Origin of the sequence: Aestuariispira insulae (genome assembly GCF_003385955.1) — a bacterium.
Classification (GTDB): domain Bacteria; phylum Pseudomonadota; class Alphaproteobacteria; order UBA8366; family Aestuariispiraceae; genus Aestuariispira; species Aestuariispira insulae.
Map to the genome: position 1 here is coordinate 1 of NZ_QRDW01000003.1, position 56816 is coordinate 56816.

The 56816-nt window shown below is 57.2% G+C and carries 56 protein-coding genes and 2 tRNA genes (1 of these 58 running past the window's edge); 21 read left to right on the plus strand and 37 right to left on the minus strand.

The window, feature by feature from the left end; translation table 11 throughout:
* Positions 1 to 68 precede the first annotated feature (68 nt).
* Genes tnpC through DFP90_RS08850 form a run of 3 tightly spaced genes read left to right on the plus strand, consistent with a single transcriptional unit; the run spans position 69 to position 2826 of the window.
* On the plus strand, positions 69 to 866 hold the full coding sequence (gene tnpC, locus DFP90_RS08840) for an IS66 family transposase (RefSeq protein WP_147300980.1): 798 nt from the start codon (positions 69 to 71) through the stop codon (positions 864 to 866).
* Positions 867 to 888: 22 nt separating this feature from the next.
* Positions 889 to 2304, plus strand: a complete 1416-nt coding sequence (locus tag DFP90_RS08845; protein ID WP_218044625.1) for an RHS repeat domain-containing protein — start codon at positions 889 to 891, stop codon at positions 2302 to 2304.
* Positions 2305 to 2334: 30 nt separating this feature from the next.
* Positions 2335 to 2826, plus strand: coding sequence for a hypothetical protein (locus tag DFP90_RS08850; protein ID WP_115936120.1), 492 nt, complete (start codon positions 2335 to 2337; stop codon positions 2824 to 2826).
* Positions 2827 to 2933: 107 nt separating this feature from the next.
* Here the strand turns inward: DFP90_RS08850 and DFP90_RS08855 are convergent, their stop codons facing one another.
* The 11 genes from DFP90_RS08855 to DFP90_RS08905 all read right to left on the minus strand — a co-directional run bounded on the left by DFP90_RS08855 (position 2934) and on the right by DFP90_RS08905 (position 12600).
* Positions 2934 to 3590, minus strand: coding sequence for a prepilin-type N-terminal cleavage/methylation domain-containing protein (locus DFP90_RS08855; protein WP_181905268.1), 657 nt, complete (start codon positions 3588 to 3590; stop codon positions 2934 to 2936).
* A gap of 8 nt (positions 3591 to 3598) precedes the next feature.
* Entirely contained in the window at positions 3599 to 3961 is a 363-nt protein-coding gene (locus DFP90_RS08860) for a hypothetical protein (protein ID WP_115936122.1), read from the minus strand.
* A 354-nt stretch (positions 3962 to 4315) separates the two neighbouring features.
* Positions 4316 to 6709, minus strand: coding sequence for a phenylalanine--tRNA ligase subunit beta (pheT, locus tag DFP90_RS08865; protein WP_115936123.1), 2394 nt, complete (start codon positions 6707 to 6709; stop codon positions 4316 to 4318).
* Positions 6706 to 7791: a phenylalanine--tRNA ligase subunit alpha gene (gene pheS, locus DFP90_RS08870; protein WP_115936124.1), complete on the minus strand. Its 1086-nt coding sequence runs from the start codon at positions 7789 to 7791 to the stop codon at positions 6706 to 6708. The genes pheT and pheS overlap by 4 nt, the downstream gene beginning before the upstream one ends.
* Positions 7792 to 7962: 171 nt before the next feature.
* A complete protein-coding gene (gene rplT, locus DFP90_RS08875; RefSeq protein WP_115936125.1) occupies positions 7963 to 8319 on the minus strand; it encodes a 50S ribosomal protein L20 in 357 nt (118 codons plus the stop codon).
* A 43-nt stretch (positions 8320 to 8362) separates the two neighbouring features.
* Positions 8363 to 8560: a 50S ribosomal protein L35 gene (gene rpmI / locus DFP90_RS08880; RefSeq protein ID WP_115936126.1), complete on the minus strand. Its 198-nt coding sequence runs from the start codon at positions 8558 to 8560 to the stop codon at positions 8363 to 8365.
* Between the two features lie 317 nt (positions 8561 to 8877).
* On the minus strand, positions 8878 to 9318 hold the full coding sequence (locus tag DFP90_RS08885; RefSeq protein ID WP_115936127.1) for a DUF411 domain-containing protein: 441 nt from the start codon (positions 9316 to 9318) through the stop codon (positions 8878 to 8880).
* Between the two features lie 42 nt (positions 9319 to 9360).
* Positions 9361 to 9651 carry a hypothetical protein gene (locus DFP90_RS08890; RefSeq protein ID WP_147300981.1) on the minus strand — a complete coding sequence of 97 codons (291 nt, stop codon included), beginning with the start codon at positions 9649 to 9651 and terminating at the stop codon, positions 9361 to 9363.
* Between the two features lie 86 nt (positions 9652 to 9737).
* Positions 9738 to 10100 carry a hypothetical protein gene (locus DFP90_RS08895; protein WP_115936129.1) on the minus strand — a complete coding sequence of 121 codons (363 nt, stop codon included), beginning with the start codon at positions 10098 to 10100 and terminating at the stop codon, positions 9738 to 9740.
* A gap of 35 nt (positions 10101 to 10135) precedes the next feature.
* A complete protein-coding gene (locus DFP90_RS08900; protein ID WP_115936130.1) occupies positions 10136 to 10462 on the minus strand; it encodes a hypothetical protein in 327 nt (108 codons plus the stop codon).
* A gap of 17 nt (positions 10463 to 10479) precedes the next feature.
* Complete coding sequence (locus tag DFP90_RS08905) at positions 10480 to 12600, minus strand: HD domain-containing phosphohydrolase (RefSeq protein WP_115936131.1); 2121 nt, start codon at positions 12598 to 12600, stop codon at positions 10480 to 10482.
* Between the two features lie 188 nt (positions 12601 to 12788).
* On the opposite strand from DFP90_RS08905, the gene DFP90_RS08910 reads away from it, so the two are divergent.
* The 3 genes from DFP90_RS08910 to cbiB all read left to right on the plus strand — a co-directional run bounded on the left by DFP90_RS08910 (position 12789) and on the right by cbiB (position 15868).
* A complete protein-coding gene (locus DFP90_RS08910; RefSeq protein WP_181905269.1) occupies positions 12789 to 13436 on the plus strand; it encodes a transglutaminase-like cysteine peptidase in 648 nt (215 codons plus the stop codon).
* 102 nt (positions 13437 to 13538) lie between these two features.
* The gene (locus tag DFP90_RS08915; protein ID WP_115936133.1) at positions 13539 to 14807 is read left to right on the plus strand and encodes an EAL domain-containing protein; all 1269 of its coding nucleotides are present in this window, start codon (positions 13539 to 13541) and stop codon (positions 14805 to 14807) included.
* 44 nt (positions 14808 to 14851) lie between these two features.
* Positions 14852 to 15868 carry an adenosylcobinamide-phosphate synthase CbiB gene (gene cbiB / locus DFP90_RS08920; protein WP_115936134.1) on the plus strand — a complete coding sequence of 339 codons (1017 nt, stop codon included), beginning with the start codon at positions 14852 to 14854 and terminating at the stop codon, positions 15866 to 15868.
* 37 nt (positions 15869 to 15905) lie between these two features.
* Here the strand turns inward: cbiB and DFP90_RS08925 are convergent, their stop codons facing one another.
* From DFP90_RS08925 to DFP90_RS08940, 4 genes are all read right to left on the minus strand, one after another.
* Positions 15906 to 17393, minus strand: coding sequence for a cobyric acid synthase (locus DFP90_RS08925; protein WP_115936135.1), 1488 nt, complete (start codon positions 17391 to 17393; stop codon positions 15906 to 15908).
* Between the two features lie 18 nt (positions 17394 to 17411).
* Positions 17412 to 18101 (minus strand): lipid-binding SYLF domain-containing protein, encoded by a 690-nt coding sequence (locus tag DFP90_RS08930; protein ID WP_115936136.1) that lies wholly within the window; start codon positions 18099 to 18101, stop codon positions 17412 to 17414.
* 38 nt (positions 18102 to 18139) lie between these two features.
* Positions 18140 to 18763, minus strand: coding sequence for a cob(I)yrinic acid a,c-diamide adenosyltransferase (gene cobO, locus DFP90_RS08935; RefSeq protein ID WP_245957010.1), 624 nt, complete (start codon positions 18761 to 18763; stop codon positions 18140 to 18142).
* A gap of 196 nt (positions 18764 to 18959) precedes the next feature.
* Positions 18960 to 19859: a DMT family transporter gene (locus DFP90_RS08940; RefSeq protein ID WP_115936137.1), complete on the minus strand. Its 900-nt coding sequence runs from the start codon at positions 19857 to 19859 to the stop codon at positions 18960 to 18962.
* A 143-nt stretch (positions 19860 to 20002) separates the two neighbouring features.
* Here DFP90_RS08940 and DFP90_RS08945 point away from each other — a divergent pair, with 143 nt between their 5' ends.
* Complete coding sequence (locus DFP90_RS08945; RefSeq protein WP_115936138.1) at positions 20003 to 20311, plus strand: DUF3088 family protein; 309 nt, start codon at positions 20003 to 20005, stop codon at positions 20309 to 20311.
* 53 nt (positions 20312 to 20364) lie between these two features.
* On the opposite strand, the gene DFP90_RS08950 is transcribed toward DFP90_RS08945, so the two are convergent.
* On the minus strand, positions 20365 to 21012 hold the full coding sequence (locus tag DFP90_RS08950) for a hypothetical protein (RefSeq protein ID WP_218044626.1): 648 nt from the start codon (positions 21010 to 21012) through the stop codon (positions 20365 to 20367).
* A gap of 5 nt (positions 21013 to 21017) precedes the next feature.
* Positions 21018 to 22115, minus strand: a complete 1098-nt coding sequence (locus DFP90_RS08955) for a pentapeptide repeat-containing protein (protein WP_115936139.1) — start codon at positions 22113 to 22115, stop codon at positions 21018 to 21020.
* Between the two features lie 163 nt (positions 22116 to 22278).
* Here DFP90_RS08955 and DFP90_RS08960 point away from each other — a divergent pair, with 163 nt between their 5' ends.
* On the plus strand, positions 22279 to 23712 hold the full coding sequence (locus tag DFP90_RS08960; protein WP_218044627.1) for a hypothetical protein: 1434 nt from the start codon (positions 22279 to 22281) through the stop codon (positions 23710 to 23712).
* A 25-nt stretch (positions 23713 to 23737) separates the two neighbouring features.
* Here DFP90_RS08960 and DFP90_RS08965 read toward each other — a convergent pair.
* The 5 genes from DFP90_RS08965 to DFP90_RS08985 all read right to left on the minus strand — a co-directional run bounded on the left by DFP90_RS08965 (position 23738) and on the right by DFP90_RS08985 (position 28272).
* Positions 23738 to 23811: transfer RNA gene (locus DFP90_RS08965), tRNA-Gly, on the minus strand.
* A 49-nt stretch (positions 23812 to 23860) separates the two neighbouring features.
* Complete coding sequence (locus DFP90_RS08970) at positions 23861 to 24964, minus strand: M48 family metallopeptidase (protein ID WP_115936141.1); 1104 nt, start codon at positions 24962 to 24964, stop codon at positions 23861 to 23863.
* Positions 24965 to 24966: 2 nt separating this feature from the next.
* Entirely contained in the window at positions 24967 to 26232 is a 1266-nt protein-coding gene (locus tag DFP90_RS08975) for a DUF898 family protein (RefSeq protein WP_115936142.1), read from the minus strand.
* Positions 26233 to 26342: 110 nt separating this feature from the next.
* Positions 26343 to 27626 (minus strand): YjgN family protein, encoded by a 1284-nt coding sequence (locus tag DFP90_RS08980; RefSeq protein WP_115936143.1) that lies wholly within the window; start codon positions 27624 to 27626, stop codon positions 26343 to 26345.
* Between the two features lie 97 nt (positions 27627 to 27723).
* Positions 27724 to 28272 (minus strand): GNAT family N-acetyltransferase, encoded by a 549-nt coding sequence (locus DFP90_RS08985; protein ID WP_115936144.1) that lies wholly within the window; start codon positions 28270 to 28272, stop codon positions 27724 to 27726.
* 401 nt (positions 28273 to 28673) lie between these two features.
* Between DFP90_RS08985 and DFP90_RS08990 the strand changes: the two genes are divergently transcribed.
* The 4 genes from DFP90_RS08990 (at position 28674) to DFP90_RS09005 (ending at position 33835) form a co-directional block, all read left to right on the plus strand.
* Positions 28674 to 29879: an ABC transporter substrate-binding protein gene (locus tag DFP90_RS08990; protein WP_115936145.1), complete on the plus strand. Its 1206-nt coding sequence runs from the start codon at positions 28674 to 28676 to the stop codon at positions 29877 to 29879.
* Positions 29869 to 31611 (plus strand): ABC transporter permease, encoded by a 1743-nt coding sequence (locus DFP90_RS08995; RefSeq protein WP_115936146.1) that lies wholly within the window; start codon positions 29869 to 29871, stop codon positions 31609 to 31611. The genes DFP90_RS08990 and DFP90_RS08995 overlap by 11 nt, the downstream gene beginning before the upstream one ends.
* A complete protein-coding gene (locus tag DFP90_RS09000; RefSeq protein WP_115936147.1) occupies positions 31608 to 32261 on the plus strand; it encodes an ATP-binding cassette domain-containing protein in 654 nt (217 codons plus the stop codon). Before DFP90_RS08995 ends, DFP90_RS09000 begins: the two co-directional genes overlap by 4 nt.
* Positions 32262 to 32476: 215 nt before the next feature.
* Positions 32477 to 33835, plus strand: coding sequence for a methyl-accepting chemotaxis protein (locus tag DFP90_RS09005; RefSeq protein WP_115936148.1), 1359 nt, complete (start codon positions 32477 to 32479; stop codon positions 33833 to 33835).
* Between the two features lie 146 nt (positions 33836 to 33981).
* Here DFP90_RS09005 and cobT read toward each other — a convergent pair whose 3' ends face one another.
* From cobT to DFP90_RS09040, 7 genes are all read right to left on the minus strand, one after another.
* Complete coding sequence (gene cobT, locus DFP90_RS09010) at positions 33982 to 35871, minus strand: cobaltochelatase subunit CobT (RefSeq protein WP_115936149.1); 1890 nt, start codon at positions 35869 to 35871, stop codon at positions 33982 to 33984.
* Between the two features lie 76 nt (positions 35872 to 35947).
* Positions 35948 to 36949, minus strand: coding sequence for a cobaltochelatase subunit CobS (gene cobS, locus DFP90_RS09015; protein ID WP_245957011.1), 1002 nt, complete (start codon positions 36947 to 36949; stop codon positions 35948 to 35950).
* An 83-nt stretch (positions 36950 to 37032) separates the two neighbouring features.
* A complete protein-coding gene (locus tag DFP90_RS09020; protein ID WP_115936150.1) occupies positions 37033 to 37626 on the minus strand; it encodes a J domain-containing protein in 594 nt (197 codons plus the stop codon).
* A 32-nt stretch (positions 37627 to 37658) separates the two neighbouring features.
* Entirely contained in the window at positions 37659 to 38252 is a 594-nt protein-coding gene (locus DFP90_RS09025) for a DUF2889 domain-containing protein (protein WP_115936151.1), read from the minus strand.
* A 111-nt stretch (positions 38253 to 38363) separates the two neighbouring features.
* Complete coding sequence (locus tag DFP90_RS09030) at positions 38364 to 39668, minus strand: HlyC/CorC family transporter (RefSeq protein ID WP_245957012.1); 1305 nt, start codon at positions 39666 to 39668, stop codon at positions 38364 to 38366.
* A complete protein-coding gene (gene aroB / locus DFP90_RS09035) occupies positions 39665 to 40777 on the minus strand; it encodes a 3-dehydroquinate synthase (RefSeq protein WP_425452153.1) in 1113 nt (370 codons plus the stop codon). Before aroB ends, DFP90_RS09030 begins: the two co-directional genes overlap by 4 nt.
* The gene (locus DFP90_RS09040) at positions 40774 to 41364 is read right to left on the minus strand and encodes a shikimate kinase (protein WP_115936153.1); all 591 of its coding nucleotides are present in this window, start codon (positions 41362 to 41364) and stop codon (positions 40774 to 40776) included. Before DFP90_RS09040 ends, aroB begins: the two co-directional genes overlap by 4 nt.
* Before the next feature lie 253 nt (positions 41365 to 41617).
* Here DFP90_RS09040 and DFP90_RS22810 point away from each other — a divergent pair, with 253 nt between their 5' ends.
* The 3 genes from DFP90_RS22810 (at position 41618) to xerD (ending at position 44591) form a co-directional block, all read left to right on the plus strand.
* On the plus strand, positions 41618 to 41758 hold the full coding sequence (locus DFP90_RS22810; RefSeq protein WP_181905270.1) for a hypothetical protein: 141 nt from the start codon (positions 41618 to 41620) through the stop codon (positions 41756 to 41758).
* Positions 41736 to 43604 carry a hypothetical protein gene (locus tag DFP90_RS23350; protein ID WP_115936154.1) on the plus strand — a complete coding sequence of 623 codons (1869 nt, stop codon included), beginning with the start codon at positions 41736 to 41738 and terminating at the stop codon, positions 43602 to 43604. The genes DFP90_RS22810 and DFP90_RS23350 overlap by 23 nt, the downstream gene beginning before the upstream one ends.
* Before the next feature lie 63 nt (positions 43605 to 43667).
* Positions 43668 to 44591 (plus strand): site-specific tyrosine recombinase XerD, encoded by a 924-nt coding sequence (gene xerD, locus DFP90_RS09050; RefSeq protein WP_115936155.1) that lies wholly within the window; start codon positions 43668 to 43670, stop codon positions 44589 to 44591.
* Positions 44592 to 45214: 623 nt separating this feature from the next.
* Here the strand turns inward: xerD and DFP90_RS09055 are convergent.
* The 3 genes from DFP90_RS09055 to DFP90_RS09065 form a co-directional block, all read right to left on the minus strand.
* Positions 45215 to 45301, minus strand: a tRNA-Leu gene (locus tag DFP90_RS09055).
* Between the two features lie 91 nt (positions 45302 to 45392).
* The gene (gene zapE / locus DFP90_RS09060) at positions 45393 to 46526 is read right to left on the minus strand and encodes a cell division protein ZapE (protein ID WP_115936156.1); all 1134 of its coding nucleotides are present in this window, start codon (positions 46524 to 46526) and stop codon (positions 45393 to 45395) included.
* Positions 46527 to 46623: 97 nt separating this feature from the next.
* A complete protein-coding gene (locus DFP90_RS09065; protein WP_115936157.1) occupies positions 46624 to 47295 on the minus strand; it encodes an outer membrane protein in 672 nt (223 codons plus the stop codon).
* Between the two features lie 169 nt (positions 47296 to 47464).
* On the opposite strand from DFP90_RS09065, the gene DFP90_RS09070 reads away from it, so the two are divergent.
* On the plus strand, positions 47465 to 48829 hold the full coding sequence (locus DFP90_RS09070) for a flavin monoamine oxidase family protein (RefSeq protein WP_181905271.1): 1365 nt from the start codon (positions 47465 to 47467) through the stop codon (positions 48827 to 48829).
* Positions 48830 to 48846: 17 nt separating this feature from the next.
* Here the strand turns inward: DFP90_RS09070 and DFP90_RS09075 are convergent, their stop codons facing one another.
* A complete protein-coding gene (locus DFP90_RS09075) occupies positions 48847 to 49149 on the minus strand; it encodes a hypothetical protein (RefSeq protein WP_115936159.1) in 303 nt (100 codons plus the stop codon).
* Between the two features lie 12 nt (positions 49150 to 49161).
* A complete protein-coding gene (locus DFP90_RS09080; RefSeq protein ID WP_115936160.1) occupies positions 49162 to 50115 on the minus strand; it encodes an acetyl-CoA carboxylase carboxyltransferase subunit alpha in 954 nt (317 codons plus the stop codon).
* Between the two features lie 446 nt (positions 50116 to 50561).
* Here DFP90_RS09080 and acs point away from each other — a divergent pair, with 446 nt between their 5' ends.
* Positions 50562 to 52502, plus strand: coding sequence for an acetate--CoA ligase (gene acs / locus DFP90_RS09085; protein WP_115936161.1), 1941 nt, complete (start codon positions 50562 to 50564; stop codon positions 52500 to 52502).
* A gap of 98 nt (positions 52503 to 52600) precedes the next feature.
* Here acs and DFP90_RS09090 read toward each other — a convergent pair whose 3' ends face one another.
* Positions 52601 to 53377, minus strand: a complete 777-nt coding sequence (locus tag DFP90_RS09090; RefSeq protein WP_245957013.1) for a class I SAM-dependent methyltransferase — start codon at positions 53375 to 53377, stop codon at positions 52601 to 52603.
* Between the two features lie 130 nt (positions 53378 to 53507).
* Between DFP90_RS09090 and gloB the strand changes: the two genes are divergently transcribed.
* From gloB to DFP90_RS09110, 4 genes are read left to right on the plus strand one after another with little or no spacing between them, the layout of a single operon-like run.
* On the plus strand, positions 53508 to 54272 hold the full coding sequence (gloB, locus tag DFP90_RS09095; protein ID WP_115936162.1) for a hydroxyacylglutathione hydrolase: 765 nt from the start codon (positions 53508 to 53510) through the stop codon (positions 54270 to 54272).
* A gap of 23 nt (positions 54273 to 54295) precedes the next feature.
* Positions 54296 to 54904, plus strand: a complete 609-nt coding sequence (locus DFP90_RS09100; protein ID WP_115936163.1) for a glutathione S-transferase family protein — start codon at positions 54296 to 54298, stop codon at positions 54902 to 54904.
* Between the two features lie 5 nt (positions 54905 to 54909).
* Positions 54910 to 55350: a cupin domain-containing protein gene (locus DFP90_RS09105; protein ID WP_115936164.1), complete on the plus strand. Its 441-nt coding sequence runs from the start codon at positions 54910 to 54912 to the stop codon at positions 55348 to 55350.
* Positions 55350 to 56006 (plus strand): ferredoxin, encoded by a 657-nt coding sequence (locus DFP90_RS09110; RefSeq protein ID WP_115936165.1) that lies wholly within the window; start codon positions 55350 to 55352, stop codon positions 56004 to 56006. Before DFP90_RS09105 ends, DFP90_RS09110 begins: the two co-directional genes overlap by 1 nt.
* Here DFP90_RS09110 and DFP90_RS09115 read toward each other — a convergent pair whose 3' ends face one another.
* Both DFP90_RS09115 and DFP90_RS09120 read right to left on the minus strand, forming a co-directional pair.
* A complete protein-coding gene (locus DFP90_RS09115) occupies positions 56007 to 56279 on the minus strand; it encodes a BolA family protein (protein ID WP_115936166.1) in 273 nt (90 codons plus the stop codon).
* Between the two features lie 56 nt (positions 56280 to 56335).
* Positions 56336 to 56816, minus strand: partial view of a uracil-DNA glycosylase family protein gene (locus DFP90_RS09120; RefSeq protein ID WP_115936167.1) — the 3' portion only. 116 nt of this gene lie beyond the right edge of the window; only the last 481 of its 597 coding nucleotides appear in the window; its start codon lies off the right edge, out of view; it ends in the stop codon at positions 56336 to 56338.

The window sequence follows — 56816 nt, forward strand, 5'->3', positions numbered from 1 at the left end:
GATCGGTAAAGTTTCGGCGTTTCGCCATTCTTGTCGTCCTTCTTATCGAGAAGGATACACCTTAGCAGATGGTCCGATTTTCTAGGACCACTTCACCCGGCAGCGGAAAGACCAAAACCGGCCGTCTCTGGGCCTATGTCCGTGACGAGCGACCCTGGAATGGCGAGGCACCTCAAGCGGCCTGGTATCAATATACGACCGATCGCAAAGGACAGTGGCCCGCCCTGCATCTGGCCAACTTCCGGGGCTGGATGCATGCGGACGGCTATGCGGGCTTCAGCGAATTATACCGGCAGGGCAATATCCAGGAAGTGGCCTGTATGGCCCACGTCAGGCGCAAGTTCTTCGACCTCCATAAATCCCAGGGGTCTGCGGTTGCGGAGGACGCATTGAAACGCATTGCAGCTCTTTATCAGATCGAGAAAGAGATCCGGACACAGCCGCCGGACAAGCGGCAATCCGCCCGCCAGGAGAAATCGAAACCGCTGTTCGATGACCTAGAGGCATGGCTGAATATCCAACTGACACGGATCTCTGGCAAATCCACTTTGGCCGGTGCGATCCGCTATGCACTTAACCGCATGAAACGGATGCGGCCCTGGCTGGATCACGGCTTCCTTGAACTGGACAACAATACAGCTGAAAGATCCATGAGGGCCATAGCGATCGGCCGCAAAAACTACCTCTTCATGGGATCAGACCGGGGCGGAAAATCTGCAGCCATTGCTTACACCCTTATCGAAACCGCCAAATTGAACGGTATCGATCCCCAAGCCTGGCTGACCGACGTACTGGCCCGTATTGCTGATTACAAGATCACGCGGCTCAATGACCTGATGCCCTGGAACTATACTCAGCAAAGCTGAGTATAGTGGGGGCTGATCCAAATTGGCAGGCGGCTCGGACCGGACGGTTACGATCCGCCAGACGATCATTGAAAATGGTGAGACCACCCATGTGGCCTATGTGGGCCGCTATTTTGAATCGCGCCTGAATGAAACCAAGGGTGAGGAAGAACGCATTCACTATATCCGAGCGGGTGAAGAAAGCCTGGCGCTGCATAAAATCACGGTGAAAGCGGACAGCTCAGTGGAGGCCAAGACCCTTTGGCAGTCGCTGGACCATATCGGTTCCACCGTGCTGACCACGGATGAAACCGGCCATGTGTCGGAACGCATGTCCTATGATCCCCATGGCAAGCGCCGGGCCGACGACTGGCAGCCGGACCTGTTGGGTTCGATCCGGAAGTTTGACACGCCGCGCGGCTTCACCGGTCATGAGATGCTCGATAATGTGGGCATCATCCATATGAACGGCCGGGTCTATGATCCGACCATCGGGCGCATGTTGAGTTCGGATCCGACGATCCCTGAGCCATTGGTGACACAAAGCTTCAACCGTTATGCCTATGTCCATAACAATCCGCTTTCTTATACAGATCCGACAGGATTTCGAATTGGTGCAAACTCAAGAGGTGACGGGTTTAATGCAGGTGAGGAGCCAGGGAGTTATGGTGGAGCTAGAAACTCAAGGAATGATACACCTAAAAAAGATAAATACGAGCGTATGATCGAGGTTCGTAAGAACCTCCCTGCAAATGTAAACTACAACTATAGTTACAATTGGAACTTTGAGCTTCAAGGTATTATTGTAGGGGATGATCTTATAGATCCCGATGGCAATATCTTTGGTTCAAATGGTGATCGTAAAGGTAACGTATATGGTGGTGAAAGTGATGGTCGAGTTATATCAGACATCCAACCAACAGATAACCTTTATGCACCGTATACACAGATAGCTGAGTCAGGACTTGGCTTCTTCGATAAGATATTTGATCGTGTCGGTAACGCGTTGCTGGCAAGATTGATTGCTAAAGGCGCTAAAAGCTACCATCATCGAAAATTTTTGGAAGAAAACCTAAGAGTTCAAGATCCGAGAAAAGTGGATGAAGCTCTCCGACACTACGAAAATTATAAGATAAATATTGGTGTTGGGACAGTTCAATTTCAAAAAGCGGATATGAAACACGTTTTGACCAGGCACCATGTTGATTTTTGGGACGGTTCTCCCCCGAACGGAATGAAGCAACCCCAAACCTTTTTTAGGGAGTTTGTAAAGACTCCCGAACAAGTTGCTCTAATTGCAACACACGTTAGTATGCAGAATAAACAGGCATTTTCAGGCAAGGGTAAAAGGACTGTTTATGGAGGAGGCGCTACAATTAAAGGCAGCTATTTTGGTAGAGATTATAGTGTAAGTTTTTACAGAGGAAAAATTACTAATGTTACACCTCTACCATACTAAGGTTCTTGAATGTGTGCAGAGGAGAGAAAGATGAAAAAGGTATTGGCTTTTTTACTCTTCCTTATTTCTGGCCCATTTATATCAACAGAGGGTAATGCAATAGAAGTGAAGTATTATAACAAGGAATCTTTAGAGGTTCTGAACCAACAAAGTATGAACGGCCAAAATTTAGATTTCGCTGACGAAGATGATTTACTTCTTGCAACCTATTTTGAAGTAGATCAGTTTGAGCGGTATTCCATCATGCTCCAAGCCTACTCCAAAAAATATCATGAAAATGTTGTGATAGTCTCAGCTGCGTTCATGACTGACGAGGTTAAGATGGAGTATGAACAATCAAAAAAGATAGATTGGTATCAAAAATCTGATGGTGTCTTTGCATCGCATCCCGTGCAGGTATTGTTCACGGATGGCTTAATGATGGAATATTTTAAAGCTGACCATGAGAAACTGTTTTTAAGACTGAAGTATATTCATAATGATAGAGTTAATGAGGTGAAGTTTGAGATAAGTGAAAAATGAACAACAACGTCGAAATCAGGTCCACAATTTGTACAGAGATGGTTATCACCTGACACTCGCCGCCCCAGATGTGCACCCAGCGCGGCAGCTATCGCCAGCAGACCTCCTCACCGCAGTAAATTATAAAGCACCGGCGCGCCGTTGATCCGGGGTTGGCCGATGAAAGTGGGCCAGAGGGGGCCGGGGTTGTCTTCGGCCCGGTCCAGCTCCAGGCGGACCAGGCCGGGCAGGGCGATTTTGCGGTCCCAGCTGTCTTGCCAGTCGATGGTGCCGCCGGTTTCCGATGCGCCTTGAAAGGCGAATTGGCCGCCCGCCAGACCTTCCAGCAATATCCGCGATTCCGATGTAATGGTGTCGGTGCCGCCCGTGCCATCTGTGCTGCTGCTGGCGGCCTGACCCTGGGCATCGAGCGCGCGCCAGGTCATGGTTAGGGTGTCGCCGGTAATTTGGTAGCGGAATTCGTTGAGCCCGCCCGCCGATAATTGTTCCGGGTATCTGGTGATGAGGGTCAGGCTGTCCTTGGTGCCGCGGATTCGCCGCTTCAGGGCGGCGCGTTCCTTGACCAGGGGCAGGCCTGCCAGCTGATTGCGCAGCAGGTTCTGCACAATCACCATATCCTGGGTGGCGCGGCTGCGGGCGCTGCCGCGTTCCCAGGCGGCGGCGGTGAATTGCAGCCCGCCCAAAAGCGCGCTGGCCAGCAGGCCGACCAGCACCAAAACCACCATCAGCTCGACCAGGGTGAAACCGGTCCGTCTGTTGTTCATACCGCGCTTCATGGTTTTGTTGCCATTTTAAGCCCGTCCAGCTGCAACGCGCCCTGGTCCCAGCGCACGGTGACCGTGGCCTTGAACAGGATAAACAGGCTGCGCCGCACCGCCGGTTCCGGGGTAACGGCGATTTCCACCTCGTAACCGCCGGGCAGCTCTTCCACCCGGTGATAATTTTCCAGCGGATAGAGCGCGCCGATGGCATCCAGTTTCGATTGCGCGATCAAGGTGGCTTTGCGGTGCCGTTCGGATCGTTCAATGCCCTGAAAGCCGGTGGCAACCCCTTGATACAGTGCGGTCAGGGCCAACGCCAGGATGATCTCACCGCCAGTGGCGGAGCCGTCGGGGTGAAAGCGCAGGGCGGCCACAAAACATCATTGAGAACAAGATAATACCTGCCGGATAACGCATGACAGACGAGTCGTATAATTGACCGCCTAAATAGTCTTAGGTTTGTTCCCCGTCAGCATCTGTGGGACAAACTAAGCTGATTGCATAACGGAGGATTTCTGGTTCATCGTAGAGACCGTAAGGGAACAAACCAAACATCCTCTTTGCATTAGTAACCTGCAGGAGCATGGGCACGTAAAACTGACCCTTTTGTAACAATCATGGAAACTCCGGATGATTAACCAACCGGGCAATTCTAGCTATTGTTTCACGAATTGAAAAACCCCCGGCCTTTCGACCGAGGGTTTCTCATTTCAGACCTTCGAAGTCACTCAGCTCCGCAACACCCCGCCCGTTGATTTCGCCACATTGGCGACGATCTTGGCGGCGACCGCTTCGATCTCTTCGTCGGTGAGGGTTTTGGTGGTCGGCTGCAGGGTGACGGTCAGGGCCACGCTCTTCTTGCCTTCCAGCTCTGCGCCCTCATAGACGTCAAACAGGGTGACGTTGCTCACCAGTTTTTTGTCTGCACCACTGGCGGCCTTGATCAGCTTGTCGGCCGGCACATCGCCATTGACCACGAAGGCAAAGTCCCGGTTGACCGGCATCAGGTTGGAGATGTCCAGCTTGCCGCGGGCGGCACCTTTGGCTTTCGGCACCGGGATATTATCCATGAAGATCTCGAAGGCACAGGCGCGGCCTTTCAGGCCGAACGCCTTCATCACCTTCGGGTGCACTTCCCCAAAATAGGCGATCACATTGGGGCCGAGGCGCAAGGAGCCGGAGCGGCCCGGATGATACCAGCTGGGTGCATCCGCACTGACCTGCAGGTTCGCCGCAGGCGCGCCGATCCCTTCCAGGGCGCCGATCACATCGGCCTTGGCGTCAAAGGCATCAACCGCACGCGGATCCTGCCCCCAATGGCGCGGACCGGTTTTGCCGGCACGGAGACCGGCGGCGACCATATCCTGGCCCTTCGGGGTCGGGTCCCGGAAAGCAGGCCCCACCTCAAACAGAGCAACGTCAGAAATGCCACGGTCGGCATTGCGGCTGGCCGCCGCGATCAGGTTCGGCAGGATCGAGGGGCGCATCACATCCAGATCGGCGGAGATCGGGTTGGCCACTTTCAAATTGGTCGGCACGCCGCCAAACAGTTCCGCATCCTTTTCCGACATGAAGGAGAAGGTTACCGCCTCCATCATGCCGCGCAGGGCCAGAACCTTCTTGGTCATGGCAACCCGGCGCTGTTTTAAGGAAATGGCCAGCGGCGGCAAGGCCGTACCCCGGTCCATGGAAACCGCCTCAACCTTGTCCAGGCCATTGATGCGCAGGACCTCTTCCACCAGGCAATGCTCGCCTTCGATATCCGGGCGCCAGGCCGGGACATCGGCGGTGATCAGATCGCCCTCCAGTTTGGTTTCAAAGCCCAGACGCTGTAGGATGGCTTCGGCGTCTTTGGCCGCCATGTCCAGGCCGCCGCGGGTTTTGATCTTTTCCGCGCGCAACGTCACCTGGCGCTGCCATTTCGGCTCGGCCCCGGCGAATGTGCGTTTGGAGGCTTCGCCGCCGCACAGCTCCAGGATCAGTTTCAGACCCGCATTAACACCCCAATCGGCACCGCGCGCATCAACGCCGCGCTCAAAACGATAGCGCGCATCGGAATTGATGCCGAGCTTGCGCCCGGTCTCGGCGATATTGATCGGATCCCACAGGGCGGATTCCAGGAAGACATTGACGGTCTCATCGGTGCAGCCCGAAAGCTCGCCGCCCATGATCCCGGCGATGCTTTCCGGACCGTTTTCGTCCGAAATGGTCAGCATGCCTTCGTCAAATTCATAGTCCTTGCCGTCCAGCGCCAACAGCTTTTCGCCCTTTTCGGCGAGGCGGATGGTGAGCTTGGACCCCTTGACCTTGTCCACATCAAACACATGCAAGGGGCGGCCCAGGTCATAGGTCACATAGTTGGTGATATCAACCAGCGCGGAGATGGGCCGCAGGCCGATGGCGCGCAGGCGGTCCTGCATCCATTTCGGGCTCGGGCCGTTTTTCACACCCTTGACCATGACACCGCCCACATGCGGGCAGCGATGATCAACGCCAGAGGCAATCTCCCAGGTGAGCGGGCTCTCGAAGCTGCCCTCAACAACATCCAGCTTGGGCTGCTTCAACGTGCCGAGACCAGCTGCCGCCAGGTCACGGGCCACCCCGTAAACCCCTAAGCAATCGCCCCGGTTCGGGGTAATGGCAATGTCGATCACCGGATCATTCAGACCGGCATATTCGGCATAGGATACCCCTACCGGCGCATCTTCCGGCAGGTCGATGATACCGTCATGTTCGTCACTCAGGCCCAGTTCCCGCTCGGAACAGAGCATGCCGTTGGATTCCTGACCGCGGATCACGCCCGCTTTCAGGTCAACCGCGGTGCCAGGGATATGGGAACCAGACGGCGCAAAGACGCCTTTCAGGCCCTGGCGGGCATTAGGCGCACCGCAAACCACCTGGATCTGCTCGGAACCATTGTCGACGATGCAGACACGCAGGCGGTCGGCATCGGGATGCTTCTCAGCACTCACCACATGGCCGATCACGAAGGGTTTCAGGGCTGCGGCCGGATCGATCACTTCTTCCAGTTCCAGGCCGATTTCGGTCAGCTTGTCACAAATCTCGGTCAGGCTTGCCTCTGTCTCCAGATGGTCTTTCAGCCAGCTCAGTGTGAATTTCATGGTCTCAGCCCCCGAATGAGCGATGCCGCTTCCAGCGGCAGGAATCCGTGATGTTTCAGCCAACGCATGTCGGCGTCAAAGAAGGTGCGCAGATCGGGAATCCCGTATTTCAGCATAGCGATACGCTCGATCCCCATACCAAAGGCAAAGCCCTGATATTCTTCCGGATCCAGGCCGCAGGCCTTGATCACATTGGGATGGACCATGCCAGAACCCAGGATCTCGAGCCAGTCATCGCCCTCGCCGATCTTCAAGGTGCCGTCCTTACGCGAACAGCCGATATCAACCTCGGCACTGGGCTCGGTGAAGGGGAAATAGCTGGCGCGGAACCGCAACGGCAGGTCTTTCACCTCGAAAAACGCATCAAGGAAATCCTGCAGACAGCCTTTCAGATGGCCGAAATGGGTGTTTTTGTCGATCACCAATGCCTCCACCTGGGAGAACATCGGCGTATGGGTCATATCGCTGTCAGACCGGTAGGTACGGCCAGGCGCAATGATCCGGATCGGCGGCTGCTCATTTTGCATGGTGCGGATCTGCACCGTGCTGGTATGGGTTCTGAGCACGCTGTTATAATCGATCTGGCCGTCTTCGCCCTGTAGATAGAAAGTATCATGCTCCTGGCGGGCGGGATGTTCCGCCGGGATATTGAGCGCGGTGAAATTGTGGAAATCATCCTCGATCTCCGGCCCGTCAGCGACGGTAAAACCCATCTCGCCGAAAATGGCGACAATCTCGTCCCAGGTCTGGCTGATCGGGTGCAGTCGGCCCATTTCCTCCGGCCGGATGGGCAGGGAAACGTCAATGCGCTCCGCCTCCAGCTGCTCATTCAAGGCGGCATCCTCAAAGGCCACCTTGCGGGCGTTGATGGCTTCCGCCACTTCGCCTTTCAACTGGTTCAATTCCTGGCCGCGCTGTTTGCGCGCCTCCGGGTCGAGCCCGCCCAGATTTTTCATCTCGGCCGTGATCCGGCCTTTTTTGCCCAGTGCGGCAACACGCACCGCATCCAATGCTTCCAGGTTTTCCGCCTTGGAAACATCCTCCAACAGCGCGCCGCGCAATTGGTCGAGTGTATCGGTCATCCCATCTTCCCTTATGGCCCGCAGGCCGGTTCACTCGGTTTCGGCACGCCGTGCCGGACGAACCATGTCCATAACACAGATGCCAGAGACAGCAAAAGCGGGACCCTTCCGCAGGGACCCGCTTTCGCCAAGAACTCAAAAATAAGTTCGATTAAGTCTTGGTCGTGGGCCTTAGCCCAGAGCGGCCTGCGCCTGTTCAACCAAGGACTTAAACGCTGCCGGTTCATGAACAGCGATGTCGGCCAGAACCTTGCGGTCCAGCTCGATGCCGGCTTTGGCCAGGCCGTTCATGAAGACAGAATAGGTAACGCCGTGGGTGCGGGCCGCAGCGTTGATACGCTGGATCCACAGAGCCCGGAACTGCCGCTTGCGGACTTTCCGGTCGCGATATGCGTATTGACCGGCTTTTTCAACCGCCTGCTTGGCAATACGGATGGTGTTCTTGCGACGGCCACGATAGCCTTTCGCCTGTTTCAAAACGTCTTTGTGACGAGCGTGGGCGGTAACGCCCCGTTTTACGCGTGCCATGATAGTAACTCCTAAAAACTAAATCGCTATGTCCAGAGCGCTATCAGGCGCGCAGGAAGTTCCGCTTGATGATGCGAGCATCCGCATCGCACATGATCTGGCTGCCACGGTTCTGGCGCTTCATCTGCTGCGGGCGTTTGGAGGTACCATGGCGCAGGCAGGCGCTGTAGAAACGCACTTTGCCTTTGGCCGTCAGTTTGAACCGCTTCTTAGCGGAGCTTTTCGTCTTCAGCTTGGGCATTTTTCACATCCTTAAACTTAAGATTTCACATACAGCGGCAAGGCATACCCTTTGATGGGCCTTTGCGGCCCGCCCGGCGCGCCATAGCATATCCCCCGACGCACGAGGAGTCGGGATCAAGCTGGCGGGTTATACGCGGGCCGATCCGGGAACACAAGGGAAAAGCGACTCGGCCCCTTTTGCGTACAGATTAACGCGACAGCCTCCCGTCGCAGGCATTGAAAGATCCCCGGGTCAGGCCCGGGGATGACGCCCCATTCTCGGAGGCATTCTTTCAATCGTCATTGCCGGGCTTGATCCGGAAATCTCTCCCAGCCTCACTCCAGCGCATATACACCAACCTTGCCATCCTTAAAGCCCAGAACCCGGAAAGGTTCGGTTTTTTGACCGCCCATGCCGGGCGATCCCATCGGCATGCCCGGCAGGGAAAAAGCCTTTACCGGCGGTTTTTCCGCCAGGACCCTGGCAACAGTTTCCAGCGGCACATGGCCGGAAAAGCTATAGCCCGCCACATTGGTCAGGTGGCAGCCCTGGTAATCATCCGGGATGCCGGCCAGCTCGGTCAGGTCCGGCACCTCTTCGCTGTTATGAATGGTGACCTGGTAGCCCGCCGCAACCATCAGATCCGCATAGGCGGCACAGCAGCCACATTGCGGATGCTTGAAAATATCAACCTGTTGCCCCGCCTCATCGGCATGGGCAAATGAAGACAACCCCAGGCCGGTGGCCAAGGCAATAGAAAGAGTGAGTTTACGCATGATGGAAATCCTTATCCTGAAAATTTGTGTAATGCTGCTTTTTCAGGAAAGAGTTTTTGGCGGCTCCAACTTAGGCAGCGTGGTCAGGCCAACCAACCTGTCGATCACATCTCCGGCTGCCACCCAAAGCGGCATCGGTTCGACCAGAACAGGTTCCAGCCACTGCATCTGCATCGGCCCGCTCGCGCAATGGCGCTCACAATCAGTGGCCGCCCCATCCGAACATTCGACGCAATCCTCCATGATTTGCGCCATGGGCTCTAGATCAACCGGCCCGGCCTGCCCGACAGAGAATGCGGACAGCACAAGGCCCGCCGCGACCAGCAACCACAAGAATGAACGCCCGATAGATAGAGAAATAAACCGCATACTCCCGCAGATACAGTTTCCAGCAGGGGGAAGGTCAAGAGCCATCCGACTTAAAATGGTGGTCGGGCATACGGCAGATCAAAAACATCCAACTCGTTTTTTTCCACCCGCATGCCTGCCGCCAGAACCAGATGCCGGTCCTGGCCACTTTCAATCACATAAAGATTGTTTTTTGTATCCACGGGCCCCAGCAAGTGGTTCATGCGTGCGGCCTCCGCTTCGGTCGGTTCTACGAATTTCAGCCCCAGCAAATGCCGGGGCAAGGCCATATAGATCACACCATGAAAGACGATATCGGTATTTTCCGTCTCGCCACGCGCCGCCGGACAGCGGATCAACAGCATGCCGTGACTGACCGAATAATCCCAAAGCTGGAAGGTTAGATTATCGTACTGGGGAAGTTGCTCTTTCATCCGTCCTGCACATCCGCCATGAAAGCTGCCCTGCCTCATCCTTTGGTGAATTTATCACTCTTTTCGTTATAGACTTCGTTGGCCTTGCGGATTTTCTCATCCCGTTTGCGGCGTGCCTTCTCCAGCTTTTCAGCCCGCTTGTCAGCCTTATCCTCTTTTTGCGCATCCGCCATATCGCGTTCATATTCGGCCCGGGCTTTGGCGATTTTTGCATCTCGTTCTTCCGCCAGTTTCTTCAGCTCCTTTGCCGCCTCCCCATGCCCATCCGCATAGGCTTGGGCAAGAACGGGCGCCCCCGAGATTGCAGCATTTACCGCAACCCCCAGACATAGAATCAATGCTGCAAAAAAAAGCTTTTTCATGGTCGCCCTCCTTTTTGTCATGCCCCTTCCGGCACTTTCTTGAAACCGGCCCATTCATCGCGACCACCCCGGTTATCCAGATAGTTGGCCAGGGCCACCACCGCGGAACGGTCAAATTTCTTGTTGGAATCCTGGAACAAAATGTCGACCGCCTTGTCAAATTCCATACCCTGACGCCATGAACGCGCGCTGGTCATGCCGACAAAGGCGTTGGCGACCGAGGCCACACGGGCCGAGATTAAAATATCCTCACCCACCAGGCCCGACGGCAGGCCGGTGCCGTCGACATTTTCAAGAAGCTGGCTCAAGGTTTCAAAGACCGGGCCGTCAAATTCGATCTGCTGCACCAGATCGGCACTGGTGAGCACGGAATTCTGGATGGTCTTGCGCTCTTCTTCGGTCAAGGCCCCCTGCTTGGTCAGCAATTCCGCCGGAATTTCGATCTTGCCCAGATTCATAAGGCTTCCCGCGATAGAGGCGGTTTCCACAATCACCGGATCCAGGTCCATCTCGGACGCCACCGCACGTGCCACATCGGAAACCCGCTGGGAATGGTGGGCGGAGAAGGGATCGCGGCGGTCGACCAGGCTGACCAGGGTATTGACCAATTGGCGCATCACCTGTTCGCGTTTTTGCCGTTCGCGCACGGAATCGGTGATATCCTGGGACACCATCAGGGCACCGGCCGGGAAATCGTCCCGTGCCTCCATGGGGATGAATTCGGATCGATAGACCCGAGCCCCTTCGGTGGCGGATAATTCCATCTCATGGGTTTTGCTGATCGGTTTGCCCTCAGACAGGGATTCCCGGACCCAGGCGACAATACGCTTGCCCTCGATCGGCCCCAGCACCGCGCTGGCGTTTTTGTCGAAAAGATCCCGGCGCTCCATGCCGGAAAATTCAACCGCTTTCTGGTTGAACCAGCGATAATTGCCCTCTTCATCAAAGATGACGATGGCATTGGGCTGGCTATCGGTTACCAGATGCATGAAATTGCGCTGGCCTTCGAACCGGCCGGCCAGTTTTTCAAATTTTTCCGCCGCTTCAGTGGCGCGCTTGGAGGAACCGAAATACCAAAGCGCCAGCATCCCGATCACCAGTAGGATGATGATCATCGCGAAAATGGTCAGCAGCACATTCAGCCGCTCTTCGGATTCCGCCAGGGCTTCCGCCGTATCGATTTTATAAATCAGCGCCCACGGCACATGGTCGAAGCTGCGGCCCAGCACCAGCACCTCATTGCCGCGATAGTCAGTCTTGGTGCCAAATCCATTGCCATCGCGCAGGATAAAGGCTGCGGCCAGGTCCGGGGTATCAATCGACAATTTGGTTTTCAGCGCCGGCGTACCGTCTGCCAACGGTGAAAGATATTCCACCGAAGAGCCGTTCTGGCGCACGATCAGGGCCTCGGCTGTTTCCTCCAGCGCACCCGGCTGGTCCAGAAGCGGCGGCAATTCACCCGCCACCTGCTTCACCCCGACCACCACCCCGATCTGGGAGGCGGCGGAGGTATCACCCTGAAGCGCAAATACCGGCACCAGGAAGGCCATGGTCGGCTGATCAGCGCTGTTGAGATACATCGGGGATATGCCGGTTTCACCCTTCTCCACGCCGGCCACGAAGGCTTTCAGCTTACCCTGGACCGGCGGGTACCCCGGACTGGACACAACAATCTCACCGGCCTCGTCCAAGAGCGCGATACCGGCCAGCCCCTGGCGGCTGACATTGGCATTCACCACCTGATCGGTGCCGCTATCGGCCTGGAACCCCGCCCGATGGGCAGTCGCGGCCAGAAGGTTTCCGAGAAATTCCAGCTCCGCACTGGATTCGTCCGATTCTTCACCATGCAGGATCGTCATATAGAGCTGGAGCGATGCGTTATCGGCCAGAGCACGCAATTCAAACAACTGGTCATCCAGCCATTCTGAAACATCGGCGGCACGACTGTCCGCGACAATGCCAAGCCTGGTCTGCCATCGCTGCAACTCACGGGCGCGTTCCGACTGGACAAATTGCAGCACGAAGAAAAAACCGATGGCCGCGGTGACCAGAACCACCAGGCCCGTCACGCCCATTTTGACAAAAGTCGAGGCCTTGGTTTTGCCCACCGCCTTGTCTACTGCCGCACTGCCGCTCAACGTCGCGCTCCTGTGATGATGATCAATTACCCAAGCCTTTGATTGTGTTAGCGTGCCGTAAATAACTTAATGTTACGCTAATGCGAATTTTTCACGGGACGAACTATACCCTCAGTTGCTAAAGTTGCCGAGGGAAAATACGAGGTATGTCTTTGGTGATGTTCAAAAATCGCTCCAGACCGGGGAAAATGACGGTGCGTTTGGCCAGGGTTGCCGCGCTCGCCATTATACTATGCCCGCCCATCATGGCCGGGCAAACCTCCCAGGCGGCGACCGTCAAGCTTTTTGGCAAGAATGAAATCCAATCCACCAAGATGGATAAGTTCAAAAAATGGGCTGGCGTGCTGGAACGATACCGCGGGGAGGAACCCAAGGAACTGGCCAAATGCAAGCTGTCCGCGACCAATAAATGCGAAACCGCTAAATGGCGGATTTTCCTGAAAAAAATTGCCGGGCAGCCCCAGGAGAAACAGCTGATCCTGGTCAACAAATATATCAACAAATGGCTCTACGTCCTGGATCCGATCAACTATAATGAAAAAGATTATTGGGCCACGCCACGCCAGTTCATGACCCGCAATGGCGATTGCGAGGATTATGCGATCGCGAAATATGCATCCCTGGTCCATCTTGGCTTCCCAAAGGAAGAGATGCGCATCGTCGTCTTGCAGGATCTGAACCTGAAAGTGGCCCATGCCGTTTTGGTGGTTTATGTGGGTGGCAAGGCGCTTATTCTCGACAATCAGATCACGGATGTAGTCGAAAGCAACCGAATCAAGCATTATAAACCGATCTTTTCGATCAACGAAGGGGCCTGGTGGCTGCATCGCGGTTAGCGACCATACCGGGCCTGAAACGCCGCGTTTTTCCAGCAACAGGGGGCAGGGGAATTTCACCGGCAGCATGAAGCAAAGCCAGTCTTAAGGGATGTATCAGAGATGTTAGAGCCCCAAGCGAACCAATCAAATCAGGAATATCTGCTGCTTGATTATGCGCAGCGCCTGGACCGGCACCGCGAGGACCGGCGCGCGGTTCATGTGCATCTCTCGCGCCTCAAACCACAAAACCGACGCGACCATCATATCCGGATCGCGGTCAATACGATCGAGGATTTCGTGGTGGCTTTTGAAGGCCAGATCTTCCAGCTTTCCAATGCTGATCTGGTCTTCATCCTGCGGGGCGCAGCACTGGCCCAGCTGGATGATGCGGTGATGCGGCTGCGCTATTTATTCAGTGAAGATCCGCTCACCTTTGGCGATCCGGATGATGAGGGCGGACACGGTCGTTTTGCCACCATTTATAACCTGGAAGCGCAATATCCCAAATTCCTGGCGCTGTGCGAGCAGATGCATGAAGAAGAGCGCTCACGCCAGAAACGTCTTTCCCAGATGGCCAACCAGGCGGGCGAATCCACCGAGGACCACCGCCAGCCGCTCAGCCCCAAACAGCTGGGCACCATGGAAGAGATCCTGCAGCGTGCCGATCTGTCCAATGTCTTCAAGCGCCAGGCCATTTGCGCCGTGGCAGGACGCGGAGAACCGAAACCGATCTTCAACGAGCTTTTCATCTCGATCCTGGATCTGGCGAAAACCGTGCTGCCGGATGTCAACCTGGCGGCCAACCGCTGGCTGTTCCAGCATCTGACCCAGACATTGGACCGCCGGGTCCTGAAAATGCTGGCCAAGGCGGATGACACCACTTTGCATTCATCATTCTCGCTGAATTTGAATGTGAATACGTTGCTCTCCCCGGAATTCCTGGAATTCGATACCAGCCTGCGCATGGGGTCGCGTGGCACCTTGGTGATTGAGATGCAGTTGGTCGACATTATGGCGGATTTCCCCTCTTTTCTGTTTGCCCGCGACTTCGTGCGTGAAAAAGGATACCGGATTTGCCTGGACGGCATCACGCCCGAGCTTCTGCCCTTCATCGACCGACGGCGGATGGGGATTGACCTGGTGAAGCTGAATGCCAGCGCCAGTTTCAACAAAGGCGCCCCCAAGGAAAAGGTTGAGGAAATCACAGAGCAGGTAGAACATACCGGCAAGGGTCGGATTATCCTTGCCCGTTGCGATAACAGGCATATGATCGACACCGGCCAGAAAATGGGCATCACCATGTTCCAGGGACATTACCTGGACACGGTTCTGCAACAACTGGCCCGCCAGCAAAGCAAGCCGGCACCAAAAGCCGTCAAAAAGAGATAACTCCAGTCCCTTGAAGGCAGCAACCGTGCTGCCCGTCCGAGATCATGCCAGACCTTTCCGATCTGTCCTTCGCTCTGCCCGAAAGCGGGCTGATAACGCCCGCCATGCTGGCACTGGCCCTGATTCTCGACTGGGTGATCGGGGATATGCGCTGGTTCCACAAAATCGTGCCGCATCCGGTCGTGCTGATCGGCAATCTGATCAAGGTGCTGGAAAAAAAGCTGAACCGGGAGAGCCGTTCAGGCAATGCGCGCATAGTGCGCGGCCTGCTGGTCACCATGTTTGTTGTCGGCCTGTCGGGCCTGTGCGGCGGTTTGATCCATTATGGCTTGGCGATGCTGCCCTATGGCTGGCTGGCAGAGATCTTTCTGATCGCGACCCTGCTGGCCGGGCGCAGCCTTTTCACCCATGTGGGCGCGGTCGCAAAAGGGTTGGCCACGGGCGGATTAAAAGGCGGGCGCGAGGCTGTTTCCCATATTGTCGGGCGCGATCCAAACAGCCTGGATGAATATGGGGTGGCCCGGTCGGCCATTGAATCCCTGGCCGAAAACTATGCCGATGGCGTGGTGGCCCCGGCCTTTTGGTATCTGGTCTTCGGCCTGCCGGGCATCCTGGGCTATAAGGCCGTCAACACACTCGATTCCATGATCGGCTACCGCAACAAACGCTATAAGGATTTTGGCATGGCGGCGGCCAAACTGGATGACGTTGCCAACTGGATACCAGCCAGACTATCCGGACTGATCCTGACCGTGGGCGCCTTTGCCGCCCCCAAAGCCAATCCATTTCGTGCGATTAAGATCATAGTCGGGTTTGCCGGCAAACATGCCTCGCCCAATGCCGGCTGGCCAGAGGGGGCGATGGCCGGCGCGTTGGATTTTGCGCTCGGCGGGCCGCGTAAATATCCGGGCGGCATCTCGGAAGCCGCCTGGATCGGATCCGGCCGCGCGCGCCTGAAAGACAAAGATATCCGATCCGCCCAATGGCTCTATGCGGCGGCCAACCTGGTACAGTTGATTCTCGTCGGCGGTCTGGTAATCGGCTGGGCTTTGCAAGGGTGAGCCCGCGTCAGCCGGGATCGCGGGACCAGAGTGTTCCTTAACGCGTCCTGGCAATCTCCAGCAGGCGATCCAGATCCATATGGGCTTCCAGATGATCGGCCAGCTGGTCCAACGTACGCTCAACCTGTGTTTCATAGGCCAGGCCCGCCTCACGCCCTTTTCGGAACTGCGCCAGGAAAGCGGTGCGGAACGCATCACCCGCAAACAGGCCATGTAGATAACAGCCCATGGCCAGGCCGTCGGCGGAAATAGCCCCATCGGCGCGACCGCCCAAATCCAGCATGGGCCGGGCAAGACCGGCGCCCTGGGTGCGGCCCATATGCATCTCATAGCCATAAACCGGCTGGCCCGTGGTGCGTTCCATACCGTTGGCCTCATGCAGGGCTTTGTCGCCCGCCAGCACAGTTTCCAGATCCAGCAGGCCGAGCCCTGGAATGGTTTCCGGCGGCCCTTCGATCCCGTCCGGATCCGAAATGGACCGGCCCATCATCTGATAACCCGCGCACAGCCCCAATACCCGGCCGCCCCGGCGCATATGGGCCAGAAGATCAATGTCCCAGCCTTCGGCCCGGAATTGTTTTAAATCAGCAATCGTGGTTTTCGACCCAGGCAACAGGATCAGATCCGCGTCACCCGGCAAGGGCTGACCGCGCTGGACGAAGACCACTTCCACATCCGTTTCCGATTTCAACGGATCCAAATCATCAAAATTGGCGATACGCCCCAGCCGTGGCACCGCGATCCGGATCGGCCTTGGCCCGCTGCCCGCCCGGTCGGCCGCCGCCCGTTCCAGAGCAACAGCATCTTCCGCCGGAAGCTGGCCCGCCGCCTCGAACCAGGGCAATACACCCAGGGAAGGAAGACCTGTATGATCGGCGATGATTTCGAGCGCACTGTCAAACAGCGTCGGATCACCGCGAAACTTATTGATGACATAGCCTTTCAGGCGCGAGCGCTCTTCCGGTTCCAACACCTGCCAGGTCCCGACCAAGCTGGCGATCACCCCGCCACGCTCAATATCGGCGGCCAACACCACCGGCAGATCCGCCGCCTCGGCAAAGCCCATATTGGCAATATCGCCCGCGCGCAAATTCACTTCCGCCGGGCTGCCCGCCCCCTCGATCAGGACCAGGTCCGCCTCTTCGGAGAGCCGCTCAAAACTATCCAGCGCCTTGGGCAGCAATTCGGCTTTCAGTTGATAGTAATCCCGCGCCTTTGCCGTGGTATAGACCTTGCCCTGCACCACCACTTGGGATCCCATATCGGTTTGTGGTTTCAGCAGGATCGGGTTCATATGGACATTGGGCGCAACCCCGCAAGCCCTGGCCTGTAATGCCTGGGCCCGGCCAATCTCGCCGCCATCGGGCGTGACCGCGGCATTGTTGGACATATTCTGCGGCTTGAACGGTCGCACGGTCAGGCCGCGCCGGCTGTAGGCCCGGGCCAGTCCAGCCACCAGCAAAGATTTCCCCACATCGGACCCGGTGCCCTGCAGCATGACGGCAGGCGTTCGCGCGGCATTCATCTCAAAAAATCCTGCCAATCAGTTCTTTTTGAAACTGGCCAGCAATTCCCGCAACGAGTCAGAACTGCCGTTGCGGTATTTGCCGTTCAGGATGATGTCCTTTGGCTTGGCCCCGGCACCATAATAAGCCTGATTGTCATCTTCCGACGGCCAGATCACAGCCCCTTCGACCGAAGCACCGATAAAAGCGCCCTTCGCGGTCGAATAGGCCAAAACATCCGCATCCAGATTGGTGGTGGTCGAAGCTTCCATCCCCTCACCGATCGGGCCGGCGGCGGCACTGATATCACCGCCCAGGGTCACCTTGCGGTCCAGGATCGCGGAAAGTCCCTTGCCTGTCATCACGATCAGCATCACTTCGGAAGACTGCGCGCCGACCTGCAGGCCGAAACTGCCGGAACCGATATTGTAAAAGGCCGGATAGCTCCACTGACCGTTATCCGCGCGCGCCAGCAGCACGCCGCTGCCGCCTTCGCCGCCAATCAAAAAGGCCCCTTTCAGCATTTCCGGCACGATGAAGACCGCCTTGGCGCGTTTCATATAATGCTCAACCTTTTCCCCATGGCGTTCGTGGCTGCGCATCCGCTCGACCGTGAATACGGCTTCCTGAACCAGTTCGTCGGCGTCGGTTTTACCATCCGCCAGGGCAGGAGCCACCATGCCGAGCCCCAATGCCAGGACCGTCACCAATGTCTTGATTGTTCGCATGATAATACTCCTTAACCCTTTCTTGTCTTTCGGTTCTGTTAAAATTCAATGCCTTCCTGGGCTTTGAAACCATTTCGGAAGTGATGCTTGATCTGGGTCATCTCGGTCACCGTGTCGGCGATTTCAATGAGTTCTTCTTTGGCATTCCGGCCCGTTACCACCACATGCAGGTCCGACCGCTTATTTTTCAAAGTCTCAATGACATTATCCAATGGGATATAGTCATAGCGCAGAACGATGTTCAGTTCGTCCAGGATCACCATGTCATATTGTTCGTCATTCATGGCATCCACGGCATATTGCCAGGCCTGTTTGGCGGCGGTGACATCCCGCTCGCGGTCCTGGGTGTCCCAGGTGAAGCCTTCGCCCATGGCCTTCATCACACATTGCTCCGGGAAATGTTCCAGAACCTTGCGCTCACCTGTTTCCCAGGCCCCTTTGACGAACTGCACAATGCAGATCTTCATGCCAGTGCCGATCGCGCGCGCCGCCAGGCCCATAGCCGCCGTGGTCTTGCCTTTGCCCTTGCCGGTATGAACCATCAAGAGGCCACCTTCCTTGGTCTTGGTGGCGATCATCTTGTCACGAGCAGCCTTTTTCTTTGCCATTTTTTCGGCATGGCGCTCGTTGATTTCCTGTTCGGTCATACCCTCGGTTTTCATGGATACCCACCCTGTTCTCTGATTGGGAATAAAAGGATTTTTCTGGAGCCCAGTCTAACGTGATTCGCCCTGTTCCTGGCAATGTCAAACCAAGCTTTCAATGAAGTTTATACCCGGATCGCCCAAGGCTATAATCCGGAATTGCGACCGAATTGTGACCAAGCCCGACGCGGCAGTGTCGCCGCCTGGATCCGAATTAACGCGTCACATATGCCTGACGGCGTAGCAATGGCAGCAGCTCCGCTGCCAGTACGCTGAACAGGATAAGACTGACACCCGCCATCCCCCAGGCATCCAATCGTTCGCCCAGGAACCAGGCCCCGGCGATCGCTGCAAAAACCGCTTCCATGGATAACAGGATCGCCGCTGCGGCCGGGGTTGCGTGGCGCTGTCCCACCACCTGCAGCGAAAAACCGATCCCTACGGAAACGATGCCGGCATAAAGAATACCCTGATAGGTCATCATGATGCCCTGCCAATTGGGGTCCTCGAGCGCAAAAGCCGCGATAGTGGCCAGCAATGTACAGGTCGTGAACTGAACCCCCGCCAAAAGAATCGGCTGGCCTGTTTTCTGGACGGTAAAACCGACGGTCAAAACATGACCGGCCCAGAAACAGGCCGATGCAATCACCCATAAATCACCGATATTCAATGCCGCCAGGTCGCCGCCACTCAAAAAATAGGTGCCAACCAAACAGCCAAAAGCCGATGGCCATGTCACCCAGTGAGGCAACCGGCGTAGGACCACCAGCGCCAGAACAGGCACCAACGGCACATAGAGCGCAGTCAGGAAGCTCGCATTGGTAACCGTTGTATAGATGATCCCAATCTGCTGGAGAATAGAGCCCAGGAACAAGAAACAACCGGCAGCCACCATGAACAGCCAGTCTTTTCCACTGATGCGACTGCCGCGCCGGGCATAGCGTTTGAATTCAGCATAAGCGAGCGGCGCCACCACAAGCGCGCCCAGAAAAAACCGTGCCGCTGTGAATGTATGGGGCCCCACCGCATCCATCGCCACCTGCTGGACCACGAAAGTGGAGCCCCAGATGGCCGCCGCGACCAGCAGCGCAATATTGGCATGTAAACGGTTCATAACAGCAGCCTCCACCATCGTTTAGACCGGGTGGAAACAAGCCCCCAATACCGGTTGAAACGCCTTATTACACCCGCTAAGGTCCCTGCGGCAAGCCGTCTGTCCAGGCTCACTCGGTCCAGCTGCAAAGGGGGAAGATGACAATGAGCAAACCGCAACTGTTCATTTTGGAAATGCCGTTTATCGATCCGGCTATGGGGGACAGCCAGTGGTTTTGCGCCGATTGCGCCCTGATTGAGGGAGCTTTGACCCTAAACCCTCATTGGCAGGATGGCATTACGGTGAAACGGATCCCGTTTGAGAAACCCCGACGGGAGGTTGTTGACCTGTTGGGAGAGGATAATCAATGGCTGCCTGTTCTCATCCGGGATGGGGAACCGCCACTGACCGATCCGGTTGCCATCGCCACCTGGCTGGCACAAACATATGGAGGCGCATCGCCCCATCCATAAATCAGATCCCCCCATAAACAGGATGGGATTTCGGAAAGCCGCCTTTATTGTGATCAGTCGAACAGTTCGATCGACCCTTCTTCCGCCGCTGGCCGGATACGCGGTGTGCGCACTTGCTCGGTCCGGGCGATGGAGCCTGCCGCTTCCTGACCGAGCCGCTGCAACTGCACACGCCCGCTGACCGGATAGTATTTAATGCGGCGTGCGCAATCCCCGCGCAGATCACTCGACACCACATCAAACCCTTCGTCATGAAGATAACGCTCAACAAAATCCGCGTTCTTATGGCCGACTTTGCTGGTGGTGTTCAGGACATTGCCGCCACCAAATACCTTGATTTCCAGGCGTCTGCGATCCCCACCTTTTTTCAAAATCTGGTTGATCAGCTGTTCCATGGCAAAATTGCCATATCTCAGTTCCGGCGACACAAGACTGCTCCAGGAAGACAGGTCCACATTATCTGTAGCCGGAAGCATGAAATGGTTCATGCCGCCCACCCCGATCAGCGGATCGCGGATGCAGGCGGCAACACACGATCCCAGGACGGTTGCCAGAACCTCGTCCTCACGACCGGACACATAGCAGTTTCCCTGATTCACCTTGATGATATGGAGACTGCTTGCCTTGTCGAAATAGCGATGGCCGGTAACCTGGCCGGTTTCCATCTCGGCATCGACCTCAATGAATGCTGAACTACTCACCGCCATTACACATCCACTTCCAAACCATCGATACCCAACGTGCCGGTCAGATCCGCACCTTGCAGGCGCGCGCCCTTGAGAAGAGCACCGGTCAGATCCGCATTGGACAGATCCGCAGACCGAAGGTCGGCACCACTCAGATCCGCGCCACGCAAATCACAGCCGCTCAAATTGCATTTGATCAGTTGGGCGCCACTGAGGCTTACCCCATGGAGATCCGCGCCAGCCAAGGATGCCCCGCTCAACCGGCTTTTCGAGAGATCCAGGCGCGTCAGGTCCTGACCGTTCAGATTGACCGGCGCACCGGTTTCCTGGTCCAGCCAGTGGACATGAGCCTCCAGGGCGGTCCGCACCGTTTCATCCATCGGCAGATGCGCAATATCCTTGCGCAGCATTTCTTTCAGGCCCTCGGTATCCAGATCATCCAGGATCGCACCTTCCAGCTGGATCCCGTCCAGCTTGGCCCCCTCGATCACCACCCCGCGCAGGCTCGCCCCACTCAGATTGGCGCCGCTCAATACGGCATTGCGGCAATTGGCCTCCGCCAGGTGGGCGTTGCTCAGATCGGCATTTTCCAAATCCGCATCTTCCAGATCCGCCCCTTCAAAATTGACCCCGCTCAAATTCGAATTTTTGAGAGAGGCCCCTTTCAGATCCACACAAAGCGCATCCGCACCGGTGAGATCCGCCCCATCCAGGCAGGCATTGCGCAAATTTTGCGCGATCACTTCGGGCTCGCTTTCCCCACCTTCGGTCATTCTGAGCCCGCGCCGCATATTCGCACCCGTGAGATGAGCATCGGCCAGATTGACCGCAAACAGGACAGCGCCACGCAGATCCGCATCGGTGAGATCCGCACTGGTCAGATCCGCGCCCGTCAAATCGGCAGAGAAAAAATCGACACCGCGCAGATCCGCGCGTGACAGATTGGTTTCTTTCAGATTGCAGCTGGCAAAGCTGGCCCCCGCCAGGGCGCGGCCCGATAGATCAGTGCCGGCCAGATCCTTGTTTGAGAAATCCGCGCAGGCCCCCTGCTGCGGATTTTCCAGCCACAGTGCATGCTCTTCAAGTGCTGATAACAGCTCTTGCTCGGTAAGATCCATTCCGTCCCCTATGCAATAATCTTGCGCTCAGGTTTCGACCTTGTCACCAAACCTCGCTGCATGCCCATACAGCCACCGTTCAATTATGGTCATCCGATGGTAAACAAGTTATGAATGCAGCTGAGCTTTTCCCGACCGGTCGCAGAATTCACGCAAACATCTTATGATTGAAAAAATTATCAAGCAATTCTCCTTAAAGGGATACTCGGCGCGTAAGATGGCGGGGCTTGCATTTCTCAGTGCATTTCTGGTCACGATCCTGCAGGTCTATGCAAAGCCGTTCGATCCCCCCCTGTCAGATGAGCTCGTTTATCTCACCAGCGGTGCATTGATTGCACAAAAGGGTGTTTTTTCCCTGGATGCCAAATCATTGGAAACCCCACAAAAAACACCGGCCCCGAACCATTTTTTCATGCCCGGTACCGCCTTCATTTATGCAGTCATTCAGGCCGCCGACCCGGAATTCGCCCAATTCAGCCAATGTGCCGCCCTGCACCAGACCGGTATGCCCGAATGCCAGTCCCCGGGCTGGCTGATCCATACGGTTCAGAGCCTTGTGATCGCCCTTGCGGTCTTCGCCGCCTGGCAAGCCACCGTGAACATCACCGGCAGCCAGGCAACGGCTTGGCTGTTCCTGATCATCATCCTGGCCAGCGGGCGATTTGCGCATTACGCGCGCCAGTTTCTGTCCGACGGTTTTTTCCTGCTCGCCATGTCCCTATGCGCCCATTGGGCAGTCAGCTTCTGGAAAAGTCCCTCTTGGAGGCTGGCGGCAGCATTGGCCCTGACACTGGCATTCGGCAGCTATATCCGACCGACCATGCTGTATCTATTCTACCTCCTGATGGCCTGTGCGGTCTTCTGGTGGCTCATTCAGTCCCTGCGCCCGCGCCTCAACCGGATTAGCGTCGCCCAGATCGCCATGCTCGGTGGTCTCTTTGGCCTGCTGATCCTGCCCTGGATGCTGAGGACTCATCAGCTGACCGGTCAGTTTGCCCTGACCGATGGCTATGCAGGCTATATCCTGGTACAGCGCCTGGCCTATAACATGATGACGATCCAGGAATGGCTGGCCGCCTGGATCTATTGGCTGCCCGATTTCGGCGATAATTTGGCCGCGCGCCTGTTTCCGACGGAAGCCTACCAGCGCCTGTCCCTGGTAGAGCCGACCGGTTTCTATTCCGTCGGCAACCGGGCATTCCAGCAGGACATGATCCGGCAGGCCGGTGGGTGGGAACATCTGTTTCCCTTCCTGTTGGCAAAAATGCAGAATGAAATCACCACACATATCCTGGTGACTTTTCCTTTGCTGCTGCAGGGCATGTGGGTTGGGAAACTCGTGGGCTTTGCCTGTTTCCTGCTGTCGGTGCCAGCCCTGTTCATCCTGCACCGGCGCGGCCAGCTTTTTACCTTCGCGGTTTTTGCCCTCGGCCCGGTGTTTCTGTTGGGGCTGCATGCTTTTGTCTCGGTCAACCTGCCACGCTATAACCTGGCGCTGCTGCTGGTCATGGCCATGGGCGCAGCCATCACCTTGGCCGCCATCGGCCAAAGCATAAGGCGGCACCTGCCCGGGAGACAGAAACCCCAAGCCGATTGACGATCAGTTTTTCATTGGAAAGCGTTGGAGCGGGTGAAGGGAATCGAACCCTCGTCTTAAGCTTGGGAAGCTTCTGCTCTACCATTGAGCTACACCCGCGCAACAAGTGGGTTATTACACAGCCGCACGGGGCACTCAAGCCCCCGCGTTATTCCGGATTGCAGATATTTTTCAAGGCCTGCCATTCCGTCTCATTCAACGCCTGCCCGCCCCCCATCGATGACTCACGGATCACCGCCAGCCGCTCGGATGTGGCCGGATGAGAGGAAGCCCAGACAAGATATTCGTCGATATTTCCGGATTCGCCAGACAAGCGCGTCAACAGATCACCCAGCGGCGCCGGGTCGAAGCCCGCCTCCGTCATGCGCTCAATGGCATAATCGTCGGCGGCCCGTTCCTTATCCCGGCCATAGGCGGAATTGAGCGCGGTTTCTCCCACACCCACCAAAAGCGCGCCGCCCGTCACATCCCCAAGGACCAAGCCCAGCAGCAGGGAGGTTGCCGAGGTTTCAATCACGTTGGACATGACATGGCGTTCCTGAACATGCCCCAATTCATGGGCCAGCACGCCCGCAACACCGTTCGGACCGTCAGCCAGATCAAGCAATCCACGCAAGATGAGGATGCGCTCGCCGGGCAAAGCAAAGGCATTTGGCACTTTTGTATCCACCACCTTGACCGAAAGTTGGCTGCGATCCCCATAGCCGCCCGTTAAAGAGGCCAGCAATTTTTCCAGCGCCTGATCCCCTGCCGGTGTGGAACAGGTCATTTGTCCCAGCGGTTTCTTCTCAAGTTTTGAAAGCCCGGTCAGGATCTGTTCTTCCGCCGTGTTGCCGAATTTGCGCTCCCATTCCATGGGCACGAAACCGGCGATCACCCCGGACAGAGCCGGAATAACGAATAGGAACAAGCCGGTGATAGAGAGGATCGCTGCCGACCCCCAGAAAGCATAACCACGCCACCAGCCCTTTTCCCGTTCAGGTTTGATCGCGAGATTGGGACAACGCCCTAGAACTTGGTCACGGTCGAGACTGTCGCTGACCAGAAGCCTGGCACCGGGTTCATGCCCGAGCGCCAGACGAATCCGGCCATCATCGCCCGGCATGTTTACTTGGCGGATTTGATCCAACGGCCAGCGGGCCAATTCCGCACCGCCATCCATCGCGACAATCCGCAACTGTTCAATATCCCAATGCAGTTCCACCACATGGGAAGCCGTTGTTTTGCCGTCCTGAAACCGGGCCTGCCCCATCGTTAGAAACTCCCTACATCCAGTGCATCGGCAAGGCCTTCACCATAGCGCGGTGCGGATTGGTTACCAGCCAATATTGCTTCCAACCGCTCGGACTGTGCGATTTTCAATCCCGGTATTACTGTTTCCAACAAAGAGGACAAAAAAATCGATTTCGCAGCCGCGGTCGCCAGCATTGTTGCCAGAATGCCCGCCGGCAGAAGCCATTGCATCATATTCAAGAGCACAAAAATAACCCCTTCCGCATTGGCGATGCCATCGAGGCTGATCATGCCTACCGTGAACAGCAAACCGATGGCCATGACACCGGCCAGCGTGACCAGGAAAACCAGCCCTCCCGTCAATGTGGCGATAAACCCGGAAAGCACAACCTTGCCCGTTTGGAAACGGGCATAAATCCGATGTTTATTAAGACGAGTTTCGGAGGCCACTAGTTTGAAGACACTCAGTCGGAAAGCAATAAAGGCAACCGGAATGACCAGGAAGAGCAAAAAGACCACCGGCCCGGTCGCAGCAGCCGGTTCCCGGCCGGACGAGAGAGACGCCAAGAGAGCCGTATATATCAGCCCCAGCAGCAGCAGCAGCCCGTAAAACAGGATATAACGAACCAGAATGTCAACACCCCGGACCCGGCAGGAAAAGCGGGCCTGCCCCAAACGTGCATTATTCAAGATCTGGCGGTTTTGCCAGGCCAGCATCCAGGGGTAGGCCAGGCCCAAGCTGGCCAGGGTCGCCATTCCCCAGAGCAGGCTTTTAGCCGCATATTCCACGGGGCTGCCCGCCAGTGAGAAATGAACCGAGCGCCAGGATGTTCTGGAAAGCTGATACCGGCGCATGCGGTAAAAAGCCAAACTCACCAGGCCGAACAAAACCAAGAAATAGACCGCGCTATTGATCAAGCTGGAAGCACCGCTTAAATCCGCCGCTCCAATCCATCTGCTGATCAGAAGATGAATGATCCCGAGCGGCAGCAAAACCGCAAGGGCGATCAAAAACCCGACGAAAAGTTCCTTGGCGGTGCCGTGATATTGGAAGGGATCTCCTCCATAGAGCACCCGACCCCAGAGATGGCGGCGCAAGCCGGTTTTGGCCCAGAACCGATATATGCCCAAGGTCAAAAAAGTCAGCAACGCATATTTCAGCAACATTCCAAACAGCGTGCCGCCACTCACCATCGCTGAAAAACGGCCGCCATTTCCACTGTCTGAGCGGTTGCCGCTATGCTGTGGTCTACCCGCCAACACACGTTCATCATATGTAAGTGCCATCAAACGATCCCCATCCCGGAACGGGTTCCCCTCATCAACGACAACCCTTCCACCCCACGAAGAGGCGGAAGGGTCAATCTCGGTCTTTCATTCTGACTAAAAGAACTTTTTTAGAACGCCCCAACGTCGAGCGCGTCGGCAAAGCCTTCGCCATATTTCGGGCCGGTATTTTCCGATTGCAGGATCTGGTCCAGCTTTTCGGAATGCTCCATGGAAATGCCCGGAACAATGGTGCGCATGACGGTCACACCAAAGATCGCCATTCCAGCAGCCCCGGCAAACAGGGTCGCGATGAAAATCATGGGCAAAATAAACATATAGGCCATGAGGATAACCTGTTGAGCCGCTTGGGGATCAGAGCCAAATTCGCCAACCAGAGCCGAAACACCGCCTGCGAACAAAGCCAACAAACCGAACCCCCCTGCCATCGCAACAAAATAGATAACCAGGGCAATGATGGTCGATAGAATCGCCGACCAAACAATGGGGGCAGATTTAAAAGTCGCCCCGATCGCATGCCCGCCAAGTTGCATATTATTGACCGTCAGGCGGAAAATGGAAATCCGGAGCAATAAAGCGCCGACAACCATATAGCCGACCGTCAGGAACATAGGAATAATGCCGCGCAAAACGGCCTCCAGGCCGGTCGCGCCCACCTTCTCGACGCTGGAACCCAAAATACCGGTGGCAATGGATGCGACAAAGATCCCGATGTAGAACAAAATGAACCGTTTGAAGACGGCGCCGCCTGTGACGGAACAGCTGAAAGACAGATCACCGACACGGGCATGATCAATGATCCGACGGGTCTGCCAAGCCTGCATCCAGGGATAGGCGATCCCCAGGGTCACAATGGTGAAGAGCAGCCATAAAATGGACATGATCGCATATTTCACCGCAGACCCGTCCAGACCGAAATGAACCGACCGCCAACTGGTTCGGGTGAGCTGATAGCGGCGCATGCGATAGAATGCAAACTGGATCAGGAACATGATCACAAACAGGAAAACGAGGCTGTAAAAGAAGGCGAACGCTTCGTAGCCGCCTTCAGCAAAAACCACCGCATTCAGAAAAGCATTCAGAATACCCAGCGGCAACAGGACCGCCAGGGCAATCAGGAAGCCTAAGAAAAGCTCTTTGGCGGTGCCGTGATATTCAAACCGGTCACCGTCATATTCCACCGTGCTCCACAGATAGCGGCGCAGTTTGGTCTTGGCCCAAAACCGGTAGATCCCAAGTGTGATAATGGTCAGGAACGCAAAGCGGAACAACATCCAGAACAGCTTCGCCCGTGAGACGAAAACAGCGAAATTTTTGCCTTGCGGAGCCGGATCGGCAGCCGGTTGTGTCCCATTGACCTCAATCCGGTCATCCGGCGAAATGGTGATCGACATTCTTTTCCCCCAATAAACCCCAAATAACGATACATCATTGGCGGAAAATCCCCTTTCCGCCTTTCAAAAACAAGCGCGAAGAATGCCCCAGCATTCGTTAGGATGCAAGGCAGTCCTTATGGCTGAAAACCGGATGGCTCCAGTTATCCGCCGGTTTGACCAATCCAGCATAATGGTCAAGACAGCCTTCATGGCCTGGAAATTCCATGGCCATGAAAGTGAGCGGTGCCACCGGACCGGGCAAGGTCAGCCCATCGGCCAGGCCCCGGTCAAACCCGAAAGGCACATAATAATCCGGCTTTCCGACAATCAAAACAGCGGGGAACCCCATGCGTTCTGCCGCCCCCAAACCATGGGTGATGAGCGTGCGCCCGATGCCCTGCCCCTGGCATTCCGGCAACACAGCCAGCGGCCCGAGCAAGGGCAGGATCCGGCCGTCACCCGTTTGCACCGGCCAAAAACGGATCGACCCCAGCATCCGGTCGGCTTCATTCCGGGCAACAAAACATAATTCATGGACCGGCGGAATCCCGTCCCGGAACTGGTAAACCGTCCGGCCCTTGCGGTTCGGGCCAAAACAGGTCTCGATCAGGGCCTCGATAGAGGCAGCGTCATCCAACAATTCTGCGTCGATATGAAAGGTCATTCTTCAGTCTCCGGGATCAAGCGGTCTTTTCCGCCCGCCGGAGAGGGGTTTACGGTCTCTGGTCTTTCAGATCTCAGAGACAGCCCCCAGCCATCCGACGGACATGGCATAAGCGGACAACCGGTTCCAACCGGTTGTCGGGCATACGTCGTCGTCGGACTGTCATGGCAAAGGCCAAAGCTTTGTCTCCCAAAAGGGCGTAAACCTTCACGCCCGGAATTCCATCATTCGCTTCTACAGCAGATCCATATTCCCGCGCAAGCAACAAATATGCAATATTCCAAATGCGTCCCGCCTCTGGATAACAATCGCGTGTAGCCGGGATTTGGCCGCTGACAGGGCGGGTCTGGATGGCTAGTCTTGGCGGAACAGATTTCGATTGATCACAAGAAGAGAGTGACATGGGTTTCAGGAATTGGATTGCCGGTGCGGCGGCAACCCTTATTGCCGCAACAACACATACCGGAATTGCCGGTGCCGGGGAATGGTCGGACATTATGTCCAAGGCAAAAGGCCAGACCGTCTATTGGAACGCATGGGGCGGCGGCGACAGCTATAACGCCTATATTGCCTGGGTCGGTGAGCGCGTATCGGAAGAATATGGCGTCAACCTGGTCCATGTGAAATTGGGTGATACAGCCGAAGCCGTCCGGAAAGTGCTGGCGGAGCGAACCGCCGGGCGCACCGATGACGGCACAGTGGACCTGATCTGGATCAACGGAGAAAACTTCAAGGCCATGAAGGATGCCGATCTGCTGTACGGCCCCTGGGTCGAAAATCTACCGAATTTCCAGTTGGTGGATACGGCATTGAAACCCACCACCATCCTGGATTTCACCGTACCGACCGAGGGACTGGAAGCGCCCTGGGGCATGGCAAAACTGATTTTCATCCATGACAGCGCACGCCTTGAAAACCCGCCGAAATCCATGCCCGCCCTGCTGGACTATGCCAGGACCAGCCCTGGCCGCATCAGCTATCCGGCGCCACCGGATTTCCACGGCAGCACCTTCCTGAAACAGGCTTTGATGGAGCTCAGCCCAAACCGTGACGCCCTGCTGCAACCGGCAGGAAACAATTTCGACCAGGTCACGGCCCCGCTGTGGTCTTATCTCGACAGCTTATCGCCCCATCTTTGGAAAGCGGGCAAGGAATATCCTCGCAATGGTGACCAGATGATCCAGATGCTGGATGATGGTAGTTTGGATGTGGCATTTTCCTTTAACATCGGGGCCGCCACCAATGCCATCAAGGAAGGGTTGCTGCCGGAAAGCACCCGCAGTTATGTGCTGGAGGGCGGCACCATCGGCAACACCCATTTTGTCGCCATCCCCTTCAACGCGGCCCATAAAGAGGCCGCGATGGTTGTCGCCAATTTCCTGATGAGTCCGGAGGCCCAGGCACGCAAACAGGATCCCAATCACTGGGGTGAGCAAACCGTGCTGGCCTATCAGCGGCTGAGTGCTGCAGACAAAGCCTTGTTTGACGCCATCCCGCGCGGTGTGGCCACCCTAAGCGATGCCGAACTGGGCGCGACCCTGCCGGAACCGCACCCGAGCTGGATGACCATGATTGAGGAAGCCTGGCTGCGCCGCTATGGCAGCTGACGTTTCCATCAAGAAAACCTCCGCCTTCAGCCAGCGCCCCAATACCGGGCGCTGGCTGAAACTATTTCCGCTTGTAACGTTGGCCGCTTTCATGCTGCCGATCCTAGCAGGCATCTTGGGCACTTTGCTGCCCGCTTTTCATTTCCTGCCGGCCCTTGGCGGGAATCATCTTTCTCTTGAGCCTTGGCGGCAGCTGGTTGCCTATCCGGGTATCTGGCATGCGTCCCTGCTGTCGCTCGCGACCGGTCTGACCGCCAGTCTGCTTTCCTTTGCCATCGTCTGCCTGATCACTGCCAGTCTCTATCAAACATCTGCCTTTGCCCGATTGCGTCGGGTTCTGGGCCCGTTCCTGGCGGTCCCTCACACGGCCTTGGCGGTCGGGTTTTTGTTTCTGTTTTCCCCAAGCGGCTGGATCGTCCGGACCCTTTCTCCCTGGGCCACCGGCTGGGACCGCCCGGCCGATTTAACCCTCAGTCCTGATCCTGCTGGGGTGAGCCTGGTGGCCGCCCTGGTCCTGAAAGAAGTGCCATTCCTGCTGTTGATGACCATTGGCGCACTTGGCCAGATTCCCACTAAACAAAACCTGGCCGTGGCACGGTCCCTTGGGTACCGACCCGGCGAGGCCTGGTTGAAAACCATCCTGCCGCAGATATATGGCCGATTGCGCCTGCCGGTCTATGCGGTGATCGCCTTTTCCGTTTCCGTGGTCGATGTGGCTTTGATCCTAACGCCAACCACCAGCCCGACACTGGGTATCCTGATCCTCCGCTGGTTCAACGATCCGGACCTGGACCAACAATTTATGGCCGCCGCCGGCGCCTGCCTGCAAAGCCTGCTGGTGATGGCCGCCATCGGCCTCTGGTGGTTGTTGGAGCGCGGCGTGATCCTGATGGGCCGCTGGCGGCTGGAACGCGGCACCCGGGATAACCGCTTCACCGGGTCATCTGTATGGCTGCTGGTCGGCGGCTTGATGGCGCTCACCGCCAGTGCCTGTATGGCGGTATTGGCGCTCTGGTCTTTGACAAGGCGTTGGCGTTTCCCCGATACCCTGCCCAGCCAGTGGACCGCCATGAACTGGAGCCGCTATGCGGATCAACTGACCGGTCCGGCGGCCAGCACCCTGATCATCGGGCTTGCCGCCACCGCCATCGCCCTGGTCATGACCCTGGGCTGCCTGGAAACCGAAAAACGCCATGGCATCCGACCCGGCACCAAAGCGCTGTGGCTGCTGTATCTACCGCTGCTGATTCCCCAAACCGCCTTTTTGTTCGGTGCACAGGTCCTGTTGGTGGCCAGTGGTTGGGATGGCAGCCTGGCAGCTGTGGTCTGGTCGCATCTGCTGTTCGTGCTGCCTTATGTTTTCCTGTCCCTATCCGAAAGCTACCGGGGGCTGGATGACCGCTATGCCCGAAGCGCGCTTTGCCTGGGTGCCGGGCCGGGCCGGGTTTTCTGGCGCATCAAGATCCCCATGCTGCTGCGCCCGATCCTGGTTGCCATGGCCGTCGGCTTCGCGGTTTCCGTGGCCCAGTATCTGCCGACCATTTTTGCCGGCGCCGGGCGTTATGCCACACTCACCACGGAAACCGTCAGCCTGGCCAGCGGCGGTGACCGGCGTTTGGCCGGCTTGTTTGCGTTTCTGCAGGCCATGCTGCCGCTGGCGGGCTTCTGGATCGCCATCGGCATCCCGAACTGGATCTACCGCCACCGCCGCGGCATGAAAGGAGAGGCATGAGCAAAAAACTGATCCTGGATGAGGTCCTTATTCATTTGGGCGGACGGGCATTATTCCCGGCTTTGAACTGTGAGGTCGAACCCGGCGAGATTGTCACCATCATGGGGGCCAGCGGTTCGGGCAAATCCACCCTGCTGGCCTATATCTGCGGCACGCTGGATCCGGAATTTCAGGCAACCGGCCGCATTCTGCTGGACGGGGAAGATATCACCTATCTGCCGCCGGAAAAACGCCGCATCGGCATATTGTTTCAGGATGACCTGTTGTTCCCTCACCTGTCGGTTGCCGACAATCTGGGCTTTGGCCTGCCTGCCGGATTAAGCCGGGATGAACGGCGCGCGAAAATTGCGCAGGCCCTGACCCAGGCGGGGCTGGACGGGCTGGGCGACCGCGACCCCGCCACCTTGTCCGGGGGCCAACGCGCCCGTGTCGGATGTATGCGTACGCTCTTATCCGACCCCTGTGCCTTGTTGCTGGACGAACCGTTTTCCAAACTGGACAGCGCGCTTCGGGCACGCTTCCGACAGTTTGTCTTTGATCTGGCGCGGGCACGCGCACTGCCGGTCCTGTTGGTCACCCATGATCCGGGCGATGCGGAAGCGGCTAACGGGAAAACCATCACCTTTCCCGACTGTCATAATCTCAACTGACTGATGGTTGCGGGGAATACCGCCCGGCACCTACCCCAGCACCGCCCTAATTCCCGGCCCTTCAATTTGCTGCCTTCAAATTTGCGCCAAATCAATGCAGGATCGCGTTTCAACCATAGAATGGCCGCGGGTTTGGGCTGACTATTTTCAATCCAGCCATTTTAAGTGTCTGTTTTCATTGAGGTGAAGCCGGAGGCATTCCGGCTGGAGGCATTATGAGCATTCTTGACCTGTTTCGGATCTCCAATTATCGGATCCGCCATCTGGGCCTGGCTTTTTCGGCGGTCCTGTTTTTGACCGTGCCCCTGCTGGGCGGGATCTCCTTTCTGGTGATCGATACCACGCAGGCGGTCAACCAGCATTGGGAGGATGTCCGGGACATGGCCGATGGCAATGATGCCCTGGTCAATGCCATGGAACATCAATTGGCCAGCCTGAGCCTGATTGCCAATATCGGCCTGGCCGGCGTGGTGGTGATCCTGTTGGTCATGGCCTTGATGAATATCTGGTGGACCCGGTCTCATCTGGTGCATCCGCTCGATGAAATGCGCGGCATTATGGGCCGTCTGACCCATGGCGATACGGCTGTCGACATTCCCCATCAGGGCTGGAAAAACGAGATGGGCGATATGTGGCGCGAGGTTTTGATCTTCAAGGAAAAGCTGATCGAAAACAAACGTCTGGAAGCCGAGCAGGACGCCGCCAAAGCAGCGGCCGAGACCGCCAAGCGCGCCATGCTGAGCAAGCTGGCCGACGATTTCCGCTCATCCGTCGGGGTGGTGGTCGGGTCGGTCTCCGCCGCCGCCACCCAATTGAATGGCTCGGCCGGACAGCTTTCCTCCAGCGCCCATGAAAGCGCCCAGCGCGCCATGACGGTTTCCGCCGCCGCCGAACAGGCCGCGACCAATGTGCAGACCGTGGCCGCTGCCGCCGAGGAGCTGGCGGTGAGCGAACAGGAAATCTCGCGTCATGTGCAAAATGCCACACGGGTCGCCAGCGGGGCGGTCAAACAGGCCCATGACTCCCATGCGTCGGTCGACAATCTGTCGCGCGCGGTGAAAAAGGTCAGCGAGGTTCTTGGCCTGATCACCGACATTGCGGAACAGACCAATCTGTTGGCGCTCAATGCCACCATCGAAGCGGCGCGCGCAGGCGAAGCCGGCAAGGGCTTTGCCGTGGTCGCCAATGAGGTGAAAAACCTGGCCAACCAGACCGCCAAAGCCACCGAAGAGATCAACGATCATATCGGCGAGATCCAGGTGGCCAGCCGTCAGACCGGCGACGCGCTGGGTGCCATCGCCCACACGGTGGATGAAATTAACGATATCGCCAGTGCTATTTCCGATGCAGTCGAACAGCAAACCCTGGCCACAAGAGAAATCGCCCGCAATGTGGAGGAGGCCTCGGCCGGCACCACGGAGGTTTCCAGCAATATCGCTGCGGTCAATAACGCCGCCAGTGAGACCGGCACGGAATCCGGCCGCATTGTCGATGCCGCCAATGACCTACTGGATAAATCAAAAGCGCTGGAGAGCGAGGTCGGCAAATTCCTGACCGAGGTGCAGGCGGCTTAAATACCGATGTCCTACATTCTTCCGTCACCCCGGCCACCGCGCTGGGGTCCGGGAGGCAATAGGCAAGTATATGTAGCCACCAGGAGCAGATCACCTTGATCGGAGATGTGCTCCTGAAAACTGACAGAGAGAGATCCTCGTCATGGCTATCGCGCCCCGGCCCGCCGCTGGTTGCGCACCGGCCCACCCTGTTCCACATCAAAAAGATCGGCCAGCTGTTCCATCATGGTGCCGCCCAGCTGTTCCACATCGACAATGGTGACCGCGCGCCGGTAATAGCGCGTCACATCATGGCCGATGCCAATCGCCACCAATTCCACCGGGGATTTTGTTTCAATATAGTCGATCACATCGCGCAAATGCCGTTCCAGATAGTTGCCCGGATTGACCGACAGGGTTGAATCATCGACCGGCGCGCCGTCGGAAATCACCATCAGAATGCGTCGTTCTTCGGGCCGCCCGATGATGCGGTTATGCGCCCAGAGCAAGGCCTCGCCGTCGATATTTTCCTTCAACAGCCCTTCGCGCAGCATCAGGCCCAGATTGCGACGGCCGCGGCGATAGGGTTCGTCCGCGCCCTTGTAAATGATATGGCGCAGGTCATTCAAACGGCCTGGATTGGCCGGTTTGTTGTCGGCAATCCATTGTTCACGGGACTGCCCCCCCTTCCATGCCCGGGTGGTGAAACCGAGGATCTCCACCTTCACCCCGCAGCGTTCCAAGGTGCGGGCCAGAATATCGGCGCTCATGGCAGCGATGGTGATCGGGCGGCCGCGCATGGAGCCGGAATTATCCAACAGCAGGGTCACCACCGTATCGCGGAAATCCGTATCCTGCTCGATCTTGAAAGAAAGCGGCTGGGTCGGGTTGGTCACAACCCTTGTCAGTTTGCCGGTATCCAGCATGCCTTCTTCCAGATCAAAGCTCCAGGAGCGCAATTGCTGCGCCATCAGCCGTCGCTGCATCCGGTTGGCAAGCCTGCCGATCACGCCCTGCAGATGGACCAATTGCTGGTCCAGCATCTGGCGCAGGCGCTCCAGCTCTTCCGGATCGCAGAGGTCTTCCGCCTTCACGACCTCGTCAAAGCCCTGGGTGAAGATGCGATAGAAGGCTTCTCGCCCGACATTAGAAAGATCATTTTCCGGACGCCAGCGTTTACCGCTCTCGCCGCCCTCTTCGGAACCGGGCGAAGGCATCATTTCTTCCGACATGGCCTGTTCCATCTGGTCGGAGGACTCACCCTCTGCCATATCGTCGCCATCGCCGCCTTCGCCGTCGCCCTGTTCGGACTGGGATTGTTCGTCACCGGCCTCGCCATCTTCTTCGTCGGAACGGGCCTGGTTATCGTCCATGGGCTCGGCATCTTCGCCATCCTCGCCCTCGTCCCCGCGCTCCGGATCCTCCATTTCAAGATCCATGTCCATATCGCGGATCAATTGGCGCGATGCCGTGGCATAGGCATCCTGGTCATCGGTCAGGGTCGAGAGGATATCAAGCGTCTCGGCGATCTTGTCTTTCAGATGGGGCCGCCACATTTCCACCACGGCGGCTGCGGAAACCGGTGCGGCCTCACCGGTCAGATGCTCACGGGCCAGCAGGCGCAGCACTTCCGGCAGGGCATGTTCGGCCTGGTCCTTGATCCGATGATAGCCCAGGCGCTGATAGCGGCTTTCCAAGGCTGTCGCCATATTCTGGCGCGCGCCTTCCATATATTTGGTGCCAACCGCCTCGATCCGCGCCTCTTCCAGCGCATCAAATAACGCCGGGGCCACCTCGCCGCCCGGCCGCCGGGCCGCATGGGTCCGGGCGTCATGATGTTTGAGCCGAAGCGCCAGGCCATCGGCCTCGCCCCGCACACGCGCCACATCGTCGGGATGAAGATCTTTGGTCGGGGCGGGCAGGCGCACCCGTGAGCCGGTCATATGGGCCGGTTCGGTGCCAAAAGCCACCTCCACCTCGGGCAGTTCGGAAACCGCCCGGAAGGCCGCCGCGCCGCAGCGTTTATATTCGTCCAATGCGTCGGTGGGGTTGCTCATCCTGGTCCCATCCTCATCGATCCTGCCCTAACCTTCCTTGCGGCTTTTCCCCTTTTGTCAAAGCCGCAGTGCGCGCTCAGGCGAGCTGCACACCGGCGGAAGTCGGCAGATCCTCGCCAAAGCAACGCTGATAATATTCCGCCACAATCGGGCGTTCGGTCTCATCGCATTTATTGAGGAAAGTCACCCGGAAGGCAAAGCCCACATCCTGGAAGATCTGCGCGTTTTCGGCCCAGGTGATAACCGTACGCGGGCTCATCACGGTGGAGATATCCCCCCCCATGAACCCGGCCCGGGTCAGGTCGGCCAGCTGCACCATGGCATTCAACTGGTCGCGGCCTTCATTACTGTCATAGCCCGGCAGCTTCGCCATGACGATTTCCACCTCGTCATCATGGGGCAGATAATTCAGGGTGGTAACAATTGACCAACGGTCCATCTGGCCCTGGTTAATCTGCTGGGTGCCGTGATAAAGCCCGCTGGTGTCACCTAGGCCAATGGTGTTGGCAGTGGAGAAAAGACGGAAATATTTATGCGGGCGGATCACACGGCTCTGATCCAACAAAGTAAGCCTGCCTTCTTTCTCCAGGACACGTTGGATCACGAACATCACATCCGGGCGGCCCGCATCATATTCATCAAAACAGATCGCTACCGGCCGCTGCAGCGCCCAGGGCAGGATGCCTTCCTGGAACTCAGTCACCTGTTTGCCATCGCGCAGCACAATCGCATCCTTGCCCACCAGGTCGATACGGCTGATATGGCTGTCCAGGTTCACACGCACGCTCGGCCAGTTCAGGCGCGCCGCCACCTGTTCGATATGGGTGGATTTACCGGTGCCATGATAGCCCTGCACCATCACACGGCGGTTATGGGCAAAGCCCGCCAGAATGGCCATGGTGGTGTCATGGTCGAACTGATAAGTGGGATCCACCTCCGGCACATGGGAGGTGCGCTCGGAAAAAGCCGGCACCATCATGTCGGAATCCAGACCGAAAGTATCGCGCACGGAAACCTGCTGGTCCGGCGTGTCGAGATTGTCGGTATCGATATTTGCCTGGTCGGTCATGACGGTCATCAGCCTCTCCACTTACGTCATTGCTGGTTGCTTGTTTGGAACATCTTACGCACCAGCACTTCAAATAGGTCAGTTTCTCTAACCTACATAGCGCTCTCACCGGGCTTTTGCATCAGGTTTTTCTTCAAAACCGCATAGGCCTGGTTGATTTGTTTCAGCCGCTCTTCGGCCTCATCATCGCCACCATTCAGGTCCGGATGATGGATCTTGACCAGCTCTTTGTAGCGTATCTTCAGCTGCTGCATGGTCAACGGTTCGGAAAGATCAAGAATTTCAAGGGCTTCCATATAGGGGTGCGGCGGTGTTCGCGGCGCCGCCTTCTTTCGGCCTTGGCGTTTGCGCTGATGCAAATCATCAAACAGACCTATGTCATCCTGAAAGGCGTGAGCCCCCTTCTGGTACTCACTTTTTGTGCCCATTGGCCAGGTCGGCCGCTGCCAGCAGGCATCATCCCAGGCCATATCGTCGATGGTCTGGGTATCCATGCCCTCGCAATAATTCCACTGTGCGTTATAGAGCCGGACATGATCCAGGCAAAACCAGAAATAATCCCGCAGAGACTCACGGGATTTGGGCGCACGGAATTCCCCCGCCAGATCACATTGAGGATGATCACAGAGACGTTCCGGACGCGGGTCGCCGCCCAGCTGATATTCGGCGCGTAACGGTTTTGTCATGGGTTTATTCTAGCACAGAGGGTTTTAGGCCCCTATTCCGCATTTTCCTTCGGTTCTTCATACCATTCCGACCAGGCTTCCTTGACGACGGGACCGTCGAGGGTGAGCGCATGGCAGGTGTTTAGATGGCCGGGCCTGCGGCGGGGTTTATCCGGGTCAGGTTCCGGCAGGGTTTGCCCAATCAGGCTTTTGCCATGTTTCTGAGAGGCAAACACCGTCTGGAACGCCGTTGTGGCGATCGGCCCCAAAAGCTCGGTTAGATGGGTACAGCCCGCCGTGCCCCCAAGCACCTTGCGGGTCGCCTGGGTGAAACCGGGTTTTACCTGAAGACCGATCAGCTTCTTATAAGCCGGGTTAATATCCGAGCAGATATTGTAGGGCGCATGATCGGTTGAAGCCTCGGCATCGCGGATCGTCAGGGTATCGTCAAAAGTCACCCGCAGCCACATATTGTGGATCGGCTCGCCGGGTTCGATCACGCCACGATGCGAATTTTCAAAGCCATAGCTTTTCACATCGGTCATATGACCTTCGATATCCCACAATCCGTCTTCGCGGATGTAACCGGTAACTTCCACCTGCCGGGTATGGATATGATGGCGTTTGGCGGCCGGGCTCAATGGCATGGCGCCCCTCCTGTCCTGATCTATAGTTTTCTATTTCTGTTCCCGCCTATATGGGGCGTGAAAACAGCCACGTCAATGTGGAAACCTATAGGTCAGCGCAGCCTGCCTGCCTTAATCCTCGCCCACATGCTCCTCCGGGCGGGCGGGCGGGGTCACCCGAACCGTCTTGATCCGGTTGCGATGACGGCGCAGCACCTCGAACCGGTAGCCATAGAAACTGAAGACCTGTCCGGCTTCTGGGATCAGGCGTGATTCATAGAGCACCAGGCCGGCCACGGTGGCCGCGTCATCGTCAGGCAGATCCCATTCCAGATCCCGGTTCAGATCCCGGATCGTGACCGAACCGTCAATGACATAGTCACCATCCGGCTGGGGATGGACCCCACGCACGGTCACATCATGCTCATCATCGATATTGCCGACAATCTCTTCCAGGATATCCTCCAGGGTGACAATCCCCATCAGGCTGCCATATTCGTCGACCACCACGGCAAAATGCTCGCGCCGTTCACGGAAGGCCTGCAGCTGATCCAAGAGGGTGGTGCTGTCGGGGACAAACCAGGGCGGGCTGGACAGGGCTTTCAGATCAATGTCGGCCGCATTGCCTTCCTGTTCGCGGATTGCGCGCAACAACGGTTTAGCATGCAGGATCCCGACGATATTGTCCTGGTCCCCTTCGGTCAGCGGTATACGGGTGAACGGACTGGACAGGACCTTGTTGATATTCTCTTCCGTCGGCAGGGACAGATCCAGCGTCACCACTTCCGAACGGTGGGTCATCACGTCACTGACCTCAACATCATCCAGATCCAGGATGGAATTGAGCATCTTGCGTTCCTGCTGGGTTTCCGGGTCCTCCCCGTCATGCAGGTCAATCACGCCGCGCAGCTCTTCTTCCTTATGCTCGTCATCCCATTCTTCATGCAGGCGCACCCCCATGAGATGCAGGGTCGCACGGACCACGGCCTGAACCGTCAGGGTAAAGGGAGAAAAGACCGTGATGACCACCCGCATGATCGGCCCGACCACCAGTGCGAATTTATTCGGGTTGGCCAGCGCCCAGGTTTTCGGCAGAACCTCCGCAAAAATCAGGACCAACAGGGTCATGACCAAGGTCGCATAAACCACCCCGGCCTCGCCGAAGGCGACCAGAAAAAGCGAAGTCGCCAGGGCCGATGCCAGGATATTGACCAGGTTATTGCCCAGCAGGATGGCCCCAATCATCCGGTCTTTCCGGTCATGCAGCTCCAGGACCGTTTTTGCCCGCTCCTCGCCCTGTTTCTTCAACTGGTGCATGCGCGCCCTGGAGGCTGCGGTCAGCGCTGTTTCAGACCCCGAAAAAAACCCGGACAACAGCAGTAGAAACAGGATAATCCCGCCCACAAACCACCAATTGTCCATCAGTTCGCCACTCATGCGGTTACCGCCTCCGTCACGGTATGAATCAGTTGATCCCGGGTCACTTCATTGGTGATGAAGCTCTTGCCGATGCCTTTCGCCAGGATAAAGACCAGCTTGCCGTCAGCCACCTTTTTATCGGTTGCCATCCGGTCGATCAGATCGACTGGGTTCCAGCTCATGCCCGGAATATCGGTTGGATCGGTTGGCATGCCGAGCGCTGCCAGATGCCGGCGCAACCGGGCGGCATCGTCGGTCGGGCAAAGCCCCAGGTAAACGGACAGATCAAACGCCATGACCATGCCGATGGAGACCGCCTCGCCATGCAGCAGGCGACCGCCATAGCCAACCGCGCTTTCCAGCGCATGGCCAAACGTATGGCCCAGATTGAGCAGCGCGCGCACCCCGCCTTCACGCTCATCGCGCGCCACAATCGCCGCTTTGGCCCGGCAGCTGTACCCCACCGCATGGGCGCGGGCGGCAACATCGCCATCCAGCAGGTCCGCACCATGGCTTTCCAGCCAGCTGAAAAAATCCGGGCTGTCGATCGCGCCATATTTGACCACTTCCGCATAACCCGCCGCCAGCTCCCGGCGCGGCAGTGTCTCCAGCACGCTCATATCCGCCAGCACCAGTTTCGGTTGGTGAAATGCACCGACCAGATTTTTGCCGGCCGCCACATTGATCCCCGTCTTGCCGCCGACCGAGCTGTCGACCTGGGCCAGAAGGGTGGTCGGAATCTGGACAAAATCGATCCCGCGCAGCGCAATAGCCGCGGCAAAGCCTGTAAGGTCACCGATCACCCCGCCGCCCAATGCGATCAGGAAGCTTTTGCGTTCAATCCCATGGCCCAGGATTTCATCCATCACCCGGGAAAGATGATCAAAACTTTTTGTTTTCTCGCCCGCGGGCAGGATGATCGCGTGATGCTTGATCCCGGCCCGATCCAGGGAGGCCGTCAGGGTTTCCAGATGAAGGGGGGCGACATTTTCGTCCGTCAGGATCACACAGGATGGCAGCCGCACCACCGGTCGGATCAACTCTCCCGCGCGCGCCAAAACATCAGAGCCGATCACAATGTCATAGGATCGGTCCGCCAGATCCACATGGACCGTTTCAAAATTCACCGTTGTTTCTCCTGATGGGATTTAAGCGCCTCAAACACCCGTTTGACCATATTTTCCTTGGAGATGTGGTCACTCTCAACCGTTATCAATGCCTCGGCATAGACCGGATAGCGTTCCGCGATCAGATTTTTCAAAATGCCCCGTGCGTCGGGTTTTTGCAGCAAGGGTCGGTGAGATTTTCTCGAAACCCGCTCCCAAAGCACGTCGAATGAGGCTTTCAGCCAGACACTGATCCCTTGGCGTGCGATCAGGTCCCGGGTCTTGGGATCCATGAAGGCCCCACCGCCGGTCGCCAGGATACAAGGCCCCGCATGCAATAACCGTTCAATTACGCGGCGCTCGCCATCGCGGAAATATTCCTCGCCATGGGTCTCAAAAATCTCGGCGATGGTCATATTTGCCGCCGCCTCAATCTCGGTGTCGGCATCAATGAAGGGAATATGGAGACGGTCCGCCAGCAGCCGGCCAATCACGGATTTGCCCGCACCCATCATGCCGATGAATACAATCGGCCGGTCGATATACAAGCCCTCCACCTCCACAGGGGCGGCGGTTTCCATCGGTTGATCTTGATTAAGACTTTGCATTAACGGCATTCATCCAGTTCAGGACATATGACAGTGGTTTTCGTCCCAGGCATCTCGCCCAAGGTGGAATGAACCTGCCCGGTTGGCATAAAATTGCCGCCGATAGACCATTGTCATCATGTCCCGGTATTATATACACTGCCGCAGAATTGCCATACTCGACCGATAGGGTAAAGGCTGATAAATCTCTTGTGGTCCGGCCAAACAACTTCATCCGGCCGGAAAAAATCAATTTGGGTCCTAGATATTTCCTATGAACGGTTTCCTTAAACTCTTTCTGATCATCATTGTGGCCGGTGTCGTTGGCGGGGGTGTTTTCCTCGCCAGCTGGGATATCCCGGCCCCCAGCACCCAGGTAGAGAAAGTCCTCGATGACTCCCAGTTCCCGCGCTGATTCCTGCCTGTTGAGAAAGCGTTCTCAACTTGTTCCCGCCGCTTTTGCTCTCAGTCTGGCGCTGTTCGGTTTTACTGCACAGGCCTTCGCGCAAGATGAAGACAGCGGCCCCTTGCAGCTGTTCCCAAGCCAACCGGCCCCATCCGGCACGCCAGAAAATCCGGCGAATTTGCCGGCTGGCGCCCAGGAACAGTTCGTCACCCCATCCGATGTGGTCATTTCCGTTGAACGGTTGGGCAGCATCGATCCCGATACCATCGGACTGCTGGACGGCAGCAATGGCGGACTGGGCGTCGATATGTGGCAGGGAAGCCAACGTGCCGACATCCATGATTTGCTGGCAGGCCTTCCAACCCAGCTTCCATCGCCCGCCCTTCGGGGACTGGCCAGGCGTTTGCTGCTGAGCACGGCGGAACTGCCTTTGGCAACAGACGCGGGCAATGAAGCCGCGACGCCGGAAAAGGCCCGCCTGATCCGGACCCGGGCCGAAAAACTGATCGCCATGGGATTCCTGGAAGATGCGATCAGCCTGATCGATGCCGCGGAAGGATCGATTGAGCGCGAACCTGCCATCGATAAACTGATGATCCAGGCCCGGCTGCTGCTGGGCGATTTTGGCGGAGCCTGTAATCTGATCCGTACGCAGGAATCCAATCTGAGCGAGGCCTATTGGCAAAAACGGCTGGTGCTTTGCCAGTTGCTTGATGGCAATACGACAGCGGCGCAGTTTGGTGCCACCCTGCTTCAGGATAACGGGGAACAGGATCCGCTCTTCTTCGCACTAGTTGCCCGGATCAGCGAGCAGCGCGCCGTAGCCCTACCGGAGTTTGACCGGGTCAATGACCTGCATCTGGCCTTGCTTTGGCTGGCAAAACTGCCGCTGCCCGACACTCTTCTGGCCTCTGCCGACCCTGCAACCATGCGGGCCATTGCCGAAAACCCGCACAGCGATCTGAATGTGCGACTGTTGGCGGCTGAACAGGCGGCCAGGGTCGGTGCCATACCTGCGGATATGCTGGCCGAGATCTACAAAAGCGTGGAGTTTTCGGCTGAGGAATTGCGAAGCCCGATATCCATCGCCGAGGCAACCTATGACGCCCGCGGTCGGGCCTTATTGTATCAGGCGGCCTCTATCGAATCGGTTCCGGAGACCAAGGCACTGGTCATCCAAAAAGATCTGGAGCTGGCCCGGCGCAATGGTCTTTATCCCTTGAGTGTGGACGTTCACGCCACACAAATCACGCAGCTGCCAGTTACGGGAGATCTGTGGGAATTTTCCGGCGAAGCCGCCCGGGCTCTTTATGCCATCGGCCGCCCGAAACCAGCAGATGCCTGGGTCAGCCATCTGGCCAACCAGGCCCAGCGCGATCCCGCGGCCCAAAGCCTCAAGGATGGCTTATGGGCTTTTTCCCGCCTGGCCAGCGATTCTTATGATTCCGAAATGGATGAGATACAGCGCAGCTCCTGGGCCAAACAAACCCGTGCCCGGGTGCCGGACCAATCCCCCTTTGAAGCGATGCGGCGCCTGGAACTGGCCTACAGCCTGATGGATGCGCTGGGCAGGGTGGCCGTGCCCCCTGCGGCCTGGCGCGAGCTTCTCGACCTGCCGCGCAACCGGTATGTGACCCTGCCCAACCCGGGCCTCGTCCAGCTGACCACCCAGGCCGCCCAGGAGGGACGCCGGGCGGAAACGGTCGCCTGGACACTCTGGACCCTGGGAGAAGGCGGGCCGGCACAGGCCGATGCGGAAACCCTGAAAAGCGTGATCGCCGCACTCGGCAAAGTCGGGTTGGCGCGCGCAGGGTATGACCTGGCGATGGAGGCCGCGCTGCAAAATGACCTTTGACTCCGGTCACAGGACCAACATGCCCAGCAGCGGCCCCAAAAGGCGGTAATGCAGGAATAAATTATGTCCCCCAGGATCGAGACCTTCTTGGAGATGATGGCCGCCGAACGAGGCGTCGCCCGCCAGACCCTGGAAGCCTACCGCCGGGATCTGGTGGATTTTTCAGGCTTTCTGGCGGCTCACCGCCTACCGCGACTTGAAGATGCCGACAATGGCGATCTAAAAGCCTATTTTTCCGATTTGACCGACCGGCACGCTAAGGCCAGCACCGCCGCGAGACGGCTGTCCTGCCTCCGGCAGTTTTATCGTTTCCTGTATCTGGAAGGGTTACGCGCGGATGACCCGACCGCCAAGCTGGAAAGCCCGCGCCAGGGACGGCCATTGCCGAAGATTTTAAGCGAAGAGGAAGTTGATGCCCTCTTGCACGCCGCCCAGCGGGACGGCACCCCGGAGGGGCTTCGGCTCAACTGCCTTCTGGAACTACTCTATGCCACTGGACTTCGTGTGACGGAACTAATGTCTTTGCCGGACCGTGCCATTCGCGACGATCAGGAATATATGATCGTCAAGGGCAAGGGTGGTAAAGAACGCATGGTGCCGCTGCCGAAACCGGCGCGCGACGCCATCTCGGACTATCGTTCTGTCCGCAGCGAGTTTCTGCCCAAAGGCCAGAAGGAAAGCCCGTATCTTTTTTGTTCTAACGCCAAGGCCGGCCATTTGACACGACAACGCACAGGACAGCTGCTCAAGGCGCTCGCACTGTCGGCTAATCTGGATCCGGACCGGGTCAGCCCCCATGTGCTGCGCCATGCTTTTGCCAGCCATCTGCTGAACCATGGCGCCAATCTGCGTGTGGTGCAAAAACTGTTGGGCCATTCGGATATCTCAACCACACAGATCTATACCCATGTGATGAGCGAACAGCTAAAGGCGCTTGTTGAGAACGCCCACCCTCTGGCCAAACGCCGTGAGGATGAGCGTAGCTGAGCTCACCGCCCTCAGATCCCGGCAAAGCCATTAGATCGGTAAGTCAGTCTGAAGCGGATCAACCATGTCCCGCCTTGCAAGCAAGACGCCTGCAGACCAGCTTGCATTCATGCTGAAATGGGCAATCACGCGCATCGGCTGAGCAGACCTTCAGTGTGCGCAATAATGTTGATGCATTTGATGGATGCCCCGTATCAGCGAAACGCCGGGCAACATTCAAAACTTTCTGGCAATCTTGGTACATCGGTATCCCCCCAATGTGTAAAGCCCCTGGACCACCATCCAAACAATCCAAAAATTTGCGGGCCGATCATCTTTGCCCAACCGGAATCCACTAACCGGCCGACCCATGCGTCCCTGTTTATCAAAGAGTGATTAATTCATTGTTAACATCAGCGTTGCGGAGGTCATGGTCATGGTCCCGGTTTCCGGTCACCGAACGGAACCGCAAAAAGGCAACCGACACCAATCAGGCAGTCGGTTGATCTGATCGGGTTTCTGTCTTCTTCGCCAATGGCAGGAATGGGATGGCCAACATCCATCCCAAGGCCAAATGGCGGGGATTGAAATAGCCCGGAAGGCCAGAAGTCTCTGGCCGAAGAATTAGATTTTAGCGGGAAATTTGGTGCCCCCAGCGAGAATCGAACTCGCACTCCCGTAAAGGAACCGGATTTTGAATCCGGCGCGTCTACCAGTTCCGCCACAGGGGCACGGACGCCTTGATAACCTCACCGAACCGCCCGGTCAACAAGGATATTACATTGAGCTGTGTTTTTCCCCGGCCCAGGCTGCGAAACAGGTTCAATCACCACCGAGATGGGGCAATTCCCGATATTCCCGAGACTGCATCTCCATCAACCGGGAAACCGTGCGTTCAAATTCGAATGCATGCGTGCCTTGTGCATAAAGCTCATGCGGTTTGGTTTCCGCCGCCAGGATCAGCTTGCATTTATGCTCGTAGAGCGCATCCACCAGTGTCATCAAGCGCTTAGCCTCATTGCGCCGGGCCTCCGAGAGTTTCGGCACCCGGTCCAGGATCAGCGTATGAAACCGTTCCGATATCCGAATGAAGTCCTCGGCACCCAAGGGCCGTTCGCAGAGTTCTTTGAATTCAGAAAACAACACGCCACGCGCGGTACGGTCAAATTGCAGGGTTTTTCCTTTGACTTCCATCGTGACCGCCTCAACCTGCGCGCCCTCGGTCAGATCATGGAAATCCTTTTCAAGCGCCTTGGTGGCCGCCGGCCCCAAAGGGGCATGATAGGCCTTCATCGCCTGCAAGCGCATCAAACGATAATCAGTATCGGAATCCAGATGCAGAACATCCATTTTTTGTTTTAGTATCGAAATGAATGGTAAAAACCGCGCGCGCTGCAGACCGTCTTTATAGAGATCATCCGGAGGCCAATTGGAAGTGGCCACCACCACAACGCCCAAATCAAACAAAGTCTCGAACAATCGCGCCAAAATCATCGCATCAGCGATATCGGTTACATGAAATTCATCAAAGCAGAGAAGCCAGGCTTGTTCCGCTATGTCCCGTGCGATACGGGGTAGTGGATCAGATTCCTTATCCTTCCGTTCTTTCTGATCTTTTCTCCATTCATGAATTTCTTCATGTATTTCGATCATAAATTCGTGGAAATGCACACGGCGTTTGCGCTCAACCGGGGCTGTTTCAAAAAACAGATCCATCAGCATGGATTTGCCGCGGCCAACGCCGCCATACATATATAGCCCCTGCGGTGGCATCGTCTTGCGGCGGGCAAGCCCCAGGCGCGCCTTCCAACCGGACTGGCCACTGTCCGGCCGATAACCACCGACAGCATGATGCAGGCTCTGAAGCTTTTCCGCAGCCAACTCCTGGATCGGATCCGGACGCAGCGTACCTTCGGATTTTAAGGCGCGATAGGTAAATAAGGGGCCATCAGTCATATCATTTCCCGGTCAATGAAGGCTGAAATCATCCGATTTCCCGCCTTCCAAAGCAGGTTTCCCGCCCTGGCCCGGCTCTTATAGCATCAAGTCAGGCTTAGAAACGATAATCGACCGTCAAAAGAGCGTCATGTGAATGATAATCGGCCTTGATCTGATCACCGGACATATTCCCCGTATCCACCTCACCAAGATTGATATAGCGATAGGCCAGGTCCACATCCCAATGCTCGGCAAAACGCCAGGTCACCCCTGCCATAACGCCCAATGCCAGATCATCATTGTCATTTTCAAACGTCTGGGGCGCACTGCCGCTGACTTCGCGCTCCACATCAGAATGATTGCGCGACCAGCCAAATGTGCCGCCGATATAAGGGGTAAAGTTGGTATCGTTACGAATTTCAAACGCGACATTGATCAGGGCCGACGTGGTGGCGAGATTATTTTCAAAACCGGTGGCCGGAGATTGCAGATCGCGCAGATCCAAATCCATGCGGAAACGGTGGCTGAGTTCCAACTCCGTGCGGATCGGCGCATTCTCGAAACGGTAGCCGAAGATACCGCCAATGCCCGCAACCGGATCTTCCGTATTGCGCTCTTCCAAGGTGCCGTTCAGGCCGGAAGTGGTGAAATTGTCGTTGACACCAAAGGCACCAATACCGCGCAAACCGACGTAAAACCCACCCTCATTAGCAAAGGCAGATGTATTAACCAATACCGCCGCAGCAAGCAAACCAATCGCGCCAACAAGGCCGGTTACGGATTTCATACTCTATATTCCCCGACGTTTTCCCCTAAACGAACCGATTTATCGCCTATATTCCGAGACTTGTCGAGTATTTAGAGTTGCAAAAGCCCTTTTTGGGGCCCGTCTACGCACTGCCCGGAACCTGTGGTACACTTTGCCCGTAACAGGCAAGACAGTTGGGATAATGCTGATGCATGTGTTTTCGCCGATTTCAAGGCGAACCTTCCTGGGTGGTTTTTCGGCCTGGGCATTCAGTCCGGCCTATGTCTCTGCATCAGGGCTATCAGACTGTGTCATTGTTGGGGCGGGCATCGCAGGCATCTCTGCGGCGCAAGCGCTTCGCAGGGCAAACCGATCCGTCATCATCCTGGAGGCTAGAGATCGAATTGGCGGACGGGCCTATACGGAAAGCAAAACCTTTGGCGTCCCCTATGACCATGGTTGTGCCTGGTTACACTCCGCTGACCAGAACCCCCTGACCAAAATGATTGAGGAACAGCCGGGCTTTACTATCGTGGACGAAGGCAGCCGGGATCTATGGCTCTATCTTGACGGCCGGGAGGCTTCGGAGGATGACTATTCGGTCTTGGAAGAGGCTCACGAAAACCTGCTGCGCAGAATTGACCGGGCAGTCGACCGCGCAGAGACAATCAGTGACTTTGAGGACCGGTCGATCCGGGACCTTTCCCCGCCGAAAGGCCGGATCGACCGCATCGCACATACATTGGTCGGCCCCTTGGAAGCGGGAGAAGAAACCAAACGGATCTCCGCACTGGACGTCTACCGCCAAATCGGTACAGGCGTGGAATGGATGGTGCCGCAGGGAATGGCCGCCGGTATCCTCCAGGCCCTGGGGCCGGTCGCGGCCCAACTCAACACCATTGTCCGCAGGATCGATTGGCAGAGGCCGGAAATATTGGTGGAAACCAATATGGGCCGTCTACGCACACGCTCTGTGATTGTAACCGTTCCGACCTCATTGCTGGCGGAAGAAACGATCGAATTCATACCCCACCTGCCAGACTGGAAACGACAGGCGGCGGAAAATCTGCCCATGGGGCTCCTTGATAAGATCACGTTACAATTCAAACCAGCCTTCCGGTCGCTGGCAGAAGAGGCCGAGACCACCGGCCTATTGATCCAGGAGAATAACAACAGTCAGACCTGGAGCCATATTCTGCGGCCATTTGGCCATGACATGACCATCGGTTTTCTAGGGGGCGACACCGCCCGCAGCCTTTCTGGCGAACCGGACGCAGACCGGATCACCATCGAATTAGCGCTTGAAAACCTTACCTCCCTTTTTGGAAGCGACATCAGAACCTTGTTCGTCAAAGGCCACTATACCAATTGGCTTCAGGATCCCTGGGCTCGCGGGGCCTATTCCAATGCTCCGCCAGGACAGGCCAATGCCCGGAAAATGATGGCGCGCCCGGTCGCAGAGCGATTGTTCTTTGCCGGCGAAGCAACGGTTACCGATTGGTCCACCCAGGCACCGGGGGCCTATCTGTCCGGTCGGCGGGCTGCCCGCGAAGTGATAGAGATGCTTAATTAGCGCCGGATAGCCGTGGCTTAGAAAGCCGGCGGCAAACCCGGACAGTCGCGGTCCAGATGAACCAGATCAATCGGCACACCGACCAGACAGCGGGTCATCGTGGCGGGTTTCCCACAGATACAGACTTTCTCACCAAGCGTATATCCGTTCATATCCGCGAAAAAACTGTATATATCGCCCTTACCCGTCCGGATCGTCTGGCAAATTTGACCCTGATCGGTCAGGACACCAATTTGGCAATCCTCCGGAGCTGGCTTGGAAAAAGGTGACTGACATGCGCCCAGCGCCAGGCCCAGCAGAATTGCCACACCCAGCCGCATAGCACCGCTCCCTCAGTGATCGTCGCGGCCGATGGCCAGGAATTTCTCCCGGCGACGGGCACGCCGGGCGCCGCCATCCATATTCATGACTTTTTCAAGCTCCGCTTCCAGGGCTTCGCCCATGGACTGGATCGCCGCCGCCGGATCGCGATGCGCTCCGCCCAACGGCTCCGGCACGATCCCGTCGATGATCTTATGTTCGAGCAGGTCCTGTGCCGTCAGACGCAGCGCCTCGGCTGCGGCCTGGGCATGTTCGGCGCTGCGCCACAGGATTGAGGCACAACCTTCCGGGGAAATGACCGAATAAATGGCATGTTCCAGCATCAGGACACTGTCACCGGTCGCCAATGCGATTGCGCCACCGGAACCACCTTCACCAATGATGGCGGAGATCAACGGCACCTTGATATCCAGGCATTTCTCCGTGGAGCGCGCGATGGCTTCCGCCTGGCCGCGCTCTTCCGCGCCAACCCCGGGATAGGCACCGGCCGTATCAACCAGCGTGATCACCGGCAGGTTGAACCGGTCGGCCAATTCCATCAGGCGGATCGCCTTGCGATAGCCTTCCGGGCGTGCGGAACCAAAATTATGCTTCAGCCTCGATTGGGTATCATGGCCTTTTTCATGGCCGATCACCACACAGCTATGGCCACGGAAGCGGCCCATGCCGCCCAGGATCGCGCAATCTTCCGCGAAGCCCCGGTCACCGGCCAACGGCGTGAAATCCTCGATCAACCCATGCACATAATCGACAAAATGCGGCCGGTCCGGATGGCGTGCCACCTTGACCTTCTGCCAGGGCGTCAATTTGGTATAGGTTTGCCGCAACAATTTTTCGGCTTTGGTTTGAAGCTTGCCGATCTCATCGGCGATGTTGACCTCGCCGTCATCGGCCAGATGCCGAAGCTCTTCGATCTTGCCTTCCAGATCTGCGATGGGCTGCTCAAAATCCAGGAAATTCCGCATAAACCAATTCCAGTGCCGCCAAGACGGGCGTTGTCAGTTAAGAGAGGTAGTTGATCAGAACGCGCACCGGTATCACAGCCGGGCGCAAATGAAAAGACACCCCCGGTCCATAAAAGGCGGAAAAGGCTAAGGCGGGTCTTTCTAACCAGGCATGCCGGCTACAGGACCGGGTGGATAATTTCCCCACCTCCATCCGGGCAAGACACCATTTGCACGCAATCGGGGACAAAGGGTCGGATTTTCCGGCCCTTTGCTTTTTTTGAGAAAAAACACAGCGTCATTCGCGCAAAAAAAGACCATGATCCTGTTGAAGAATAACGGGTTTGGCCGCATTATACCGCAAAGCAAACAACTAGGTGGAGAACAGGGGCCACCCGGTATCTCCCCCAAGCGCAGCAATTTGCGCATCGATAACAATAAACAGACAATGAATTAGGGCCAGATCCATGTTTGATGCACATGACTTCAGCGTACCGGAAGAATGGGCGAAGCGCGCCCATGCGGATAATGACAAATATCTGGAGATGTACCAGCACTCCATCAACGACCCGGAAGGCTTTTGGGGCGAGCATGGCAAGCGGGTGGACTGGATCAAACCCTACAGCCAGGTCAAGGATGTCTCCTATGATGCCAAGGACCTGCATATCAAATGGTTCCATGACGGCACCCTGAACGTTTCCGCCAACTGCCTGGACCGGCATCTGGAAAAACGCGGCGACCAGGTGGCCATCATCTGGGAGGGGGACGAACCGACCGACGATAAATCCGTCACCTATCGCGAATTGCATGCAGAAGTGTGCAAATTTGCCAATGTGATGAAATCGCGCGGCATCAAGAAGGGCGACCGGGTCACCATCTACATGCCGATGATCGTCGAGGCCGCGGTTGCCATGCTCGCCTGCGCGCGCATCGGCGCGGTTCATTCCGTTGTCTTTGGTGGTTTTTCCCCCGACGCCCTGGCCGGACGCATCCAGGATTGTGAATCAAACGCTGTCATCACCGCCGACGAAGGGGTCCGCGGCGCCAAGAAAATTCCCTTGAAAGCCAATACGGACAAGGCGCTGGAAAGCTGCCCCGACTGCACCACCTGCTTCGTGATCAAACGCACCGGCGGCGACATTGGCTGGGTCGAGGGCCGCGATCTCTGGTATCACGAAGAGATGGCCAAGGCTTCCGCCGACTGCCCGCCCGAGGAAATGAGCGCCGAAGACCCGCTGTTCATCCTCTATACCTCCGGCTCCACCGGCAAGCCCAAGGGGGTTTTGCACACTTCCGGCGGCTATCTGGTCTATGCCTCCATGACCCATCAATATGTCTTTGATTATCATGATGGTGATATCTATTGGTGCACAGCGGATGTGGGCTGGATCACCGGCCACAGCTACATCCTCTACGGGCCGCTGGCCAATGGCGCAACCACCCTCATGTTCGAGGGCGTGCCCAACTATCCGGACAGCTCACGCTTCTGGCAGGTCTGTGACAAGCATCAGGTCAATATCTTCTATACCGCACCGACCGCGATCCGTGCACTCATGCGCGAGGGCAACGGCCCGGTCGAAAAAACCAGCCGCAAGAGCCTGCGCCTGCTGGGTACGGTGGGCGAACCAATCAACCCGGAAGCCTGGATGTGGTATCACGAGGTTGTCGGCGATACCCGCTGCCCGATCGTGGATACCTGGTGGCAGACTGAGACCGGCGGCATCCTGATCACCCCGCTGCCCGGCGCCACCAAACTGAAACCGGGATCGGCCACCCGGCCTTTCTTCGGGGTCAAACCGATGATGGTCGATCATGACGGCAAGGAACTGGACGGGGCCTGCGAGGGCAACCTTTGTATCGCCGACAGCTGGCCAGGCCAGATGCGATCGGTCTATGGCGACCATGAGCGCTTCATCCAGACCTATTTCTCCACCTATCCAGGCCGATATTTCACCGGCGATGGCGCCAAACGCGATGCCGATGGCTATTACTGGATCACCGGCCGTGTCGATGATGTTCTAAATGTGTCCGGCCATCGCATGGGCACGGCGGAAGTGGAAAGCGCGCTTGTCCATCATGATGCGGTCTCGGAAGCTGCCGTTGTTGGCTATCCGCATGATATCAAGGGGCAGGGGATCTATGTCTATGTGACCCTGACCAAAGGATTTGAACCGTCCGATGATCTGCGCAAGGAGTTGGTCCAGTGGGTGCGCAAGGAAATCGGCCCGATCGCCAGCCCGGACCTGCTGCAATGGGCACCGGGCCTACCGAAAACCCGTTCAGGCAAAATCATGCGCCGGATTTTGCGCAAGATTGCAGAAAATGACTATGCCAACCTGGGCGACACATCGACACTGGCGGACCCCAGTGTGGTGGATGACCTGATCGAAAACCGGATGAATCGGTAATAGCAGCGTTCTGGATTGCCGGGTCATACCCGGCAATGACGACGAGATCCATTAGACGTCATCCCCGGGCTTAGACCCGGGGATCTTTTTTGGAAACCTCAGTCTTCGGACATGGCGCGTGTTGCGCCGATCGCGCCCGGCACCACCACAAGACGCGGCTTGCTGACCCGACGGACCGGATTGGCGGAATAGATCTGTTTAGTCGCCTCCACCAGCAGCACCCCGCCAAGCCGCGGGAACCATTTTTTGCCGGCCCGTTCCCAGACCGGGGCCGAATGCAGCATAAAGCCCAAGTTCGACGGCGGCACATACAGGGTCCGGGTGACCTGCTGCGGGTCAAACTGGGTTTCGCGCAGCAACCGGTGAACCTGGCCCACCGTATAGGGTTTGCCCATGCCAAAGGGCGTGACATCGCGCCTGGACCAGAAACCGCGCCGGGCCGGCACCACCACCAGCATGCGCCCATTGGGGGCCAGCACGCGCCAGGCCTCGCGCATCATCTGGCGCAGATATTCCGCCGTTTCCAACGCATGCACCACCAGCAGACGATCAACCGAATAATCCGGAAAGGGCAGGGCCGCCTCATCCGCCAATGTCACCCGGTTCATCTTGCCACGCGGCCAATGGGTCACGCCTTGATGGGCCGGCATAACCGCCAAGGTCCGGTCCGCCTCGCCTTCAAACTGTTTCAGATAGGGGGTCGCATAGCCGAGGCCCACCACCACATCACCATCCACCTTTGGCCAATGTTCCCGGATGGCATTACGCACGAAATGCCGCGCCACCCGGCCCAGCCGGGAGCGGTAGAAACTGTTTAAGTCAATGACATCGATCCACATGGCGGTTAGTGTGATCGCCAGATAGTTTCTTGGCAAGCGAAAGGCTGCGCCTGGTTCCTGATGATGGATGAAATGCGCACGCCAGGTCACTAAATATATTGACGATGCCGCCCAAACGGGCATGCATCGGAAAATGGATTTACGACTCGGATCTTGAGGGCAAACCATGCTGGAAATCAGGCAAATCCCCGTGCTGGAGGACAATTATGTCTATCTGGTCCATGAACCGGTTGAGAAACTGACCGCCGTGGTTGATCCCGCCGTGACAGATGAAGTTATGTCTGCGGCCGCCTCAGCAGGCTGGACCATCACCCATATCCTTAATACCCATCATCATTTCGATCATGTGGGCGGCAATGAGGAAATACGGGACAAAACAGGCTGTACCATCGTCGGCCCCAGGGCCGACCGGGATCGGATTCCCGGCATTGAGATTGAGTTGGGCGACGGCGACCTCTTCCAATTCGGTGCAGCAACCGCACGGGTGTTTGATGTGCCAGGCCATACAAAAGGGCATATCGCCTATTGGTTTGAAGCGGACAAAGCCTTGTTTTGCGGGGATACGCTTTTTGCGCTGGGCTGTGGCCGCATGTTCGAAGGCACGCCCGGACAATTTTGGCCAAGCCTGAAGAAACTGCGTGACCTGCCGGACGAAACCCGCGTCTTCTGCGCCCATGAATATACCCAGGCCAATGCCCGTTTCGCGCTCAGCATCGATCCCGATAATGTGGAGCTGACCATGCGATCCAAAGAGATTGACGCCCTGCGCGCCCACGGTATCCCCACCGTGCCGTCGGTCCTGGCCGCCGAAAAAGCCACCAACCCCTTCCTGCGGGCCGACCAGCCGGAGATTGCCGCCCAGCTTGGCATGGAAGGCCGCGACCCTATTGATATCTTCGCCGAAATCCGGCATCGCAAAGATAATTTCTAAGCCCCTGACAGGATTGATTTTCCATGAAGCTTTATTACAGCCCCGCCTCTCCCTATGCCCGGAAATGCCTGGCCATCGCCCATGAAACCGGCCTGATCGAGCGGATCGAGGTGATTTCCACCAACCCGTTTGACGATGAGGCATTCCGCAAGACCAACCCTTTGGGCAAGGTTCCAGCCCTGATCACCGGGGATGGACCGGCATTGTTCGATTCCCCCGTCATTTGCGATTATCTGGACAGCCTGCATACCGGCCGCATGATGGTGCCCGAACGCGGTACCGAACGCTATCGGGTACTGCGCCAGCATGCCATTGCCCAGGGCATCACCGACGCCGCTCTGCTCTTGCGCCAGCAATGGATGCGTAACCAGAAACTGGACACCCCTTTGCCAGATGATTGGTGGCACCAGCGCCAGTTTGGCACGGTCTATGCCGGCATGGATCAGCTGGAACAGGAAGTCAAACAGCTGGGTGATACCGCCAATCTCGGCACCATTGCCGTTGCCTGTGCCCTGGAATATTGGGATTTCCGTTTTGCCGATCATCCCTGGCGCGAGGCCCGGCCGAAACTGGCCGCATGGCTTGAAGCCTTTTCCCAGCGGCCCGCCATGCAGGCAACCAGGCCGGAGTGATGGGAATGGACGCCAAAACCGATCCACAGGCCATCATTGACCTTTTGAACCTGCAGCCACATCCGGAAGGCGGTTGGTTTGCCGAAACCTATCGAGAAAGCGGTAAAGACGGCGGACGGGGCGCATCCACCGCGATTTATTACCTGTTGCGCGCGGGAGAAAGCTCCCATTGGCACCGGGTCCGGGATGCTGATGAAATCTGGCATTGGTATGCCGGCGGGCCGTTGAAACTGGGCCGGTCCGATGACGGAGCTGAATTGGAGGAGGTCATCCTAGGCCCCGACCTGATGGCGGGCCAGCGGCCCCAGGCGGTGATCCCCGCCAATGCCTGGCAGGCCGCGGAACCAATGGGTGACTGGGTCCTTGTCGGCTGCACCGTGGCCCCGGCCTTCGAATTCTCCGCCTTTGAAATGGCCCCGGACGGATGGGCACCGGGCAAGACATAATGTTAGACCGGCTTTCCCGCTGGCTGGCACCGCATGGGCTGATCCTGCGTGGTGCTTTTCACGCCGCCCCAGAAGATGGCCTTCCAGGATCGGTCCGCACTTTGGTGTTGATCGGCACTGCGGGTTCGGCCATGTGGCAGCCCTTCGACGAGGTGCGCACCCCGCATACACATGCACTGGATATCTGGACCCGGGAATTGATTGAAAAACTAGCGGACGAGGTCGGGGCGCAAGTTTTTTTCCCCTTCGGCGGGCCGCCCTATCATCCGTTTCAGCGCTGGGCCGGCAGGGCAGAGCCGGGGCTTGAGCCTTCCCCCGTGATGATTTCCTGCCATCCTGACTATGGTCTGTGGCATGCCTACCGCGGGGCGCTGGCCTTCAAGGAGAAGCTGTCGCTCAGTACACCGCCAACGATCAGCAGCCCCTGTGTAGGCTGCGCGGATAAACCCTGCCTGACCGCCTGCCCGGTCCAGGCCTTTGACGGCAAAAGCTATGACGTTGCGGCCTGTTCGGACCATATCCGGTCAGATGCCGGGCAGGATTGCCGGGATCGGGGCTGCCTGGCGCGCCGCGCCTGCGCCGTAGGCCAGGACCATGCCTACGCGCCCGACCATGCCCGGTTTCACATGGATGCCTTCATCAAGGCACGAAGGTGATCAGTCCGCTTCTGCCGGGGTCAGGGTTTTCATGGCCAGTGCATGGACCGGGCCGGCCAATTCTTCCTTGAGCAGGCCATAGACCAGCTGCTGGCGCGCGACCCGGCTCAGCCCTTCAAACTTTTCCGACACCACCCGGACAGAAAAATGGGAATCCCCTGTGCCCGGCGACCCCGCATGCCCGGCATGCAGATGGGAATCGTTTTCCACCTCAAGGCTGACCGGCGCAAGGCCGTCCTGCAATTTGGCGATGATGGCGTCCTGGGTGCTCACGGGGCTGCTCCTTGATGAATTTACTGTGCTGAAAATGGGGAGGAAAGCTCGGACCGTCAAGCTTCCGCCAAGACTGAATGAACCCTGCCCCGCAAATCCGGCAGGACATCCTCGTCGAACCAGGGGTTTTTCTTGAGCCAGGCCGTGGTGCGCCAGCTGGGATGGGGCAGGGGCCAAAAGCCATCTTCCAGATAGTGCCGATAATCCCGCACGGTTTCCGTCATAGTCTTCCGCATAGTTCTGCCCAGATAATATTTCTGCGCGTAGGACCCGACCAGCAGGGTCAATTTGATACCGTTAAGGTGGGCCCGCAGCCGGTCATGCCAGAGCGGCGCGCATTCGGGCCGCGGCGGCATATCGCCGCCTTTCGGGTTGCGGCCGGGATAGCAAAATCCCATGGGCATAATGGCGATCCTGGCCGGATCATAAAAACGGTCCCGGTCCAATTGCAGCCAGTCGCGCAACCGGTTGCCGCTGGGGTCGTTCCAGGGGATACCCGTTTCGTGGACCTTGGTACCCGGCGCCTGGCCGATGATC

Excerpts from the sequence above, each read along its gene's own strand:
- tnpC (WP_147300980.1), top strand. The coding sequence starts at position 69 with ATGGTCCGATTTTCTAGGACCACTTCACCCGGCAGCGGAAAGACCAAA.
- DFP90_RS08850 (WP_115936120.1), top strand. The coding sequence starts at position 2,335 with ATGAAAAAGGTATTGGCTTTTTTACTCTTCCTTATTTCTGGCCCATTT.
- DFP90_RS08855 (WP_181905268.1), bottom strand. The coding sequence starts at position 3,590 with ATGAACAACAGACGGACCGGTTTCACCCTGGTCGAGCTGATGGTGGTT.
- pheT (WP_115936123.1), bottom strand. The coding sequence starts at position 6,709 with ATGAAATTCACACTGAGCTGGCTGAAAGACCATCTGGAGACAGAGGCA.
- pheS (WP_115936124.1), bottom strand. The coding sequence starts at position 7,791 with ATGACCGATACACTCGACCAATTGCGCGGCGCGCTGTTGGAGGATGTT.
- rplT (WP_115936125.1), bottom strand. The coding sequence starts at position 8,319 with ATGGCACGCGTAAAACGGGGCGTTACCGCCCACGCTCGTCACAAAGAC.
- rpmI (WP_115936126.1), bottom strand. The coding sequence starts at position 8,560 with ATGCCCAAGCTGAAGACGAAAAGCTCCGCTAAGAAGCGGTTCAAACTG.
- DFP90_RS08885 (WP_115936127.1), bottom strand. The coding sequence starts at position 9,318 with ATGCGTAAACTCACTCTTTCTATTGCCTTGGCCACCGGCCTGGGGTTG.
- DFP90_RS08895 (WP_115936129.1), bottom strand. The coding sequence starts at position 10,100 with ATGAAAGAGCAACTTCCCCAGTACGATAATCTAACCTTCCAGCTTTGG.
- DFP90_RS08900 (WP_115936130.1), bottom strand. The coding sequence starts at position 10,462 with ATGAAAAAGCTTTTTTTTGCAGCATTGATTCTATGTCTGGGGGTTGCG.
- DFP90_RS08910 (WP_181905269.1), top strand. The coding sequence starts at position 12,789 with ATGACGGTGCGTTTGGCCAGGGTTGCCGCGCTCGCCATTATACTATGC.
- DFP90_RS08915 (WP_115936133.1), top strand. The coding sequence starts at position 13,539 with ATGTTAGAGCCCCAAGCGAACCAATCAAATCAGGAATATCTGCTGCTT.
- cbiB (WP_115936134.1), top strand. The coding sequence starts at position 14,852 with ATGCCAGACCTTTCCGATCTGTCCTTCGCTCTGCCCGAAAGCGGGCTG.
- DFP90_RS08925 (WP_115936135.1), bottom strand. The coding sequence starts at position 17,393 with ATGAATGCCGCGCGAACGCCTGCCGTCATGCTGCAGGGCACCGGGTCC.
- DFP90_RS08930 (WP_115936136.1), bottom strand. The coding sequence starts at position 18,101 with ATGCGAACAATCAAGACATTGGTGACGGTCCTGGCATTGGGGCTCGGC.
- cobO (WP_245957010.1), bottom strand. The coding sequence starts at position 18,763 with ATGAAAACCGAGGGTATGACCGAACAGGAAATCAACGAGCGCCATGCC.
- DFP90_RS08940 (WP_115936137.1), bottom strand. The coding sequence starts at position 19,859 with ATGAACCGTTTACATGCCAATATTGCGCTGCTGGTCGCGGCGGCCATC.
- DFP90_RS08945 (WP_115936138.1), top strand. The coding sequence starts at position 20,003 with ATGAGCAAACCGCAACTGTTCATTTTGGAAATGCCGTTTATCGATCCG.
- DFP90_RS08955 (WP_115936139.1), bottom strand. The coding sequence starts at position 22,115 with ATGGATCTTACCGAGCAAGAGCTGTTATCAGCACTTGAAGAGCATGCA.
- DFP90_RS08960 (WP_218044627.1), top strand. The coding sequence starts at position 22,279 with ATGATTGAAAAAATTATCAAGCAATTCTCCTTAAAGGGATACTCGGCG.
- DFP90_RS08970 (WP_115936141.1), bottom strand. The coding sequence starts at position 24,964 with ATGGGGCAGGCCCGGTTTCAGGACGGCAAAACAACGGCTTCCCATGTG.
- DFP90_RS08975 (WP_115936142.1), bottom strand. The coding sequence starts at position 26,232 with ATGGCACTTACATATGATGAACGTGTGTTGGCGGGTAGACCACAGCAT.
- DFP90_RS08980 (WP_115936143.1), bottom strand. The coding sequence starts at position 27,626 with ATGTCGATCACCATTTCGCCGGATGACCGGATTGAGGTCAATGGGACA.
- DFP90_RS08985 (WP_115936144.1), bottom strand. The coding sequence starts at position 28,272 with ATGACCTTTCATATCGACGCAGAATTGTTGGATGACGCTGCCTCTATC.
- DFP90_RS08990 (WP_115936145.1), top strand. The coding sequence starts at position 28,674 with ATGGGTTTCAGGAATTGGATTGCCGGTGCGGCGGCAACCCTTATTGCC.
- DFP90_RS08995 (WP_115936146.1), top strand. The coding sequence starts at position 29,869 with ATGGCAGCTGACGTTTCCATCAAGAAAACCTCCGCCTTCAGCCAGCGC.
- DFP90_RS09000 (WP_115936147.1), top strand. The coding sequence starts at position 31,608 with ATGAGCAAAAAACTGATCCTGGATGAGGTCCTTATTCATTTGGGCGGA.
- DFP90_RS09005 (WP_115936148.1), top strand. The coding sequence starts at position 32,477 with ATGAGCATTCTTGACCTGTTTCGGATCTCCAATTATCGGATCCGCCAT.
- cobT (WP_115936149.1), bottom strand. The coding sequence starts at position 35,871 with ATGAGCAACCCCACCGACGCATTGGACGAATATAAACGCTGCGGCGCG.
- cobS (WP_245957011.1), bottom strand. The coding sequence starts at position 36,949 with ATGACCGTCATGACCGACCAGGCAAATATCGATACCGACAATCTCGAC.
- DFP90_RS09020 (WP_115936150.1), bottom strand. The coding sequence starts at position 37,626 with ATGACAAAACCGTTACGCGCCGAATATCAGCTGGGCGGCGACCCGCGT.
- DFP90_RS09025 (WP_115936151.1), bottom strand. The coding sequence starts at position 38,252 with ATGCCATTGAGCCCGGCCGCCAAACGCCATCATATCCATACCCGGCAG.
- DFP90_RS09030 (WP_245957012.1), bottom strand. The coding sequence starts at position 39,668 with ATGAGTGGCGAACTGATGGACAATTGGTGGTTTGTGGGCGGGATTATC.
- DFP90_RS09040 (WP_115936153.1), bottom strand. The coding sequence starts at position 41,364 with ATGCAAAGTCTTAATCAAGATCAACCGATGGAAACCGCCGCCCCTGTG.
- DFP90_RS22810 (WP_181905270.1), top strand. The coding sequence starts at position 41,618 with ATGAACGGTTTCCTTAAACTCTTTCTGATCATCATTGTGGCCGGTGTC.
- DFP90_RS23350 (WP_115936154.1), top strand. The coding sequence starts at position 41,736 with ATGACTCCCAGTTCCCGCGCTGATTCCTGCCTGTTGAGAAAGCGTTCT.
- xerD (WP_115936155.1), top strand. The coding sequence starts at position 43,668 with ATGTCCCCCAGGATCGAGACCTTCTTGGAGATGATGGCCGCCGAACGA.
- zapE (WP_115936156.1), bottom strand. The coding sequence starts at position 46,526 with ATGACTGATGGCCCCTTATTTACCTATCGCGCCTTAAAATCCGAAGGT.
- DFP90_RS09065 (WP_115936157.1), bottom strand. The coding sequence starts at position 47,295 with ATGAAATCCGTAACCGGCCTTGTTGGCGCGATTGGTTTGCTTGCTGCG.
- DFP90_RS09070 (WP_181905271.1), top strand. The coding sequence starts at position 47,465 with ATGCATGTGTTTTCGCCGATTTCAAGGCGAACCTTCCTGGGTGGTTTT.
- DFP90_RS09075 (WP_115936159.1), bottom strand. The coding sequence starts at position 49,149 with ATGCGGCTGGGTGTGGCAATTCTGCTGGGCCTGGCGCTGGGCGCATGT.
- DFP90_RS09080 (WP_115936160.1), bottom strand. The coding sequence starts at position 50,115 with ATGCGGAATTTCCTGGATTTTGAGCAGCCCATCGCAGATCTGGAAGGC.
- acs (WP_115936161.1), top strand. The coding sequence starts at position 50,562 with ATGTTTGATGCACATGACTTCAGCGTACCGGAAGAATGGGCGAAGCGC.
- gloB (WP_115936162.1), top strand. The coding sequence starts at position 53,508 with ATGCTGGAAATCAGGCAAATCCCCGTGCTGGAGGACAATTATGTCTAT.
- DFP90_RS09100 (WP_115936163.1), top strand. The coding sequence starts at position 54,296 with ATGAAGCTTTATTACAGCCCCGCCTCTCCCTATGCCCGGAAATGCCTG.
- DFP90_RS09105 (WP_115936164.1), top strand. The coding sequence starts at position 54,910 with ATGGACGCCAAAACCGATCCACAGGCCATCATTGACCTTTTGAACCTG.
- DFP90_RS09110 (WP_115936165.1), top strand. The coding sequence starts at position 55,350 with ATGTTAGACCGGCTTTCCCGCTGGCTGGCACCGCATGGGCTGATCCTG.